Raw genomic sequence first — 57,671 nt, forward strand, 5'->3', positions numbered from 1 at the left:
GGGGAGACCCCAGTGGTGCGTCAGCAGTAGCCCGCGGACGGCGACGCGGTCCGAGCGGTCGTTAGTGGCTGTGAGTCAGGTGCTGTGGTTGGTTTCGGTAGTGGTGTAGGTGTTGGTGTCGGTGTCGGTGTTGGTGTCGGTGTCGGTGTCGGTGTCGGTGTCGGTGTCGGTGTCGGTGTCGGTGTCGGTGTCGGTGTCGGTGTCGGTGTCGGTGTCGGTGTTGGTGTCGGTGTCGGTGTCGGTGTCGGTGTCGGTGTCGGTGTCGGTGTTGGTGTTGGTGTCGGTGTTGGTGTTGGTGTTGGTGTTGGTGTTGGTGGGCAATCTGGAGTACGGGTTGGTTTTGGTGTCTTTGTTGGTTTTGGTGTCTTTGTCGGTTCTGGTGTTGGTGTTGGTGTCGGTGTCGGTGTTGGTTTCGGCGTCTTTGTTGGTTTCGGTGTCTTTGTCGGTTCTGGTGTTGGTGTTGGTGTTGGTGTCGGTGTCGGTGTTGGTTTCGGCGTCTTTGTTGGTTTCGGTGTCTTTGTCGGTTCTGGTGTTGGTGTCGGCGTTGGTGTTGGTGTCGGTGTCGGTGTTGGTGTTGGTGTTGGCTTCGGCGTCTTTGTTGGCTTTGGTGTCTTTGTCGGTTCTGGTGTTGGAGTCGGCGTTGGTGTCGGTGTTGGCTTCGGCGTCTTTGTTGGTTTCGGTGTCTTTGTCGGTTCTGGTGTTGGTGTCGGTGTCGGTGTCGGTGTCGGCTGCGGTGTTTTTGTTGGTTTTGGCGTAGGCGTTGGGGTCGGCGGACAATCCGGCGTTGGGGTCGGCTTTGGTGTCTTAGTAGGATACGGGTGATATCCTCCTAACGTGTTATACTCAGTCCCCCCCTGACTTTCCTCTTGTTCATCAGACGTAGCATTTACTGCATTGGCCGTTCCTAATACCAAGCCGGCAGCCAATGTTGCCGCAAGGGCGGTCCTTGCTCTCATTCTCATTCAGCCCACTCCCAATACAATTGATATACAGTTTCAAGAACCTATTTTCCTCTCTTATATTATTGGACTATAGCTTGCCTTATGCCTATCCGCGCTCTTAGCGGACCAACCAATCCAAAATTATATAAGCACTGCTGTTTTAATCAGCTATGGCTGCTCTCCCCCGGATAAATATCGAACCTGCTTGTAAACCCACAATCGGCTTCCCAAAAAATTCAGGACGAGCGTTATGCAGGTGACCCCCAGCTTGGCGATCAATACAGGTATCCCTATTGTTGAAACCAAAATTTTCAGCAATACTACAGAAACAACAAGAACGATTAAATTTAGCACAACAAACCGGACTAATCGCCTTGAGTCGAACAAGTGGCTTGTTCCTTTCGCGTGTTGATCACGAAAAGTATACCTTGTATTCAGTAAATAACTGTTTATCATTCCTGCCGAATAGGAGAGCGCTTGGGCCAAAGCATTCCCGATCCCCAATGCGGCGAATACTGCAAACAGGGCAACATCCACGGCTGTATTTGCTAACCCGACCAGATTAAACTTTAAAAATTGTAAAAAAGATGAACGGAGGCGCTTAACCGGCATATTCCTCAACCTGTTCCCTCAGTCTTTCTTCCGAATAAGGTGACTGCCTCCCCGAAACGGGATTGTCATCGTATTCAAAGCCTACTTTCTCGCGAACGATATACAAGGGACGATCCTTCGTCTCATCGTAAATCCGCCCAATGTACTCTCCCATCACGCCAAGGAGCATCAATACAATACCATTAAAGAACAGATTAATCGCTACAATGGAAGCCCAGCCTGGGACCATGCCAAGCTCCAGCCATTTTTGCAGCAGAACCACGAACAGGTACACGAAACTGGAAAAAGAGAGCACGAAACCAACGTAGGAAGCTATTTTCAACGGCTTATGGGAAAAGGATGTAATTCCGTCGGCTGCAAAACGCAGCATTTTCCGCAAAGGATATTTAGTAACGCCGGCAAATCGTTCTTCCCGAACGTATTCCACCCGGGTCTGGCGAAATCCGGCCCATCCGACGAGACCGCGGACAAAGCGGTTCTTTTCTTTCAATCCTTTTAGCACGTCGCACACTTTACGATCAATCAACCTGAAGTCGCCGGTATCCAAAGGAATATCAACCTGCGTCATTTTGCCGAGCAAACGGTAAAACATCTTGGCGGTCACTTTTTTAAATACGGTCTCGCCTTTGCGCTTCATTCTCTTTCCATAAACGACCTCGTAGCCTTCCCTCCATTTATCGAGCATCTCCAAAATAACTTCCGGCGGGTCCTGAAGGTCCGCATCTATGATCACGATCGATTGTCCGGCAGCATAGTCCATCCCTGCGCTGATAGCAATCTGATGGCCGAAGTTTCTGGAGAATTGGATTAACCGAACTTTGGGATCGCGCCGGCAAATGGCTTCCACAATTTCCGCAGTCCGGTCCACGCTTCCGTCATTCACAAAAATAAGCTCATAGTCCTCCTCCGAGCAGTCCATAACCCGCTTTAAGCGGTTATAAGTATGCTCAATGACTTCCTCCTCATTAAACATCGGAACGATCACGCTGCAGCCAATCGGCATAACTATTCCCCCTTCTCATCTAACAATTGAACGCAACAGGCAGCTTCGAGCTTTAAAGCCTAAAACAACCATGAAGGAAACCAACGCAGAACATGCTCAATATAATTCGAACTAACCTTGATGCCGGACAACACCGGGTAGAACATGGCGAACAACAGGATCGCCGCGGTCATGAACCCTATTCTGATATAGCTGAGATGGGTCCGCTTTTCTTCAATTAACTTCACGACGTATACGATGGCCAGGATCAGAAACGGTACCATGGCAAAATAATGGTATAAAAAGGTTTCCCGAGAAACGAGCATCCAGGGAACATACTGCGCCAGAAAGGCGATCCAAACGACATAGACGCCCCGGTCCTTTCGCTTAAGCGACAGCCATAGAGCGGCAATCAGCATGAACACGCCGACCCACCAGATCAACGGATTTCCCATCGCTACAATGCTAGACACAATTCCAGGTGAATCCCCTTCCCCACTGAAATACCAGACCGGCCGTTTCATAAAGGGCCATTCCCACCAGGAGGAGGCAAAAGGATGACTGCCCACTAGACCGCTATGATAACTGAACATATGCTGTTGAGCCTGAATCAGGCTGTGCCATGTGAACCCTTCCGATGAAGCCGAGAGCGGCGGAATAAAAGACAAAGCATAAATGAATGCCGGAATCATAACAAAAAATACGAGACAAGCTCCCAGCGTGATCAGAATGTTTTTTGAAAATGAGGTTACGATTCTCCGGTAAATCCGGAGGTGTTGGCCAAAATCATCCGAATCCGGATTCGCGGCTAAGGCTCGCTTGGCGGCCGCATATTCCCGGTAACGCATATACAACGATATTCCCAGCATCACCGCCAGGCCTGCCCCGCCATACAGTACGATCCATTTAGCGGCGACCCCGATTCCGAAGAACAGCCCCGCCCAGAATAGCGGAACCAACGTCTTGCCGATTCCGATTTTGTTGAAGTTCATACTGGTATAACGACTCATAAAGTAAAACATTAAAAGGATAAAGAATACGCCGAATACATCGATCGTGGCGATTCTGGTTTGGGTGAAATGCATGAACTCAGCCGCAAATAACACGGCGGACATCACCGCAAATTTCCGTTGGCCGAAGATACGAAGCGCAAAGGCATAAATCAACGGCAGCATAGCTGCTCCGAACAAGGTGCCGATGATGCGCCAGCCGAACGGATTTAATCCGAATACTTGAATGCCGACAGCGATGAGCAGCTTACCCAACGGAGGATGTGTGTTTTCGTAGGGAGGAAGTCCATGTAAGTATTCATAAGCGGTACGTGCATGGTAAATTTCATCAAAGTACGTGCCGTCATAAAAATCCGGCTTTATCTTCGCGGTTGACGGTTCATCAAACAGTCGGCCGATTTCCCCGTCCTCTAAAGTCGCGCCCGAAGGCTCATGGATCTGGCGGATAGGAATAGGAACCTGGCCTCCCGTCTCAAAAAATGCCATTTCATTTAGGGAGAAGCCTGCCTTTTCCACTGTAAACTTCGCATATCTGGTCTCAAAACCAAGCGGAAGGCTCTTCCACGCGAACACATCACTGACATCCCCGGTGACCTCCAGAGGTCGCTCCCATGTTATCCCATCCAATCCGAATTCCAGTTTGAAGTCTCCAGACCCGATGCCGCCAAAAAGATTCAGTCGCTCTACCCGCTTTACATCACCTAGGTCCACGTAAAAACTTTCGCCCGCTTGTGGCGTCCATCCGCTCTGCGGCGCCCTAAGCGACCCTAACTGAAATAAGGAGACAGCCAAGTACACAAGTGTGATTAAGCCAATCCATTTCCATTCCTTGATGCGACGGAGAAAAGTAAGGCCTTTACTACCGGTACCCCCATGGTCCGGGGGCAACGCCAGCTCCGCCAACAGGCTCTGATCCTCAAGCTGTCGATCCTCATCCGTTCGAGGCATAAGCGGTTTGATTCTCTTTTTAATGTAAATATCAAAACCGAGGTACAACATATATCCAAGCAGCGCCACATTCGCAATGGAGCAAATCAGCACGATTCCATCATTTCCGGGGCTGGACCCGGCATTTAAATATTTCAGAACATAGGCCGCGTTCACATATTGGGTCAAGCTAAATCCCGTAAAAAGCGCAAGCAATCGGCGATCCTTGATCTGAATAAAGCTGAACAGGCTTAATATTAAGGCCGGAAACATATAGCGCTCATGCATTTTCGTCCCCAACACGAACAGGATCACAATCAATGCCATGGCGATAAAATAGGAGCTGGAAAGATCACGTTTTGGCCCTTGTTTTCTAAAGGAGATATAACACACATAAGCAACCGCTGAGAGAATCGCCAGGAGTCCCCACACGCGGAACGTTAGAAATAACCAGCTGTTATCAAGCGGTGACCAGTTTTGTCCAAACAACGCATAAATATTGAAGGCATTCACGGACGCATAAGGATACGAAGAAAGAGTTGTGCGATAAAGAGCGATCAATCCGGAGAGCCCGCCTTGATTCCAGAAAAAAGGCAACGCCAATAAACCGAACACACAAATTCCGCACAAAATACTCCTTGAGATCCGCTTGGCATCCCGATAATACAAACAAGCAATCAACCATACCGGCGCAAAGATGACTGCTTGCGGTTTGATCAGCATCGCGATAGCCAGCCATACCGCAGACCATTCAAAGCGGCGCTCCGTCAATGCCAAGATGGAGATGAGAAGAAACAGGACGAAGAATGAATCGACTTGACCCCAAGCCGAGGAATTGACGAGGACGGCCGGGTTCCACAGATATAGAATAGACAGAGCGAGGGCGATTTTGCTTCCCAGTGTTTTGCCGGCAGCCCGGTAGATCAAATAACCTGTAACCAGATCCGCCAGAATGGACGGCATTTTAAAGAGCAATTCCGCCCCTGCCGATCCAAAATCCATTCCTAACACGCTGCGGATAGAACCTAGCACATACAGGACGTAAATATAACCCGGCGGATAATCCGCAAACATCCCTTCATTATAAAAATTGCCGATCCCGCTTTCCGCCGCATGGTTGGCCCATGCCATGAAGGTGTTCATATCGGTTTCAAATCCATCCACGGTCAAACCGATTCCGATCCGAAGCAGCAGCGACGCGCCTATCATAAATGCGAACCAAGCATGTTCCTGGCTCACCGCTTCCCCGAGCCGAGCTTGTTGGCGACGCAGTACTTTTTGATACAAAAAGACGAATAACAGACTGAACATTACGGAAAACAGCATGATAGGCAGTATCGATACGTGGACCGCCGCATTTCCCGTTTGATCTTGCGGCTCTGCCGCCGCTTCACCAGCATCCCCTTGCGGCGGATCGGTGGTCGGCGACTCCAGCAAGACCGGATTCACTCCTTCCGGCAGTGTTCCGGCTTCCCGAACGTCCAAATCATCGAAGTACGCTTTTCCCGTATTCAGTCGGCCGTATCCGCCAATGCCAGCGGCAACCGTGAGCTCTTGCTGCTCCGGTCCGGTTTTACCGTAAAATTGCAGCTTTTTCCACTGCCCCTCCGAATCCTTCAGATCCGGGAAAGCTCCGCCCACGCCCAGTGGAAAAATAGTCGCTCCGATCTCTCCACTGCCCATTTGCACGATTTGAACCCAGCCCGATATGACATAATCCGTCTCCGGCTTCACCGAAATTCGTTGTACCCATTTCGCGTGATTGGGCTGGATATTATCCACTACGGCGGCCGTATTTCCCGAATGGGCCGTATCCCGTACGATCCCCAATTGACTTGCACCCTCGGTCTGCACCCATGCATCCCGGCTCCAGTGATCCGGGGAATCCGAAACCGAATCCAAGTTCTCAAACCCTGCGTTTTGCAGCAAATTCCCTTCCTCTGCATGTAAAACTCCAGCCGGAAGAAAAGTCAGCATCCACATCATTATCGCGGCCATAACCGCCTTCGTAATCTTTAACACGACCCTTGCTCACCCCGGATTTCAATGCATTTATATATTTTAAAAATATATGCACCGGGACAAAGGTTATGCCGGAATCGCGCTCAAGGTTATATCCGCAGGCCGCCGCAATACAAAAAAAACCCGCCATCCGGTTGATCCGGTTTGGCGGGCTTCCTACATTATATTAATGTTGGTTTATTAGCCTTGGCTTCCAAGGAAGACGTAGCGGAGAACGATAAGGATGGCCAGCACCCACATCATCCAATGTACTTTATATTTTCCTTTTGTACGAAGGTTCGCAATCAATGCGAGCACGACATAGAACACAATCCCGAAAGAAATACCGTTAGCGATATTGTAAGTGAAAGGCATCATCGTAATCGTCAAGAAAGCCGGGATCGCCACAACCATGTCATGGAAGTCGATCTCACGAATCGATTGAAGCATCAGTACGCCTACAATAATCAGAGCAGCCGCGGTAGCGGAGCCAGGAATAAGCGCTGCGATTGGAGCCAGGAACAGAGCAAGCAGGAAGCAGACCCCTGTAGTTACTGCCGTCAAGCCGGTACGTCCGCCTTCGGCAACCCCTGCCGTACTTTCTACATAAGCGGTAGTGGTCGAGGTACCGAGCATAGCGCCGCCTGTTACGGCTACAGCGTCAACCAGCATCGCTTTACCAACGCGTTTTTTGCCTTCTACAGGATCCTTCATGAGCCCGGCGCGAGTCGCCGTACCTACCAGCGTACCGAAGGTGTCGAACAATTCAACGAAAGTAAAGGTAACGATGGCCGAAATAATGCCCGTATGGACAATGCCATTCCAGTCGAACTTCATAAAGTTAAGCTCGGAGAAATCAGGAATCCATTTAGCTTGGCTAGTCGATACCGAGTTGAAATCAACGGCACCCATCAGCATGGCAATAATCGTAGTTCCGAGAATCCCGAACAGAATAGCGCCGCGAACTTGAAGCACCATCAGAACGCCGATCAGGAGCAAGCCGATAATGGCGAGTTGCACGTCGGTGTTTTCCAGGCTGCCCAAGTGAATTACAGTTTCAAAAGAAAGAACGTCGGTAAATGTATGTGCCGGGATGTCATTGCCGGCTTCTACGCCGACCGTCATCAGGCCGCTGTTTTTCAAACCGACGATGGTAACGAATAGCCCGATCCCGACCGTAATCGCATGCTTCAGTGAATCCGGAATCGCGTCCAGAAGCATTTGGCGGACCTTGGTTATCGTCAACAGGATAAAGATCAAACCGGAAATGAATACGGCGGTCAAGCCCATTTCCCAAGTGAAAGGATGGTCCGTAGAAGCGGACGAAAGCACTACAGAGGCAAAATAAGCGTTCAGACCCATACCTGGTGCAAGTGCTACTGGGAAGTTAATAAAGAGACCCATGGCGATCGTGAAAATACCAGCGGCCAGAGCCGTCGCCAAGAAAACAGAATACCAGCCCATGTCGATCTGACCGAAAGCCGTCAGTGTGTTTGGGTTGACTGTAAGGATGTAAGCCATGGCCATAAACGTGGTGAGACCGGCCATAATCTCCGTACGAACCGTTGTACCATTCTGTTTTAACTTAAAAAAACGATCCATGATTCTAATACTCCTCCTTATTAGTTCGCGTTCAAAAAGTCGACTTTTCAGCGCCGAGAAGGTTGGATGAAGTCGCGAGTGAGTAGCGGAGCGTAGGCAAAACCTACGTGAGCAACGGAGCGATCGACTGAATTCAAGATTCGATGCCGAATTTACTTCCAGAGCTACTTCGCGATCAAAAGATGACTTTTTGAACAACATTACTTATGAGTCGGAAACGACAAAAATCCCGAGGTTAGATCATCCCCGGGTACCGTACAGCCAGAAGAAGCGCGAAGTAAAAACTCACGGACAGGTTCACTGATTCTGGAACTCTAAATCCGTCACCCTGATTATCGAAGGGTTTCGCTTCTTCTTTTCGTAGCCAGATCATTTACGGTGACCTCGTAGAGACTTCCGGGCCGATTCCCGGAATTATACGAAAAGCATTAAGTTGTAATTTGTCGAATCTTTCCGAAAGTCTTGGACTCAAGACCTATTACATGACTTATTCTAGGCTCGAACAGGCAGATTGTCAACTAAAAAAGCGAATATTATTTTATGTATTTGCTGGTATTGTTCGCATTTAGCGCATTTTTGAAATATATTGTTTAAATTCATGTTTAGTGTATTTGTTTTTCGCTGACAGGATTCGACAATTCAGATAGAAAACGGCTCGTTTTGGTGGAAGGCGCTGTATAAACTTAATTATTAAAACTTACGTTTATGATAGGGCTAATATAAGACTTCCCGTTCTTCTCTTGAATATCAAAGGAAATCATCGTACCAATCCATTCTGGATCTGAATCTATACACTGCCAAGCGACATTTTTATTAGGGATCAATTCCTCTATTCTCATCTTAGTTATATCATTGCTGCCAAATCGAAATTCATTAATAAAGCCAATCTGATTATCAACAACAAGTTCATTGGTCCATGTTTCCGACAGTCCTTCAGCGGTGGTTAAAGCTTCATACACCTTCGATGCTGGAACATGTACGGTTTACAAGTGCTCGATATTTGCCATGTCTTACTCCTTTCTAACTGCAATAATTTATATTTGATGCTTATGATAACATAGGATGCATATAATGGTATATTTTGGTTTTTAAACAGTACGTTTAACTTAGCCTAATACAAAAGGACTGGGAACCCTAAGGTTCCCAGTCTCTATAAAATCTAATCCCAATTGATCGTATTCAGCGGTATTTTATTGCCCTTTAAAAATATTCAGAATTTCCTCACCATATTTCTCCACCTTCACTTTTCCAAAGCCCTTTACCTCTAATAGCTCTTCTTCTTTTCTCGGATACTTAGCTATCATATCCTCCATCTCAGCATTATTAAAGATGTAATATGCCTTGATGTTTTCTGCCCGTGAGGTCTGAAGCCTGTATGACGTCAGTTCTTCACGAAGCTGTTCATCGTCCTTTTTTTGGTACTCTCCATTTGATAACTGGTACTTGGCCTCTAAATCCATAGCTATAGGAGTATTCAATCTTACGAGTAAATTGGCAATGTCGAACATATCTTTCTCCGAAAGGTCGTACTGATTAGCTTTAACATTCTGGTATTTCTCTAAAGTAGCCTTGATTTGGTCATACTTTATAAGCGATTTCTCAATTTCTGCTGGACATTTGTACTTTTTAATTATCGTTTTGGGATTTGCCATTACTACGAGTGACAAGATAGGCATGTTATTGATCTTCAACTCTTTTGAAAGTACATGCTTTAGAATATCGACATGCCTTTTATTTTGCGTGATTGGGCTGTAAATTCCTTCTTTATACTCTTTACCAAAACGATTCTTCATTGTCCGTATAAAGTTACCGTCTTGATCAATAGAGATATTACCACTTAATTTTTTAGTTTCCAGAATACATATAAATTTACTGGAAATCACAACGAAATCCAACTGAGCTACGTAGTCCTCATATGAAACTCTTACATCATGTAAACAAAGAATCGGAAGGAATGAATTTTTCAGTTCAAAATAGACGTTGTTCTCGCCATCTAACCCATATTTAAGGAACTTTATGTCCCTTTCAATACTATCCTTTTTTTCACCATCAACAATTTTATTTAGCAGTTCGGTGAGAGCTGATAACTGATTATTATCTTTAGAGAAGTCCTTTACAAAGGTTGGACTTAGGACGGTACGCTTTTGACCAAATAATTTGTTAAAAATGGACATACAAATTCTCCTTGAATTTTGTTAGTCGATAAATCGTTATAGGAGTTACGACTTATTCAGTTGGTAAGATTATACCATACGACCCATAATATTGGATTGATATTTTCTTTTTATATGTATGTAATCTGTGGTGCTCATCCCTATCTCATTAGAAAAAAAGCATCCTAAGCGAAAAAAACACAAGTCTACTATGTACTACTATTAACTCATTAATTTTGGTCATACAACTCATTAATTTTTGGCCATAAAAACACTCCCTTCTATTTGCTAAATAACGCAGATAAAAGAGAGTAATTATTTCACTCTATTGTTGCAGGTGTACACAGGAATTCAATACCATCAACACGGAAACCTTTGTTTATCAAAGCTTCCAAGCGATTGGCAGATTATATTCCCGTCTATTCCCACTCGATCGTAGCTGGCGGTTTGGAAGTCATCGCGCGGATGCCGACGGTGTCTTCATTACGCTCTCGATCTCACCTTTACGAAGGGGCCGTGATCGATAAATATGCAGGTAATCTGATCGCCGATCGCTTTATGGATCAGCATCGCTACGACAGAAAAGTCCATGCCGCCGCTAAGCGTGCAGAGAACCTTTTGGTCGCCCACTTGCTCGCGGATTTCGCGAACCTGATCTTCAATAAACGTCTCCATGCTCCAGTTGCCTTCGCAACCGCAGATCTCGTAGATGAAGTTCTTGATCATTTCATTACCATGAACGGAGTGACGCACTTCCGGGTGGAATTGAACGCCGTACATTTTGCTCGCTGTATTGGCAAATCCGGCGATCGGCGCGTGCGTATATGAAGCGCAACAAAATCATTAAATTCGTCTGCTGCTATCACGGCCATTCCGACTCGTGCTGGTCGCCGCCGGCTCCTGCCCTTTCACGCTCGGGATTTAGGACAGCGCCCGACGAGCATCGCCCAAGGAGTCATTACCGTGCCGTTTAATGATGCTGATACGCTCGGCGATGCGCATAAAGGGACGTCCCATAAGTCTGTATGTTGACTTATGGGACGTCCCTTTTGTATTGCTGGCTATTGCGCAAAGTAAGCAAGAAGCTTGGCGACTTCAGCGCGAGTGATGCTATTCTTAGGTTTAATGGACCCATCCTCATAGCCGCTTACCACGCCTGCTTTCACTAGCGCGTTCACCGCTTCTTTTGCCCAAGAAGATACGGCTGCATCATCTATGAAGGCTTGTTGATTACCTGAAGCATTCAATTTATCTTTTGCCATTTTATAGATGATCACAAAGACTTCTTCTCTAGTAATTTTTTGATTCGGCTTGAAGGTTCCGTCTTGATATCCCCCAACGATACCCGCCTCTTTAACTGCACCGACACAGCCCGCATACCACGCATCGGATTTAACATCCTTAAATGCGCTTCCTCCTGCCGTGGACTCCAGCTGCAGCAGTCTGCAAACCAAGGTAACAAATTCTGCTCTATTAATCTCTTGATTTGGCTTGAAGCTTCCGTCAGGATATCCGCTGATAATATTCTTACTTGCCAATTTCTCAATTTCTTTGCTGGCCCAATGATTAGTTAGATCAGTGAACTTAGGAAGAGCCGGGGGTTGTGGTGAAGTCTCAGGGGCTTTTGGTTCTTCCGTTGGTTTTTGTTCTTCATTAGGTACTGCAGGCTTAACCGCCCCTGAATTGCCGGAGCCGCCGCCAGTGCTTCCTCCGCCGGAGCTGCCGCCGCTACCCGGATTGCTGCCGCCGGAGCCGCCGCCGTTCCCCGGATTACTGCCTCCGGACGGATTCTGAACGGTTACTGCGCTTTCTGCGGTGAAGCCGCCATCCTCTGTTGTCACTCTTATCGTTGCCGTTCCAGCCTTAATTCCTTTAACATTACCTTCTTGGTCCACCGTTGCTATTCCTTCATCACTGCTGGACCATGTTACCTTCTTATTTGTTGCATTTGCCGGAGTGACGGCAGCCTTTAATTGCGTTGATTTGTTAACCTCCAGGGTGAGCGCCTCTTTATCCAATGTTACACCTGTTACTTTAATGATTTCCGGCTGCGGCACCTCCCCGCCTTCTACCGTTACAACAGTCTCTGCCGCGAATCCTCCGGCATACGCCTTAACGATGGCGGAACCCGGCTCTTCAGCCTTGATCCACACGCTGGTTGTACCTTCAATGACATCGTACACCGACTCGGTAACAGTCACGGCACTCCCTTCAACGATAAATGTTACATTTTTATCTGACGCTGTGTCCGGATTGACAGTAGCTGTCAACGTATCCGAATCGCCTGCTTCCAGTGCAATTTCGCTCTTATCCAATGAGACTCCCTCAATAGGAACGAAAGAGTTGTCTCCGTTGTACGCCTGTAATTCAATATATTGCAGTTCTGCAGCTCCCGTAGCCGCAGGATCATACGCAATTCTTATTGTGTTCTCACCTGCATTTAATGTGAGATCCGGGGTGAACGGGGACAGCTTCCATCCAGTTGGAGCGGATGGATACTTGTACTGAATCGTATTGCTTGTATCTCCATTAATCGTATATTGATGAGGCACCTCGCCCCAATGGACTACATTATAGACAGACATCTTGTATTTTCCCGCAGTTGGAACATTCACGGTAAACGTAACCGCGCCATCCTTATTGCCATCCGTTCCCTTATCGAAAAATCCGATAACATCACCGTAGACTACTTTGGCCGGTCCCTCAAATTGAGGATCGCTGTTTTTGATGATAAACTTTAAAGGTGCAGATACATTCGAAACGCTTACATAAATTTGAGCGGTTACGTTATGTCCCATTGCTCCCTTAAAGCTGACAATAACCGAAGTGGTGCCGCTGCGTTTCGCTGTAATTTTACCATTCGACACCTCCGCTACATCCGGATTCGAATTGCTATAATCCGCTAGAGCAGTTACGTCCTCGGTATGTCCATCTTCATATTCAGCGGTAACCTTGAAGGATTCAGTGCTGCCAAGATCGAGCACAGGCTTATTGTTGTCCACAATGAGCTTCTTCACCGTAAGCTCTGCCTTCAAGTTTTTGACTTCAACGTAGATTCCATATGTTTTTCCTTCATAGCTAATATTAATATTTGTAGATCCGTAGTTTACTCCAGTAACAACTCCGCCGCTTATATTCACAATCCCTTCCTGTTCCGGGACTGCCGAAGCCTTGGCTGTTACATCTTCACTGGTTCCATCAGCATATATCGCTTTGACTGTAATGTTCGCTGTGTTGCTGCCGGAAGCGATGTCAATTTTTTGTTTATCGATCGATGCGTTAATCGCTACAAGGTCATTTCGATCACTCTTTTCATGGAACTGCCAGTAATCGAGGTTAAATAGACGACCTGTTTCCTCACCTCTAAATACCATATACAAATTATGAGCGCCTGCAGCTCCGGAAATGGATGTAGTCAGTGTTTTCCATTGATCCCATCCGCCCGTAGAAGGTACAGGGAGCGTTCCGATCAGTTCACCGTCGGCTTGATCCAGCCGCAATTCAATGATCCCTCCCTTGGAACCGCTTGCAACATTGACAGTAAATGTGCCGGCGCCTTTGTCGCCAAAGTCTACATCCGCTGCCGCGATCCAATCCCCATCGTTTATATCGGTAACCTGTAGATTGATGCTCTCGACCATGGCTCCCGGCTGTGTGGTCGGCTCAGTGGATATTCCACCATTCCAAGCTATCGTTTCGGCCTCAACCCTGCTGTAAGGATTTAAAGCTTCTAATTGGCCAACACCTTTATTCTCCATTTGAAGCGGGGTGATTCGTCCGGTGTCTGGATCAATTTCAAGCTCTGTAATGCTCGGAGAACGGTAATCCCGATGCCCGTTTTGTCCGTTGATTAATCTTTGTGCGATGTTTACTTGGCGAGTATGGTAGGTAATATACCATTTGTCTTTAAACTGAAATATCGCATGGTGGTTGTTGCCCGCATCCCCGTTTCCGAACACATGCGGCCCGGGAAGAATAGGTCCGATATATTCGAAAGGTCCCATCGGGCTGTCGCTAACCATGTAAGCGATCGTCCCTGTCGGCGGATAGCCCGGTCCATCATTGCCGCTGAAGTTCGAACAATAGGAGTAGTAATATTTACCGTTAATCTTATGGATACCGGAATCTTCAAAAATTCTCGGCGCATCAATTTCCTGCGGCGTTCCAACAATACTGATCATATCATCGTCCAACTGCACGACACGGGACGATTTCGGATTATTGGCGTCCAATCCGGTGATTCCGCCGCCAAAATACAGATAAGCCTTACCATCATCATCCACCAGGACGGCCGGGTCAAAAAGCCAAGGCACGCCGGTTGTCGTGACATTCGGAACACTTCTGTCGATGAGAGGCTTGCCGAGAGGATCATGGAAAGGACCGATCGGGGAATCCCCTACCAGCACACCGATCCCGGATGCATTGTCCGCGAAATACAAGAAGAACTTGTCCTTGCCGTCGATATTTTTCCAGGCAATGGCCGGCGCCCAAGCATTGTTAGCCCATGCCGTTCCTCCAACCTGCTTCCCAACAGGTACCCTGCCGTGATCGGTCCAGTTCACCATATCGGATGATGAAATAATCGTGATGCTGCGGGCGTTGGCGTAACTGTTATTCGTATCCGGAGTCAGCTCCCACTGAGCCTGATCATCCGTTAAATAGAGATAGAGTCTGCCGTTGTATTCCATTGCATATGGATCCGCACCATATTTGTGCGTAATCAACGGATTGCTTTGGCCTGGAAGTTTTCCGGCTGCCGGGGTTAGCTTATCGGCCGCTTTTACTTCCTGATTACCGGCAACCAGACCGGATGTCGCTGCAAGAGTGAAAATCAGCAGCATAGTCAGCCACTTTTTAGATCTTTTCATACCTTCACGCCTCCCTTTTCCATTTAGTTGTCCAACTGCTACTAATTTTCGAAAATTGTTAATAGCAGCAAGATTTAGAGATATCTTATTGTTATAACAATTCAATGTAAATAGGTTTTATTGTGTTTAAAGTTGACTTTTTTAGGTTGAAAATTTATTTAACAGACTCTCGAAGCTGCCGCTGCTTTCAGCCTGACCAGATGAGATCCGAATGGCATACAAAATTCAATGTACTTCTTTTCTCTCCCCAAAATTTCTTGGTTCAGCCTAAATCCTCAATCAGTTCTTTGATTCTGGTCATAAAAAAAACTCCCTTCTATCTGCTAGACAACGCAGATAAAAGAGAGTAATTTTTGTACTCTATTGTTGCAGGTGTACGCGGAATTTCAATTCCACCAACGCTGTGAATTCTTGTATATCAAGGCTTCCCAGCGATCGACGGCATTAAATTCCCCGTCCTATTCCCACTCGATCGTAGCCGGCGGTTTGGAAGTCACATCGTACACGACGCGGTTGACGTTATCCACTTCGTTGACGATACGTACGGAGATCTTCTCCAGCACGTCCCAAGGGATACGCGCCCAGTCGGCGGTCATGCCGTCGATGGAAGTCACCGCGCGGATGCCGACGGTGTAGGAGTAAGTACGGGCATCGCCCATAACGCCTACGCTCTTCATGTTCGGCAGCGCCGTGAAGTATTGCCAGATCTCGCGGTCCAGACCCGCTTTGGCAATTTCTTCGCGGAGAATGTAGTCGGAATCACGAACGATCTGCAATTTGTCCTCAGTAACCTCGCCAAGCACACGGATCGCCAGACCCGGTCCAGGGAACGGCTGTCTCCAGACGATCTCGCTAGGGAGACCAAGTTCCTCACCGACTTTGCGAACCTCGTCCTTGAACAACGTATTAAGCGGCTCGATCAGCGAGAACTTCATATCCTCCGGCAAACCGCCTACATTGTGGTGGGACTTGATCGTTTGAGCCGTAGCTGTTCCGCTCTCTACGATATCCGTATAGAGTGTGCCTTGAGCCAAGAACTTGAAGTCGTCGAACTTCGCCGACTCTTCATCGAAGACATAAATAAATTCGTTGCCGATAATTTTCCGTTTTTGCTCCGGATCATCGACGCCTGCCAGTTTGGACAGGAACCGTTCGCGGGCATCGATCTTGACGACCTTCATATCAAACTTGCCGACAAACGTCTCCATTACGCTCTCGGCCTCGCCTTTACGAAGGAGCCCGTGATCGATAAACATGCAAGTAAGCTGATCGCCGATCGCCTTATGGATCAGCATTGCTACAACAGAGGAGTCCACGCCGCCGCTAAGCGCGCAGAGAACCTTTTGGTCGCCCACTTGCTCGCGGATTTCGCGAACCTGATCTTCAATAAACGTCTCCATGCTCCAGTTGCCTTCGCAACCGCAGATTTCGTAAATGAAGTTCTTGATCATTTCATTGCCATGAACGGAGTGACGCACTTCCGGGTGGAATTGAACGCCGTACATTTTGCTCTCAGTATTGGCAAATCCGGCGATCGGCGCGTGCTCGGTAGAAGCGTCCACAACGAAGCCTTCAGGCAATTCGACCACATGGTCACCGTGGCTCATCCAAACGGTCTGTTTTGCGTCCAAGCCCTTCGTAAGCGCGGAATGTTCAGCGAAATCAACGTCCGCTTTCCCATACTCGCGTTTAGCGGCGCGTTCCACTTTGCCTCCAAGCTGCTGGGCCATCAATTGCATGCCGTAGCAAATCCCGAAGATCGGAATGCCAATATCGTAAATGGCTTTATCGATATGCGGCGCATCTTCAGCGTATACACTGGATGGTCCGCCAGAGAATACGATCCCTTTCGGCGAAAGTTCACGAATCCGTTCTACCGGCGTATTAAACGGCAGCAATTCGCTATACACGCCCAAATCGCGAATCCGTCTGGCAATCAGTTGATTGTATTGTCCTCCGAAATCAAGAACGACAATCATTTCATTTGGCTTATTCATTTCCGAGCCTCCCTTAATTCATGAACCTAATTATACGAAACGACAAAAGAGCTCGTCAAGGAAGACCCGGCGGTAATTCAGCGTCCCCGGTAAGCCAAATTCCGGCAAAGCTTCAGAAAGTCTCTGCTCTTGGTCCGATCCATTCCGGCTGCCCCGTAATATAGGTTCTCCCAAATCATCACAAAGCTTTCCAAATTCACGATCTGTTCGCCAACTTTGGCATGGATCGAACCTACGTATTCTCTTGCGGTCATCCCCGAGGTTTTCGGTCCGTAAGCAAGGTAGATTTCCTTCCAAACGCGGTCGGCCGCCCGCAGCAATTCAGTTCTTTCCGGAAACCTCCGGCGTCGTTTCAGCATAAAGAGCCACATGAGATAAGAACCTTCACGAAGCCAGGTCCTCCGGTAAATTATAGCCGTATACAGCACAAAGCCGATCCCCAGCGCTACGCTTGACCAAAGTAACAAAGACTCCTGCAGCATGCTCCAGCCGGTAGTAATAAACTTCGTCAAACCATCCAACAATATCCCCGTCGTCAAAAGCAGCTTCTGCCACCATCCATCATTCCCCAGGCTATCTTCTACTCCAGCCGGTTCTTCCTGACCTGCGGCAAATACTGACTCGTACCCCGGTGTCGGATCAAATGGAATCCACCCTTCCCCCGGAAAATAAACTTCCACCCAGGCATGAGCATCGGCATAACTGACATTAATACGGTTGTCGTCTTCAGAGACGGGGGTTCCGGGAGCAAAGCCTTTGACCCACCGGGCTGGAATGCCCCCGCTTCGGAGAAGCACGGTCATCGCGGTGGAGAAGTGATCGCAGTAGCCTTGTTTTTGCCCGAACAGAAAATAATCGACGAAATCATTCCCATCCGGCGGTGCCTCCGTATCCAGGCTATAAATATAATGCTTCTCCAAATAATTCATTACAGCCACTACCGCATCATACCTGCTGGCATGGCCTTCCGTCAGAGCAGTCCCCAGCCGCTCTACCCGTTCCGGTAATTGATCCGGAAGCTGAAGCTCCCTGGCAGTAATCTCCATGGGGTCATCGCCTTGGGCCAGGCGAAGCCGACTCGCAGAGACTGCCGGCACTTGAGCCGTCAGCTCATATCCATAGAGCTCCTGCTCCGGATAAGCCGGTTCAAAATAGTTAGCTCCCGTTCCATCATCATACCGGGAACTGACAGCCGCGGACTCTGCTTTTAGATTCTCGGCGAAAACCTGATCGATACTCACGGTACTGCCGCCGCTAAAGAACGGGACCTTACCGGTGACCGGCTGCTTAAACATAACCGATTGTTTAATGACGGCGGTACCGCTATCGGGAGATGCCTCCAAAGATTCGGCGGTTTCTTCGGTGGCTTCTTCGGCGGCAGTTCCGGCAATACCCGCGATACCTTCACCTTCGATAGTTACTCCATCAGCTGCATTCGCATCCTCCGTTGTATTCGACCAGGCCACCAGGTGTGAGGCTGCAGGAGATGAAGCCCAGCCCCGACCGGTATAAACGCTCTTGCTCTCCCCGCGCCAATACGTATTTTGCGGCGATACCGCAGTGAAATACGTCTCATGGCGGAGACGCAGCGGGGCCCCAAGCCGGGAATCGTCCTTGCTGTACCCGGACACAGCATAGCTGGTTTGCGGCCGGTCCGATAATTCAGAGCCGCTCCACCCTTCAAGAGCCTGTACAATTTGATTCCATGGAATGTTCCGTACCGGCTGAATCGGAAGGAGCGAGCTCAATAACAAAGCGCCCAGCACGCAAAACGCCGCCACGGCGCTGCCGAAGGGAATTCCGCCAGGCTTGCCGCCAATATGCAATTGATTGCGGAACAATAAGGCCTGTAGAATAAGCCCCCACCCTGCGGAGCGGATAAGTCCCGAGTACACGGGCACGTTTCCCGCAAATTCGATAGCAATCAAATACAGTAACGTTGCCAGAAAAAAGAGCATAATACTATGCTTGCCGAGCGCCAGCATCTGTACGGAGACGACAAGCAGCGTCCAGCCGATCAGCAGCAGGAGCGCTCTGGATTCCTCGCTGATTCCGTACAATCTGCCGGACTGAACAATCTCCGTAACATCGGCGACGATCAGTCCGGCATAGTCCACAAACCAGGACATCCCGGTCTCTTGCCCGTACAAATACAGCAGAGCGCCTGCCACAAGAACTACAGGGATCGGCGCATACAAATAAGTCGGCAGCCGTAAGCAGCCGGCAGCTAGCAGAATGCCGGTGACGCCCAGGAACAATGCGATGAGCCGGTACGGCTCACCGCCCAAAAAAGAGTGCAACGGATACAACCATTCCCCAAACATGCCAAACAAAAGCACAGACAGGAATAAACGCTGTCCGGTTTCTCTTAAGGACCGTCTACGGCTTGACGCGAGGGGGCGTACCGAAGAACCGTCATATATCCCGGCGGCAGGACCGCCAACGCCGGTTTGCGCTCTAAGCGATGCCATGCTTGGCCCCTCCTTTCGGCGCCACTGATACTCCGCCGATATAACGCGTCAGGTCTATAAGGACCAAGCCTTTTTCCAGCAAAGCTTGGGCCAGGCGGACTGATTCGGCATTCCCCTTCGTTCCGCATGCGTACCAGATTTCCAAGGCAGCCCCTCGCTCTGCCAGCTGTAACGCCGCTTCGCCCAGTTCCGGAGTCAAATGGCCCGTAATAAAAGTCAGGCTTTGCCTATGCAAAGAAGCATGCGTCCTCCGCAGAAGCTCGGAGCCCGATAAGCCGGGGTCCAGCGTGGTACCTGCCAGAAGGTCGAGGCCCTCTTTGAGACCGCGGCTGCCCGAGAAAGTCGGAGCCGCCTTGATGGCAAGCTCGCTCATGCCCCCATGGCGGAAGCAGACTTCGCCGGTACGCCCGAGCTCCCGGCTTAACCAAGACGCGGCCGCTGAAACGGCAATTTCAAACCCACCGGTAGGGTTTCCTCTCAGCACCGCCCCGCTCCCATTCCCGCTACCTTTTCCTGCCCGATTTCCGCCAAGGCTCCCCGAATAAGAGCTCATCGCATTATCCAGCAGCAAACAGCGGGATTTGGATTCAGCCGGCTCGGGAATGCGCGTAAGCAAGAGGCCTTTCTTGGCTGAACTCTTCCAATGAATCCGGCGGAGCGGGTCCCCCGGCTCATAAGCCCGAAGCCGGCCCGCAGCGAAATCGGCCTCCGACTCGGCATTTCGCACTGACCCTTGCTCGTCCCCATCAGGGTCGGCAGCGCTGGTCCCTACAAGTTCAACGGGCAGCGGCGCAGGGTGAATGACGAGAACATCATTCGCTTCTGCGCGCAAGGAACGCTTGAACCATCCGAAGGAATCTCCCCAAGTGATCCGCACGGACTGCCCCGCATATACCCCTCGGCTCGTTTCTCTCATTAAATAAGTGCCTGTAAACTTCCGTTTCCAACCGCCGAAGGCAAGCTTCCCGCCTTGCGGCTCTTGATCATTGCCTGGCTCCGTCTCCCGCGAAGCCGACCATTCATCCTCCGCCTGCATCCACAAAGGCATAAAACCGCCGGAGAGCGTAATGGTCAACGTAACTTCAACTTCCTCTCCCGCTCGGGGATTCAGGGGATGCCAGGTCCGTTCTACTTTGGCTTGCTTAGGTCCAAACCATTGAACCGCCGCTCCTTGAATAATTACGATGACTAACAGCAGCAGCAGAAAAAGAAGCGATTGGCCGCCCTTCCATCCATAGAGGGCTCCCAGCGAGCCGACGGATATTATTGAAATCAACCACGTCCAAAATCCGTTCTTCATCGGGATCCCCCCGCCGCGGGGACATGGCTGAACAAAGGCACCTCCGCCCGGTTAAGCAGGTCTGCCACGGCCTGTTCCGCGTGAACGCCCGACAGGACTGCCTCCGACTTCAAGACAATCCGATGGGCAAGCACGGACTCGGCAACGGCTTTCACATCATCCGGGATTACATAAGTTCTGCCTTTATAATAAGCCATCGCTTGGGCCGCTCCCATCCAGGCCAGCGTACCGCGCGGACTGATTCCAAGCGACAGCTGGCGGTGGCGCCGGGAGGCATCCGCGACGGAAACCAAGTATTTTTTGATCCGGTCGTCCACCAGAACGCTTCTTACCTGTAGCTGCATATACCTCATTTCCTCGGGTACAAGAACCGGTTTGATCTCCACGGCAGCTTCCTGCCCACGGCTCAGCATCTCGATTTCCTGTTCCGGCATCGGATACCCCAGGGTCAGCCGCATCAAAAAGCGGTCAAGCTGAGCCTCGGGGAGCCTGTATGTCCCCTCGTATTCAAGGGGATTCTGCGTGGCCAGCAGCAGGAAAGGCTGAGGCAGCGCTCTCGTAATTCCGTCAACGGTCACTCTGCGTTCCTCCATCGCTTCCAGCAAAGCTGACTGGGTCCGAGGAGCCGCGCGGTTGATCTCGTCCGCCAATACGAAATTGGCATGCACCGGACCCGGACGAAATTCAAATTGCCCGGTCTGCGGCTGATATACTGTAACCCCCGTTACATCCGTAGGTAAAAGGTCTGAAGTAAATTGAATCCGCCCGAACGAACCGCCCATACAAGCGGCGAGCGTCCGAACCAGCAGCGTTTTGCCGACACCTGGCACATCTTCGAGCAAAATGTGGCCGCCGGACAGCATCGATACGACGGCAAGTTCAATTTCCGTCCGCTTTCCGACAATAACACGTTCCACACGTCCCACCAGTCTCTCCAGAATCTCGCGAGCCTGTTCGTGAATCATCTTTAATCCCTCCCATAAGAAAACAACAAATCTATCAACCAGTTTCCCCAAAAACTAGTCGTCATAGACATGGAAGAGAGAAAACCAAGAACAACCTGCTCCTACATTGCTTTGACTCTTCGTTCCTCCCGACCGGCCTCAAACGAAACGATAGGATGCCCGGTCGCCTCTAGAAGCGGCCTCAGAGAGATCCATAGCGAATTGTTCTTCCGGGAGAACTGCACCGGAGTGAGCGGAGACGATACCTCTACCCCTTTAGATACAAGAGTTTCCTTCAGCGGTTCTATGATAACCGTGGCATCGCCCCATACGATGACCGCGGATTGACTTTGTCCATCCCAGCTAACCTTGGCGCCCAGCCGTTCCATCGTCGAACGAAGCGGAACCATGTACTGGCCGTCTGTAAGCTCATATTCTCCGGCAGCCAGCTTCGTCGCTACCCCTCCGGCCTCCACATACAGCGGCTCTCCCGGACCAAACAAGGCGGCGTTAGGCTCGATATGACTCTCAATCCAGGCCTTGGACGGGGCAGGCTTCGTTTTGATCTTGGAGGCGTCGGCCAGGCTGAATTGAACCGGCTTTTGATCCGGAGAAAGCGCGCGAAAGGTATATCCGTGTTTTTTGTAAAATTTAATGATTTCAGGTAATGCCTTAACAGACTCCTCATGTCCGGTTCCGTCATGCAACAGCACGATCATTTCGTCCTTCAACTTTTCGGAAGTCGCATTCTTGACGATTTCTGCGGCGGGAACACCCCTCCGTTTGGAATCTCCGCTATCCACATCCCAATCGAACACCTTATAACCGCCCTGCTCCAGCAGCTTGAAATAGGTCTCGTCAAAATGTCCGTACGTGCCGCCCGGAGCCCGGACCATAGCCGGACGTACCCCGGTGATTTCACGTACAACTTCCTCGGTCCGCTTGATCTGATCCCAGAAGCGTGGAAAGCTGCTATATAAATCGTCATATTCATGATTATACGTATGATTTCCGATGGCATGCCCCGCTTCCTTCATACGTTGAATCAACTCAGGGGATTGCTTCGCGTGCTCGCCCAAAACGAAGAACGTGGCGGTGACTTCCTCTTCTTTCAATATAGAGAGCACTTGGCCCGTCAATTTGCTTGGTCCGTCGTCAAAAGTAAGGTATACGATCTTTTCAGCCTGAGTAGATGTCGCCCGGGCGGTTGCGGAAGCGGAAACTGCAGACAAGAGCGGTACAGTAACTACCGCTTCCTGCTTAGACTGCACAGCAAGCTCTTGGAGCGGAACAACGGATGCTCCTCCGCCCTCATTTGGATCAGCCCGAACCGCATCCTCCGTACCCGAAGCTGACGCGGGCGCAAGCAAGGGCTGCGCCGATGCCGCAGGCAAAACGGCTTCGCGCTCTCCGTATAGGAAGGCCGCGGCTATAATTATTAAAATTGCGATAGCTGCCATGCAAAACCTTTTCAAACCGAACATCCACATTTTTCTCATTTATTTCTACCTCCGCCGTTTATATCAATCATTTCTTTGGCTTTCTGGTAGATTGTATGAAGGTAGAGAAGAAAATAGACTTCCTATTCTTTAATCAAAAATTAAGAGATATAGCCACGGCGATTTCCACAAAAAATAAGGATCGCCCATCGCAAGTCTCTCAGACTGGCGATAAGCAACCCTCTTCTTTAATCCATCGATCGGACGGCCTCCAAGACCTGGTCCGCATGTCCTTTCACCCGAACTCCGCGCCACTCCTTAACGAGTGTGCCGTTCTCATCGATTAAAAAGGTCGAACGCACGATCCCTTCGTATTCCCGGCCGTACAATTTTTTGAGCTGCCAGACGCCGAACATGCGGCAGACCTCATGGTCCTCATCCGACAACAGCGGAAACGGCAAGTTCTGCTTCTCCTTGAACCTGTCGTGGGATTTGACCGGATCGCCGCTGATACCGAGCACGACTGCCCCCTCCTTCTCCAACTGGCCGCTCCGGTCGCGAAAATCACAGGCTTCCTGCGTGCAGGCAGGGGTCATATTTTTCGGATAAAAATAAATCACGACCTTACGGCCCCGGAAATCGCTAAGTGCCATCTCACCCCCGCCGCTGGCCGGAAGACGAAAGTCAGGAACGGGTTGTCCCATTTGAATCTGTACCTCAGTCATATAATTTCTCTCCTTCTCTCCTTAACCCATCAACAACTTTTGTCAATATATGATAAATTGATTGTAATTATAAAAGAAATTATAATGTAATGATATGAAGACATCCATTTTCGAAGCGAATTCATTCGTTTTTCTCTGAAAGGACGAACAAAATGACAAAACGCACTAAAAGAGCGATCATCTGGTCCGCAGTCGGAGTACTGGTCGTCGTAGCCGCTCTCGTGGCTTACTATTTCATCGCCATTTACAATCAGGTTGACGACTTCCAGAAAACCGGCGAGGATTCACCTTTCTATAATGTTAAACCTACCGAAACCAAGGTACCGGAACCTCCGAAATGGGAAGGAACCGAGCGCGTCAACATCCTGTTGATGGGCGTCGATGCCCGCGGCTTGAAAAAGGGCGAGATTCCCCGTTCCGATACGATGCTTGTAGCCTCGCTTGATCCGGTCGCCAAAAAGGTGAATTTATTCTCCATTATGCGCGATACTTACACGAAAATTCCGGATCATGGATCGGACCGAATTAACAGCGCGATAACGCATGGCCCGAATACGGCGATGAAGGCGGTATCCGATCTGCTGGGCATTCCAATCCAATATTATGTATATACCGACTTCCAGGGATTCATCGAACTGGTGGATGCTGTTGGGGGTGTTGATTTTTACGTCGAAAAAGATATGCACTATACCAGCAAAGCGGATAATCATGAATACGATATCGATCTGAAGAAGGGCCAGCAGCACCTGGACGGGAGTACAGCCCTGCAGTATGTACGTTTCCGGCATGACGCCTTGTCCGACTTTACGCGGACAGAGCGACAGCGGAATTTCCTGAAGGCCGTCGCCGATAAAATGAAGTCGACCACCTCCATCATGAAGCTTCCGTCGATTCTGGATAAAGTCAATCCTTACATCGACACCAACCTGTCCGTTGAAGATATGTGGAAGTTGGCCACGGTAGGCTACTCCAGCGAAATGGGCTCCAGCGAACAGATTCCGCCTATGGATCTGCTCGTGGAGAAAAAGGTCGGAGGCTCGGATGTGTTAGGCGTACGAAGCGAGGATCAGCTCAAAGACTTCGTACAGGAAGTATTCAATGGAACCGGAACTACTGACAGCGAAGCGGACACCTCCACCGACGGAAACGGAAACGCCACTCCTTCGGATTCGGGAAACAGCGATAGCGGGCAGACTACTTCCACCGGGCCTTAAGTTCCTTGGAAGCTGAACCTATTCTGAAAGAGGTTATTAAAAAAGTCATCCTTCCACGACGAAGCAGATCATGAAGCGGATTCGACGTCGAATCTTGAATTCAGCCGGGCCTTCCGTTGCTCACGTACCTCATGTACGATCCGCTACTCAGTCCCTAGCTTCATCCAACCTTCTTGGTCCTGAAAACCTGACTTTTTGAATTCGCACTGAAAGGAAGTTTTACTTTATGAACCGAAAGCAATCAGAGCTTCTGTACGAAGAAGCATTGAAACACATTGTCGGCGGCGTCAACAGCCCCTCCCGCTCATTCAAGGCGGTCGGGGGCGGGGCGCCCGTCTTTATGAAAAAGGCACAAGGCGCACACTTCTGGGACGTTGACGGGAACCGTTACGTTGATTATCTCGCCGCCTACGGGCCGATCATTACGGGGCATGCCCATCCTCATGTCACCAAAGCGATCCAGGAAGCGGCCGCCAACGGTACGCTGTACGGCACGCCGACCGAGCTGGAGATCAAGCTGGCTTCCATGCTGAAAGAAGCGATCCCGTCGATGGACAAGGTCCGCTTCGTCAACTCCGGTACGGAAGCGGTCATGACGACGATCCGGGTGGCCCGCGCCTATACGAAGCGCAACAAAATCATTAAATTTGCCGGATGCTATCATGGCCACTCCGACTTGGTGCTGGTAGCCGCAGGTTCCGGGCCGTCCACGCTCGGCATTCCGGATAGCGCAGGCATTCCGACAAGCATTGCCCAAGAGGTAATTACGGTACCGTTCAACGATGCGGATGCGCTGGGAGATGCTCTTGAGCAATGGGGCGACGATGTAGCCGCCGTCATGGTCGAGCCCATCGTCGGCAACTTCGGTATGGTCATGCCTGAGCCGGGCTTCCTTGAGGAAGTTTGCCGCCTGACACGGTATTACGGCGCTCTCGTCATTTACGACGAGGTCATTACAGCCTTCCGTTTCCATTACGGATCGACACAGACTTATGCCGGACTTGCCAATCATGAGCTGATTAGGCCGGATCTGACCGCGCTCGGCAAAATTATCGGCGGCGGGCTGCCGATCGGGGCTTATGGCGGCAGCAAGGAAGTCATGGAGCAGGTCGCTCCGCTCGGTCCGGCCTATCAAGCCGGGACCATGGCGGGCAATCCCGCATCCATCTCCGCCGGCATTGCCTGCCTGGAGGTGCTTCAAGGAGCGGGCGTCTACGAGGAAATGGAGCGCCTGACTATCAAGCTGACGGACGGCCTGGCCGATTCCGCCCGGCGCCATGGCGTGCCGCTCACGATTAACCGGATCCGCGGCTCTTTCTCCACTCATTTCTGCGACCATCCGGTCACGAATTACGACGAGGCGCAGGATACCGACGGCGAAGCCTTTGCCGCGTTCTTCCGTGCCATGCTGAACCGGGGCGTCAATCTGGCCCCATCCAAGTATGAAGCCTGGTTCCTGACGACGGCGCACACGGAAGCGGACATCGACTTCACGCTGGAAGCGGCGGAGGCGTCCTTTAAAGAGATCAGTTCAAAATAAGCGCACTTAAAAAGGCTGCCCGACGTAGCAAAACTACGCGGGCAGCCTTTTATTATGGAATTACTTATTGAGCTTGGATTTTATCAAAGAAGTTCTCTTGTACATACTGCGCCGCTACATCCAGCTGTTTCTTGGAATCCGTACCTTTCTTGGAGAAGGACTCCTGTACTACATTGGACATCGTCGCATAGAAGTCCTGTGTTCCGAATTGAGCTTCAGGTTTGCCCTCGAGCAAGCCGAAGAGGTTTGGATCGTATTTGAATACATTGTCGTACTTATCATAAATCGCCTGGATCTTCGTTGCATACTCCGAATCTTCGCTAAAGTATTCGAGCGGAGTCGGGATATAATATTTGCCTTCCGCCTTACGCGCTTGAATTGTGTCTTCGACAGATTTCAGCGCATCATCGGTAAAGTAGTCGAAAGTGATGTAACGGAAAGCCATTTCCTGTTCATCTTTCGTTGCGTTCGGATTGATTACAAGGTAGTTACCGCCCAAAATCCCGTAATGCTTGCCGCCTTTTTCCGCAGCAGGCATCGGATAAACGATAACATCTTCAGGCTTCATGCCGCCTTCATTCAATGCGGCTTGAACTACGTCGAACGCTCCGGCGATCACCATAGCCGTCCTGCCTTGTTGGAACGAGCTAATAGCGTCGCCCCAGCCCAGCGCCCAGTCTTGCGGAATCGCATTGGCTTCCCATCTCAGCTTCTTATAGAAATCAAGCGCCTTGACGCCCGCTTCGGAATTGAACACGGCCGTTACTTTGCCGTCCGTATTGGTTTCGATATCCCCGCCGGCTTCAAACAGGAAATTCGTCCAGTTCCAGCCCGCTTCATTTCCTTTACCCATTGGAGCAATTCCGGAGATACCTTTTTTCGGATCTGCCGCCCCTTTAGCTACGTTATACATATCGTCCCAAGTCCAGTCGAGGGCCGGGATTTCGAGGTTCTTCGCTTCCAGGAGCTTCTTGTTCACAACGGTGGACGTAACATAACCATTTTGAGTAATACCGTATACTTTGCCGTCTACGATGAACTGATTTTGGAGAACCGGATTAATGTCATCCTTGTACTCCCAGCCGTTCCACAGTTCCGTAATATCCGCTACCCAACCGCGCTCCACGAGCAATTGCGCTTCGGTCGCCCAGGTGTTATAGAAAGTCGGCGCTTCATTGGACGCCATTTTCACACCGATCTCATTGACGCTGTATTGCCAGTCATCCTTTACGATCGTCACGTTTGGATACTTAGCTTGGAACCGTGCGATCTTATCGTCTTCTTGAGCGCGAAGCGTAGTCTCGTCCGGCAACGGATAGTGGATTTTAAGCGTTACTTTTCTTTGCGTAATATCGTCAGCCGGTTCTTCCGTCTGAGCCGCGTTGCCTCCGTTCGAGTTACTCGGAGCTGCCCCTCCGTTATTGGTCTGACTTTCCGTGTTCTTGTTGCCTCCGCCTCCGCCGCACGCTGCAAGCAGCGAACCGAACAGCATGAGGCACATCAATAATGCTGAGAACTTGCGCATTCAAACTCCCCTTTTCATAAATGTTATCGAGGCTTTAATCCTCATTTAGTTACATTTCTATCTTAGAAGAGAAAACAGTAACCGACGATGTGCATTCATATGACGATCATGCGCAGCACTACGCTAAATGTAAACGCTATCCCTTGACTGCCGTCAGGCTGACACTGCGCACAATAAACTTCTGGAAGGCCAGGAATACGAAGATCGGCGGCACCATGACCATAAACAGAATTGAAAACTTGATGCTGCTGTCCAAATTTCGGGCGTTGATCACGTATTTATAAATGGCGGTTGCCAGCGTGTACTTATCTTCCGTTTGCATGACGAGCGAAGGCCAGAACCAATCGTTCCAAGCCGTGGAGAAAATAAAGATGGATAACGTCGCGAAAATCGGAATCGACAGCGGGATGGCAATTCTTAAATAGCTGGTAAGCTCCGACGCTCCGTCGATCCGGGCCGCTTCAAAAATCTCCGGGTGAATCCCGTCGAAGAAATTTTTCATCAATAAGAAAAAGTACGCATTCGCTCCGGCCGGCAGCCAGAAAGCCCAATACGAATTAAGCAGTCCCAGCTCCTTCAGGTTTACGAAGTTCGGAATCATATAGCTGGTCGCCGGAATAAACAACGTCAGCAAAATGAAGAAATATACGGCCCGGCTGTAAGGAACGCGAATTCGCGAAATACTGAACGAAGCCAGTCCGAGTACCATAATGGTCATCACGAGATTACCGAGAAAAATGAACATTGTATTTTTCAGATATACCAGCAAAGGAATGTAGTCCCAGCCTTTGGAGAAATTCTCCCAATGCCATTTGGTCGGAAAGAACTTCGGCGGAAAGGTGTTGATTTCAGGATTGCTCTTCAGACCGTTAAACATGGTCATTGCAATCGGGTACAGCATCGTAAAGGCCATGACGGCAATACATAAAACCATGAAGGCATAGAGTATCTTGTTGACGGGCTTCTGCAAGTCCGAAGGCGACAGTATACCTCTCTCCATCTTAATATTCCTCCCTGTTGAGCTTGAATTGAATGATGCCGAGAATGCCCAAGACCACAAACATAAGCACACCAAGCGCTGTACCGGCTCCGTAATCGAGCTGGGTAAATGCGTTCTTCACCGTAAATAACGCATAGGTCAGCGTAGCTTTGTTCGGACCGCCATCCAGCAAGGCCAACTGGGATTGATATGCTTGAGATGTACCGATAATTTGCAAAATGAGCATCAGCATGATCAAGCTGCGCATAGAAGGAAGCGTAATATATTTGATCCGGCTCCAAACCCCCGCCCCGTCGATTTCAGCCGCTTCATACCAATCTCTCGGGATACTGAGGACGCCGGCCAGATAGATCAGCATCGCAGATCCGAATTGCTGCCACGTTTCCATGAAAACAATGGATATCATCGAGAAGCGTCCGTCGGAAATAAAAGACACCGGATCAGCTCCGAACCACCCCAACAGGGCATTGATCGGTCCTACCGGATCATACATCCATCTCCACATGCCATACAGAACGACCCCCGGAACGACGAAAGGCAAATAGGCCGCGATCCGGGCGAAGCCTTGAAAGAACTTCAGCTCCGAAATGGCGATGGCCGCCGCGATCGGCACCCAGAACCCCATGACGAGCGTAAGGAACATAAAATATAACGTGTTCTTTACAGAGAGCCACAGGTCCGGATTATTAAAAATCTTGACGTAGTTATCGAATCCGACAAACGTATTGCCTTTTACGAAATCGATGTTGTAAAAGCTGTAGACCATTCCTTTGATGATCGGAACCCATAAAAAAATAATAAAAATGACGATAGCCGGAACGAGAAAAAGATAGCCCCACATATACTTCTTCCAATTTGACGTCCGTTTGAGCTTTTGGGTCTCTTTCTCTGGCCCCTTTACCCTGTTGCCTGGTGAAATCACCGATTGTTCCATGAGTCTCCCTCATTCCTCTTTAGTGTCCAGCTTTCATTTTAGAAAATAGAGAGGAGTTAGAACATGTGTAATACTATGTGAAGTATAGCTGTTACTACTTCTTCAATTCGCTGGGGCTGACGCCAAAATATTTTTTGAATATTTTGCTGAAATGTTCCGGCGATTCATAACCGACTTGCTCGGCGATCTCATAACGGCGCAGATCCGTATTGAGAATCAGGGATTTGCTCTCTTCCATTCTCAACTTGATCACATACTCCCATAGATTGTAGCCGGTGTTTTTTTTGAAAAGGTAGCTGAGATAGTTGGGGCTCACATGGTTTTTCTTGGCCACGTCATGAATGGTCAGGCCTTTCTGGTTGTAATTCGCTTCGATATATTGTTTGGCGCTCTGAACGATCCGGTTGTTCTGCGAGGTCAATTCTTCAGCGGATGGATCCTGAGCATGGTTGGTCCAGTTGAAATCGCCGTAATAAAAGACGTGATAGTCTCCCTGTTCCCCGCCCCAAAGGACCGCTTTATCACTCTGGCTGCTCAGTACGCTTAAAAACTTCACGCCTTTCAAAATCTGGCTGATCCCGACCGTGGCATCGATTCCAAGATACTTCTTCACATGGTAATGTAAGCTCCGTCCGATCATTTCAAGCTGGTTGATTTTATTCATGTCCAGCTCGGCGTACTCCGCTTCATCCCATTGCAGCAGGATCCTGATGTCCCAATCGGAGAAATAACAGGCAAGCGCGTTCCACTCCTTGTAGAGCAGTTCTTTGGCGACATTCAAAGCCGCGTAACGAAACAGCTTGGCGTCTCTATCGTTATACTTGGACTCTTGTTCTGTCCCGCTCGTTTTACGATGATCCAGGCTCAATTTGATGAACGAAAAATAAGGACCGCGAACACCCAATTCCGATTCCAGTTCCCGCTCCGCGGCATCTTCTCCCCCAGGAGAAGCAGTTGCCAGCAATGCTTTTAACCGTTCATTTTGTTCCGGGTGAAGCTCCTCCATGTGGAAATGCTCGGTATCCTGCAACAAAAAATCATCGATTTGCGGCACCGGCTTATCCATCTTAAGCAGCGCGTTGCGGACCGAATCGAGAAATTGCTCGCTGCCCAGCGGTTTGATCAAATAGTCTCTGGCTCCGAGCCGGAGCGCCATTTGCGCGTATTGAAAAGTCTCGTGCGCGGAAATAATGATCGTTTGCACCCAGGGCTTGATCATTTTCGCTTGGTGCATCAGCTCGATGCCGTTCATCTCGCCCATCTGAATATCCGTGACGAGCAAATCGATCTCTTCCATACGGACATAGTCCAGCGCCTCATGTCCGCTATAGGCGGTGTAAATCGCTCTAATGCTTAGTCCGGACGAGGTTAATAGTCCCGCTAGCCCTTTGCAAATCAACGGTTCGTCGTCAACGACCAAAATGTTGTACATGTTAGATTCCCCCTGGCTGATTATTCTTGCGACAGAATCGTTCTCGGGAGATGTAGTGTCACCATCGTCCCGCCTCCTTGGCGCTCCGCATAGGTCAGACCGTATCCCGGTCCAAAATGCAGGAGAATACGCTGATGGATATTGCGAATGCCATATCCGAAAGCCGGATTCGGGCTTTCCTCCTCCAGCAGTTGATTGATTTTGTCATAATCGACTTGCTTATATCCGTTGTCTTCGATATGCAGATAAATATTTTCCTCGTCTCCGTAGGCTCTGATCGCGATTTCCCCGTCCTCGCCCATATGCTTCACCCCGTGGATAATCCCGTTCTCAATCAAGGGCTGAAGCGAAATCTTGGGAATGACAACCGGAAGCAAGTCCTCGGGAATGCTGATCGATACTTTGAATTGATAGTCGTACCGGTGCTGCTGAAGCTTGATATAAGCCGATGCATGCTCCAGTTCTTCCTCCAGCGTAATCAGTTCCCTTCCCCGGCTAAGGCTGATTTTCATCAGCTTGGACAACTCCTTGATCATCTCCGCCGAGGCGTTGTTCCCCTCCATGGAGCTTTTCCAGTAAATACTCTCCAACGTGTTGTACAGCAGATGGGGATTGATTTGCTGATAAAGGATTTGCAGCTGCGACTCCTTCTGCTTCAGATCCATGGTGTATTTGTAATGAATCAGATCGTTCAGACGGCGAGCCATGTCATACGTCGTGGACATCAGTACGCCAATCTCATCATTTTTGTTGTTTAGACGCGGCGTTTCCGGCACTACGTTTCCGGGTTCATACCGCCTGACGAAATAAACCAGCTTCTGAATCGGCATCATGAGCGAGCGCCAAAAATAGAGCATGAAGATCAGGCTGCCGGCAAAGAAAACGATCGAAATCAGCTGGATGACCTGCTTGATCTCATTCTGCTGCTGCAGCAAAGCTTGCACCGGAACCTTGTAAACCAGCTTTTGCTTCATAATGCGATTATAATTTATGACATAAATAAACTTGTCGGTGATAATATCCTTCACGCCGATAGCGGAATCGCCCATGTCCGCTTCGGGCGGCAACTCCAGCACTGCGCTGTGCTCCTTTGTTCTGGCGGTCAAAATCCGGTTGTCATAATCCGTAAAATACAGCTCCCCTTCCGGTAAGGACACGGTTTGCAGAGATTCGCCGATCCGTCCGTCCAGATTAGTCACGACCAGCACCCCGATCGTCCCGTTCTTGTAGATATTGTTGATCGCCCGGACGTAAGCGAGTGTCTTCTGGCTTCCCTGTCCTTTGGTAGGCAATGACAAATGTTCGAGCAGTCTGAGGTAGCCCTCTCCTTTCTTCTCCACCGCTTCATCGAACCATTCCGGTTTTTCCTCGTCCCCGAAGAAGTACACCCCCGATTTTCGAGGTCCCGGATAAAACGGCGCGAAGAAATAGGTATTCTCCGGGTCATAGACATAAAGTGAATAATACAGCGGCTCGCGCTCATCCGTTTCCTGCGAATAATTGTTTAACAGGCCCTCCAGCTTTTCGTACTTTTTCACCCTTTCCAGCACCGTTTCTTCGCTGGAAACTGAATTCAATTGCTGTACCTGCGAATTCTGGAACACGGTGGACGTGACCTTGTTTACCGCTTCGATGTCACGGTTGATAAGCCGGAAATTTTGTTTGCTGAGCTCGATATAGGCATTCGTGACATGCCGTTTCAATATTTGCCCGGCCCGGTAATTGCCATAGGAATTCAACACGAACAGCGGGATGATGATCACGAGAAATAGCAGTAATAACTGCTGCTTCACGTTCATTTTATTGAGCGGATTGGTGAGTTTAGGTTTCAACGATTTTGCCCCCTGACCCTTTAAGTGTAGCAAGATTAAAATCACGCAAGCATGTGCGTTTCTACGTACATCATGAGCGTTTCTCCGATCCAACTTCGCTCCGTGTGCCGTTTCCTCCCTAGTGTAATGGATTTTGGGCGGCTTGCCAGTAAAAAATAAATCGCGGTGACATGAAAAAAGACCCTGGGCTATACCAGGGCCATAATTCCATATTCTATTGTATTCCTATTCGGGTTCTAATGAATTTCAGCCAGTTCGTACAGGCCGTTAATCACGCGATCGGCTTCCGCCAAAATATCCGCACTTCCGATGCCGACCACCTTGCTGCCGGCCGCTTTCCCCGCCTGCACTCCGGCCGCCGCGTCCTCGAACACGACGCATGCAGACGGCTCCAATCCCAGCGCGGCGCTGGCCGCCAAGAACACCTCGGGGTCCGGCTTTGCCTTGGACACTTTCGTTCCGTCGATGACCGCATCGAACAGATCCGCAATCCCGAGCCGGTTTAGAATAAACTCCGCATTTTTGCTCGCCGAGCCGAGAGCAACCTTAACTCCCCTGCTTCTAAGTTGCAGTAAATACTCCCTCGCTCCCGGCAAAATCTCCGAAGGCTCCAGCCGGGAAATATAGTCCACATACTCCTTGTTCTTGGCGTCAGCCATCTCGAGCCGCTCCGCTTCGTTCGCTTCAACACCGCCGACTTCCAGCAAGATTTGCAGCGATTCCATCCGGCTGACCCCTTTAAGCCGTTCGTTGTCTTCCTCGGTAAATTCAAACCCGAGCGACTTCGCCAGCGAGCGCCAAGCCAGGTAGTGGTATTTCGCCGTATCCACGATCACTCCGTCCAAATCGAAGATCGCGCCTTTCATCGTTTCCAGCATGATGTTCTCTCCTTGCTTGATTCTATTTTTTACAGATCGACTTGAGCCGTCTCGCCAGGTGCGACCTGAACTTCATGAGTCCCGAGCTTGAAAGCTACCGCCTCGTTATTATCCGCTCCGGCTTCAACGACAACGCCGGTCGGCATGACCCGAACCTTGAAGGATTGACCTCTCAGGATCAGCGGGAGCTCCACCGCCTGCCATTTGTGCGGCATCGATGGTTTAATGCTCACCGTGCTTCCATCGAAAGAGATCCCGGCGAAGCCAAGCACGGCCGCCATCCATGCCCCGCCATTGGCCGCGGGATGCGTGCCGCCGATATACAAATCCCCGACGTATTGCTTGGAATCCCCGGTAAGATCAATGGTCGCCGTTCGCAGGAAGTAGGGATATGCCCATTCCGATGAACCGATATCCGCGGCCACCAGAGCATAGATACAGGAGCTAAGGCTTGATCCGTGCTCGGTGCGAGGTTCGTAATACTCCCAGTTCGCCTTCTTCGTTTCCCGGTCGTAATGGTTCTGGAACAGATGCAGCATAAGCACCACGTCGGCCTGCTTCAGGATTTGCGTGGTCGTAGCCAGGCCGTTGCCCCCGCCCCAATATTCGTTCTTGTTCAACACTCTCGATTTCAGCTCCGGCAACGGTACGTCTTCAAGGGTATAGTATCTATCGAACTGCTCGATCAGCTTAGTCTTGGCGTCCGGCTGCGGCACATACAGGCGATCATGCAGATCGCGGACCTGTTCCGGCTGAATCGCGCTTCTCTTAACAAGCGTTTCATATTGCTCCGGGTCGTTCGCGCGAAGAAAATCCATGGCTTCCAGGGCAATGTATAGGGCTCTTTTGACCAAGGCATTCGTAAACGCGTTGTTGTTCACCCGCTCATGGTATTCGTCCGGTCCGGTAACATCGAGAATTTCGTAGCGCTGCTTGCCGGGATTGAAATAGGCATAGGAGTAAAAGAATTTTGCGCACTCCCATACCGTTTCCGCTCCGCCGTTCAACAGGATGCTGTCGTCACCGGTAAAGCTGTAATACTGCCAGATCCCGTAAGCCACGTCCGCGCTGATGTGCACCTGCTTGTCGCGGAAATAGGTGCGCATCGGCCGCCCGGTAAACACATCGTTCACGTTGAACAGCGTGCAAGCGTCATCGCCGGTCTCCTGGCTCTCCCAAGCATAAAACGCGCCTTCATAACCGTATTCCGCCGCTTTTCTTCTCGCCCCGTCCAGCGTATGAATCCGGTACATCATCAGATTACGGGCCGTTTCCGGCTGCGTGTACAGAAAGAACGGAAGCATGAACATTTCCGTATCCCAGAACACGGCTCCTTTGTACACCTGACCCGACAGTCCGCGGGCCGGGATCGACAGCTTCTCCGAATGCTCCGGCGCGATGATCAGCAGCTGATACAGGCTGTAACGCAGAGCCAACTGAGCCTCTTCGTCGCCTTCAATCACCACATCGGCGCGGCTCCATTTCTCTTCCCATTTCGCCGCGTGCTCCTTCAGCAGCGATTCGTACCCGAGCCCGGCTGCTTCGCGGCTCAGCCGAAGCGCAGCTCCGTCGGCATCTCCCGTACCGTCCAGGCCGGTAAACACCGCTGCGTATTTATAGATCGTATACGTTTCGCCCGCGAGGCACGGGATCCGGATTTCCCGGATCAGCGAGACCGAGTCTGTCTTCACGGCTTGCTCACCTACATCGAAGCTTGCCGTTTCCGCGACAACTACAGGCACTTTCAGCTCCCGCGTCATTCCGGCAAGCAGCAAGCTGCCTTCAGCTTCACGACCGGCTAACCCTTCGAGATGCGGGCCGTTGATGTCCCACACCTCACCGTCGATCCCGGTCCGGATCACCAGCTCACCGTCAGCGCTGGATTGCACCGTCAATTTGGCGGCGAGCAAATTCAACCGCTCCGCGCTGCAGAACCGCTCCGCCGTCAGCGTCACCCGGCGCTCCTCCGCGTCGCCGCCGGGAACGCGAAACACCGTCCGGCGGCGATGCACCGCCCGCCGGATATCGAGCTGCTGCTCGTGCTCCAGCAGCTCCACCCCAGCCCCGGCCCCGGCTCCGCCAGTCAGGACGCCGAGAGGCGTCCCTTCCCATTCGAGCCGGGTAAACAGCCCGTTCGGCGCGTTCACAGGTTCGCGCCATTTCCCTTCCACCCGGTCATACAATCCGGCCAGCGTCGTGGCCGTCAGCTCCTCCCGGGTGAATTCCTCCATCGTCCCGCGGTATCCCATGTACCCGTTGCCGATCATGAATTTATTGCCGTTCGCGGCTATGCGTTCTTTATCAAAGCCCTGTTCACGTATGATCCAATCCATGGCCATGGTCATCCTACTTTCACCTGGTCCAAAGAAACCTTGATGCCTTCGGAGCCTACCCGATAGGTTTGGCCATAGAGGGAAATATCCACGGGTTCGCCCGACTCGGCCCGGAAGGTCGCATATTCCTTGTTCACTTCAACGGCCAGTTTCGTACCCTGGAACGTAATCGGGAAGCTGTAATGCTCCCAACGCTCAGGAATGCTCGGATTAAACACCAGCTTCTCTCCATCCGAACGCATGCCGCCAAAGCCGTATACAATGTTCATCCAGGCTGCGGCAATCGACGTCGTATGCAGCCCTTCCCGGGTATTGCGGTTATAATTGTCCAGGTCGAGCCGCGTAGCAAACTCGAAGAACTTGTAGGCTTCCTCCGGCCGGCCGATCTCTGCGGCGATAATCGAATGGATCGACGGCGACAGCGACGATTCATGGATGCATCTCGGCTCGTAGTAATCGTAGTTGGCACGCTTCTCTTCAAGCGTGAACTGACCGCTGTACAGGAACATGAACATCAATACATCCGGCTGTTTGATCATGTCGTACCGGTACAATCGATCGTAGGACCAATGCGAATACAGCGGGAATTCCGTCACCGGAATAGCGAGGATATCCAGATGGGGCATATCGAAAAAGCCGTCATGCTCTTCAAACACGCCGCTCTCCCGGTCCTGCGGAATTTTCATCGTTTCGGCCTTGTGCTTCCAGTCGGCCATCTCCTGCTCCGTCAATCCGAGCCGCTCCGCAAGCGCCTCAAAAGCGGCCGTCTCCTCGTCTCGCATTTGCCGGATCACATCGAGCGTATATTCGAACATTTTTTTCGCCATCAGGTTGATGTAGCAGTTGTTGTTAACCATGAGTTGGAATTCATCCGGTCCCATGACGCCGAAATACCCGTATTCTCCGGTCTTCTGCCCGAACTGCCCACGGGTCGCGTAGAAGCGGCTGATCTGAATCAGCATTTCCAGGCCTTTGTCGTATAAAAACCCGGTATCGCCCGTTATGTTGACGTAGTGGCGGATGCCGTAAGCGACGGCGGTCCCTACATGCAATTGCAGGTTCGAGTGCTGCCACAGATCGCAGCTCTCCGTCCCGTCGATCGTGGCGATCGGATAGAACGCCCCTTCGCAGTCCAACTCCTTAGCCCGCTGCAGTGCGTAAGGGAGTGATTTATAACGGAACTCCAGCAGACTTTTGGCCGCCTTCGGATTGTTAAAAATATAAAACGGCAGGCAATACGACTCCGTATCCCAAAACGCCAGGCCCCGGTAAGCTTCGCCGGTCAGCCCTTTGGCCCCGATATTGAAGCCCGGGTTATCGCCGTGGTAAGTCTGATACATCTGAAAAATGCAAAACCGGATCCCCTGCTGATTTTCCGGATCTCCTTCGATCACAATGTCCGAGGATTTCCAGACTCTTGTCCAATACGCCAGCTGCTGCTCGGCAGCCTTGTCATAACCTATGCCGGCATATTGCCCGGCAAGTTCAATCCCTTTTTGCCAAACGGATTCGTGATCCAGAGAGAGGTCTTTTTCCGCATAATTCACAGCCAGCTTATCGAGCGTCGTGCTTTTCCTTTGCTCCAGCTTGAGCGTGACGTTCCGGCCGATAAAACAATCGCTTTCTACGGGCGAGCTGTCCAGCAAGTCGGAAGCTTCCAGCCGGAAGGCGGAGAACAGCCGGTTCTTCGTATTCACGGTTTGGGCCAAAATACCGGACATTCCGCCGGTTTCCTGCCGTTTCAACGTCCCCCAGTAGCCCCGGCCCTGATCCTCATGCTGGACGGAAAAATCCAGACCTGTACGGACCTGTACCGTGCCGGAGAAATTCAGCGGTTCGAATACGATCCGCTGACAGCCCAGGTTGGAGACGGTCATACTGACAAAGCGCTCGAACCGGAGCTTTATGTCTTTTCCGTTCGAAAGATGCCAAACGAGCTCCCGGGTGTAAATTCCGCTTTTGAAATCCAACTCTCTGCGATAATCGGAGAACCGGCTTGCGGCCAGATCCAAAGTCTCTCCATCCATCGTAATCCGGGTATACAGCCAATCCACCGCATTCACCATGAAGCGCAGCGATTTGATAATCCCTTTATAGTGGGCTGCAACCTTGCTCTCTTCAAACAGCCCGTTGAAATAACTTCCCAGCAGGCTATCTCCGCCGTACCCTTCTTCCGGATAGCCCCTGACCCCCATATATTCATTTCCCAGCGAAAAAATCGACTCGGAAACCCGGTTGCGCACCGGGTCAAACCCTTCCTCCACGACTTTCCAGGGATCGACCTGCAAGTATTTGTCTGCGATTTTCGGCATGATCCGTTCCTCTCCTTTACGCTTTTGCTCTGTACTTCTCCAGATTAGCCAAAAGCGAAAGGCCGCCCAATGTCCAACTCTCATGAGCTTATGTGCAATCTTACGAAGTTTGGGTTACGAAAGGTCGGCCGCGCAGCGGAAGCCCATATGTCCCGTGGAGCTGTCTGCCGTATTAAAGGTCCGTGCGGAAATCCGGTACCGGCTGCAATAAGAGCTGTGGCACAGGTAGGACCCTCCCTTGATCAATTTCACGGAATGGTCCGTTAAGGAGGGGGCTTGGTCCTGCACATTCCGGTTTGCGACGAACGTATCCGCGCTCCACTCCCATACATTTCCCGCCATATTATAAAGCCCGAATTCATTCGGCTCATAGCTGTCAACCGGGGCGGTGCCCCGGAACCCGTCTTCGGCGGAGTTGATCTCCGGGAACTCGCCCTGCCAAATATTGCAGTGATGCTTCTCGCCTTGATGCAATTCATTTCCCCAAGGATACCTAATGTCCGGTATTCCGCCTGAGGCGGCATATTCCCATTCGGCTTCCGTAGGCAGACGCTTGCCCGCCCACTTGGCATAGGCATTCGCATCATTCCATGACACGTGTACGACCGGATGGTTAAGCCGGTGTGCGATCGTGGAATTGCCTCCTTCGGGATGTCTCCAACTGGCTCCTCGAACACCGAACCACCACGGTGTGCTCTCCGGCACGCCTATGATCTCCTCTCTTGCAACGGAATCTGCGAATAAGTGGAACACAAACGACCAGCCGTATTGCTCGGCATCGGTGATATATCCCGTTTCCGCGATGAAAGATGCAAACTGTTCATTGGTAACCGCAAACCGGTCTATGTAAAAAGAGTCGAGTCGCACCTGGCGGCGTACCGTCTCTCCGTCCTCTTCCGAGCTCTCGGCAAACGAGGAGCCGAGTAAATATTCCCCGGCCGGAATCACCGCCATTCGGGCCGGATCGAAGACCGTGCTATGTTCTGCGCCGACACGGGTTTCCGTCTTAGGAGCCACCAGATTTCTTGATACTGCGCAGCATGATTTCAAATGAGAGGATGACTTGGACATCATAATCGCACTCCTGGCGTAATGGATTTTTATAAATAGCAAAACTGCCGAATCACCCAAGTATTCGGCAGCAGTCTAGCCTTACAATAGATTACATTATTGAATTGAAGTGCTGGGCTCGTTCTCCCCGTTTACAGGCACCTCCTTGCCAACCGTAACGCGGCGCACGACTCGGTGTTCCTCGTAATCGGCGATCGCGTAATGCTGTGTGGCCAGGTTATCCCAGATCACCACATCGCCTTCGCTCCATTGCCAGCGAACGGTATTTTCCAGGCGCTCTACATAGGAATCGAAAATGCTCAGCAATCTTTGCGAATCGCCGCTGCTGAAGCCGGCCAATTTCTTAACGAATCCGCCTAACAGCAAATGCTTCTTCCCTGTTTCAGCATGAATGTGCACCACCGGATGCTTTGTCTTAAACACCGTGGATGAGAATACGGCCCTTGCCTTCTGTAACGCCTCCTCACCTTCTTTGGTCAGGGATCCGTAATCATACTCATTCGTATGAATGGCCCACAGTCCATCCGCCAATTCCTTCAGCTCCTGAGGCAGGTCCTCATAGGCCGTATTCGTGTTAGCCCATACCGTATCTCCACCAACGGATGGAATCGTTACGCCTCTTAAGACCGAATATTTGGGCACCTCTGTGACGAAGGTTACATCCGTATGCCAATGATTCGCCTTGGCCCCATGTTGGGAATCCAATTCAAAAATATAATTGGTCTTGTCTTTGACAGGAACCGTAGGATGGGCATAAGGCTCGCCCAGCAATTTCGCGAATGCTTCCTGCTCGGCATCATCCAAATGATTCTGGCCCTTGAAGAAAATAACCTTATACTCTATTAGTGCCTGCCTGAGCTCTTCGAACACTTCCGGATCCAAGTCCCCTCCAAGCTTCACTCCCGAGATCTCCGCACCAATCCGCCCCGCTCTTGGAACCACTTGCAATTTCTGTTGTTGTGTCGGCATCTTATCTCCTCCTCGTTATCATTCTATTAATTTTTATAAAATAGCTCGCTCGATTCGCCATGCAGATTCTTCGGCACATTCTTGCCGACGGTTACGCGTCTTACGATCCGCTGCTCGGTATAATCATCCACGGCATAATGCTGTGTGGCCAGGTTATCCCAGATCACGACATCGCCTTCCGACCATTGCCAGCGTACTGTGTTTTCCAAACGAGTAACATAAGATTGAAGGGTGCTGATCAAAGATTCGGACTCACTGCTCGAGTAACCGACTAACTTTTGCGCAAAATTGCCGAGCAGCAAGTGTCTTTTTCCCGTTTCCGCATGCACATGAACTACTGGGTGCTTCGTTTTATATACGGTGGCCGCAAACGCATTGCCAAACTTCTTGGCAAGCTCCTCGTTGCTGGCCCCTTTGTAAACCGTTAGCTTCGCATAGTCAAATTCATTGGAATGAATCCCCCAGGCTTCATCCGCTAATATTCTCAAGCCTTCCGGCAGATCCTCATAAGCTGTATTCGTATTGGCCCATACCGTGTCCCCGCCCACACTAGGAATTTTCACTCCTCTGAGTACGGAGTATTTGGGAACCTCCGGAACGAAGGTTACGTCCGTATGCCATTGATTTGCCCGGGCGCCCGAGTGAGAGTCAAGTTCCAGGATCGAGCTCGTGTTGTCCCTGACCGGTACGGTTGGATGGGCATACAATTCGCCGAGCAACCCGGCGAACGCTTCTTGCTCCGCATCATCCAAATGGGTTTGGCCCTTGAAAAAAACAACCTTGTACTTCAGCAAGGCCTGCTTGATCTCATTGAACACTTCCGGTGCCAAGTCTTTACCTAACAGGACGCCCTGGATTTCCGCCCCGATGCGGCCTGCGACAGGCACCACCTTGAGTTGCTGCTGAGTCGTCATTTCTCATGCCCTCCAATATACTTAGATTTATCGATAATCACTTACAACGCATTAGTTTGACAAAAAGAAAAGAGATTTGACGGGAAGCAAACCTTGCTGCTTCTCATCAAATCTCTGCTTGTGCAGTCGATTCGGTTTCTTTAGGAAACTAATGAATTCCATTGTATTGATTATGCGCTTATGCCTTGAACGTATCTTAGCAGGGCAAAAAAACAAGTGTCAAGCATTATTTTTATTAAACCAATAAACTTAGTTGGTATTATGTATTGATTATAGAATTGATAAATGATAAATTAATACCAATTCCATGCAATGTACGCATTGAATCGACTAGGCATACTAGAGATTCGGCGAAATGACTGCGGTCATTTGGCTGAATCTCTTTTTTGCATTTTACAAGAGAAAGGATGGGAATTGGATATGGCAACCGCTTTGGAGATTAACCAAGTCAGCAAAACATTTAAGAATGATCGTGGAGGCGTTCATGTACTGGATCACTTGGACCTGACCGTTCAGGAAGGTGAATTCGTAAGTGTCATCGGGCCAAGCGGATGCGGAAAAAGCACGCTGCTCAAGCTCATCGCCGGACTGGATTCCGACTTTCACGGCCAAATCGCGGTGGGCGACCATGAAGTCCACGGCCCTTCGATCGACCGGGGATTTATTTTTCAGGAGCATCGATTGTTCCCTTGGTTGACGGTGGAGAAGAATATTGCAGGCAATCTGTCATTAAGGGATCCCGAGGTTCGTTCCAAAGTGAATCATCTCATCGCGCTTGTGAATCTGGGAGGGTTTGAGAAAGCCTATCCCCGCCAATTATCCGGGGGGATGTCCCAGCGGGTGGCCATCGCCCGTGCGCTGCTGCGCAATCCGAAGGTTCTGCTGCTGGATGAACCTTTTGGCGCCTTGGACGCTTTTACCCGGGCTCATTTGCAGGAAGCTTTGCACGATATTTGGGAGAAGAACAAAACGACGATGGTGCTCGTTACTCACGACATTGATGAATCCGTTTATCTGTCCTCCAAGGTGGTGGTGATGGATGCCAAACCGGGGCGGATCAAAGCCGTTGTTCCGATAGACCTTCCGTACCCGCGTACAAGATCAAGCAAGGCCTTCCAGGAGTTCAGAACCGTCATTCTGGAACATCTGGACCATAAACCTAACGAGCCCGATGATTTCAGCATTTAACTCACTTTATTCCCGGAAACAGACATGAGAAAGGAGTAGCATCCTAATGACAACGATAACTCTAGCGGAAAACAAAGAAAATACCTTAAAACGAAAGAAAAGGTCATGGGACCGGGGGCTCGCCCTGTTTAGAGCCTTGTTTTTACCGGTTGTGGCATTGCTGGTATGGGAGGTGTTGACGAGACTGGGAGCTTTGCCGTCCCTGCTGTTCTCTTCTCCTTCGCTTATTCTAACCCGGGCCGTCAACCTGATCTCCACGGGAAAACTGTGGGAACATATGGAGATCAGCCTGTTCCGCGCGCTGCTGGGCTTCTTGCTCGGAGGCGGCCTGGGCCTGGCGTTTGGCATCATCGTCGGAATGAACCGGAAATCCGAGCAATACATCAATCCCTCATTTCAAATGATCCGTACCATCCCTTTGCTGGCGATCACGCCGCTATTCATTTTATGGTTCGGCTTCGGCGAACTGTCCAAGATTCTGCTCATTTCGCTCGGCTCGTTCTTCCCCTTATATTTGCAGGCTTTTCTCGGAATCCGAAACATCGACAACAAGCTGTTTGAAGTCGCGAGAATTATGGAGTATACCCGCCTTCAGCAGATTACGAAGCTGATGATTCCCTCCGCCCTCCCCAATATATTGCTGGGAGTAAGGTTATCCCTCAGTGTTGCGTGGATGTGCCTTGTAGCCGCTGAGCTGCTGGGCGCGGATAAAGGCATAGGCTACATGATCCAGGATGCCAGGTCATTTATGCAGACCGACACCGTCTTCGTCGGAATCATCATCTTTGCGCTTGCCGGCAAACTGTCCGACTCCTTCGTTCGTGTGCTGGAAGAGAAGCTGCTGAGATGGCAGGATAGCTTTAAGGCTTAAACCAATGCTTAGTTTAAAACCGATTACGCTGCACCAAAAGGCGCCCCCCATTGGATTAAATCCAATGAGGGGCGCTTTGCATGTGCGATTAATAGTGTCTCATTGGATGAAATCCAATGAGACGAACAGAATGGACACGGATTTACTCTTAACTCCGCCGTTCTGTTGGATTTTATCCAATGAAACTAACGGTACATGGATTGAACCGCCCTATTGATTGGATAATTTCCAATGAAAAGTCACTTCTCTATCATAATCCGCAAAAGTTATGCAAAAAAGCACGCGCCGCCGTTGTACATGCGAGCGCGTGCTTTCTTCTACTTCCTGATTCCTTCAATGTACGTATTATCTACATAAGGCTTGATGTCCAGCTTCTCGGTTAAGTATCCGAGATCCGTTAGGATGTCGGCCGAGTCTTGCAGCTGCTTCAATATTTCCTCCGAAGGCGGGTTATTCTCATACTTGGCGTTGGAGGCGAAGGTTTCGATTAACGCCCGGTCACGGCCGGAGTTTTTTGCCGCCAGCGTAATGAATTCCTCGTGGTTCTCCTTCTCCAGCTGGAGCGCGCGGTCAATGACCTTCAGGAAGATTTCCACGGCTTCCGGATGTTCCTTCGCGAATGCCCCGCGGGCGATGTAAAAGGTCGGGGATACGACATCCAGAGATTCTCCCGAAGCTATCAGCTTCGCACCGTTCTTGTTCAATTCGATTTGCGCGAACGGATCCGCGGTCACCCAAGCATCCAACTGTCCGGTCTGGAATGCCGGCTGTGCATCCGTGATGACCAGATTAACGGCTTTTACATCATCCAGTTGAAGATCCGCCGTTTTAAGAGCTTTCAGGAGAAATACATGATGGGAAGTCCCCAATTGAACTCCTATTTTCTTGCCCTTCAAGTCGGCTATCTCTTTAATGTCGCTATTCGCCGGTACGATCAAGTAGTTTACTCCGTACAATCCGTTAGACAGCAGCGAAACCAATTTAACGTCCAGCTTGTTGTTGATACCCGATAAAATAGCTCCTTCGCCCAAAACGGCCAAGTCAATCCGTTTCGATGCCAGCCCTTCGTTGATCGGGGGACCTGCAGGGTGGTTCGACCACTCCACATCGGCGCCTATTTTTGCCAACTCTTCTTCAAGCCACCCTTTTTCCTTGATTACATGCAGGTTGGACAGCCCCATATTTGCGACGCTGACCGTGAATTTGGCTTTGGCATCTTTGGCATCGGCCTTCCCTTCCGTGCCGGCGACGGTCGATGAATTGCAAGCCGGCAAAATGATGAGCAGGACGATAAACAACAGCAATATCGATAATTTATATTTAGGTTGATTCATGGGCAAAACCCTCTCTTTTCATAAGTATGGTCCATTGATCCGCTAATCTATAAACTTATTAATCTACAGCCAATTCTTTGGCGACCAAAGACTCCTGATCGCGAATGTACTGAGGAATCGTTACACGAACCTCCTTAAGCTCTCCCGAAAAAATAAACGGAGTTTCATAGTTGTCGCTTACCGGGGTTTGCGCACTTTTGCCGACCGAGAACACGCCCGGGCCCGTAATATAAGCGACTTTCAGAATATCGCCTTCCCCGGCGAACAGTTGGTCCACGTACAGCTTTCCGGTTTGGGTCTCGGCGGAGTAATCAAATCTTACGGTAACCGGCCCTACCGGCAATTCTTCGGCAGACACGATCACATAATGCTGTTCTCCGATAAAATTGTAATGGTAGACCAGTCGATTGTTTTGCACATAGAACGCAAATCCTCCGAATCTCCCGCCGCTCGCGAGAATGGCTCCCTCCTGGTCCGCCGAAGTCCGGACAAGGTCCGCCTCAATAGAATGCGTCAGCCTAGGATTGAAGAGAACGTAATGATGGTACCCTTCCGTGCCCGGGTAGTATTTGTGGGTTACAGCTTCCGGGCGCTGCCCTCCGCCGCTGAATTTCCCCAGTATGCCGCGGCCGTCGATAGGCAGCACTCCGTACAGTTCCGCTTCCTTCCACCATAATTGAATTAACTCCTTCAGCTTTTCCGGCTCGGACTGGGCAAGATCGTTATTTTCCGAAAAATCCTTATCCACATGGTAGAGCTCCCACTTGTCATCGTTGAAGGAGGTCCCCGGGATATGGTAGGTCACGGCTTTCCAGCCTTCATGATAAATGGCGCGATTGCCCAGCATCTCATAATATTGCGTCGTTCTCCGGCTCGGCTCCAACGGTTGCTCGAAGCTGTACGCCAGACTTACGCCTTCTATGGACTTCTGCTGGATGCCCTTCAATTCGGCAGGCGCCTGGATCTCCGCCAATTCCAAAATGGTAGGGACCACATCGATCGCATGATGATACTGACTGCGAATCCCGCCGGCATCCTTGATCTTATCCGGATACGAGATGATGAACGGGTCTTTAACTCCTCCCGCATGAACGAAAGTCTTATACCATTTCAAAGGCGTGTTTCCGACCTGCGCCCACCCGATCGGATAATGGTTGTATGCCTCGGGGGTTCCCAGCTTATCGATATGGGCCACTTCCTGCTCCGCCTGCTCGGCTTCCCCGTTGAAATTTTTATACTCATTCCATGTACCTATTTGCTGTCCTTCCGGGCTGGCCCCATTATCGGAAACCAGGACAATAATCGTATTGTCGAATTGCCCGATTTCCCGGAGCGCATCCAGGAACCGGCCGATATGATAATCCGTATGATCGAGAAAACCGGCGAACACCTCCTGCATTCTTGCAAATAACTGCCGTTCCGTCGGCGTTAAAGAATGCCATGGCTTGACTCCGGGATTGCGCGGAGGAAGCTGCGCGTTTTGCGGAATGATGCCGAGCTTCTTTTGCCGGCTGAACCATTGCTCGCGGGCAACGTCCCAACCTTGATCGTACTTGCCGGCGTATTTATCGATGAACTCCTTGGGCGCATGATGCGGGGCATGTGTCGCACCGTAAGCGAGATACAGAAAAAATGGTTTATCCGGCGCCGCGCTCTTCTGTTCACGGACATATTGAATCGCCTTGTCGGTCAAATCCTCCGTTAAGTGATAGCCTTCCTCCGGTTGTTTCGGTTGGTCAATGTATTCATTCCCCGAAACCAGATCAGGGTTCCACTGGTTCGTCTCCCCTCCCAAAAACCCGTAATACCGTTCAAAACCGCGAGATAACGGCCAATGGTCAAACGGCCCCGCCAATGATCTTTCTTCGGACGGAAGGAGATGCCATTTGCCTACAGCCAGCGTGCTGTATCCTTCTTCTTGTAAAATTTCGCTGAGCAGCGCCGTTTCTTTACTGACCCGTCCCCGCGAATTCGGAAACCCGTTGTCGATATCGGCAAGGAATCCCATGCCTGCGGAGTGATGGTTTCTTCCCGTCAGTAAGCAAGTACGGGTCGGGGAGCAGATGGCAGTCGTATGGAAGTTGGTATAGCGCAGTCCCCCGTTCGCCAACTTATCGATATTCGGCGTCGAAATATCCGAACCGTAGCAGCCCAGATGCGAGTAGCCCGTATCGTCCAATACGATATAGACTACATTCGGCGCTCCCTCCGGCGGGCGTTTCGGCTCGGGCCACCATGGCTTGCTGTCATCGTAATACGGCTTAATTTCCCCTTGAAACTCATTGGACATGTTCTCAGCTCCTAATATGAATTGTTATTCAGCGCGCACAAAAAAAGAGATTCAATAAGGAGGCGAGGCCTGCTTATTGAATCTCTGGTTAACCAGTCGATTTCACGGACGGCTATTCTTTTGTCGCAATGAACTTCTATTTGAATGAATATTACCAGCTTGAAAGACGGCGTGTCAATTTATTTTCAATTATTCCTATAAAAATAATATGTTTTATATTTGTTTATAGCGTAAACCTATCACTGTGATTCGAACTATATATTTCACCAATTATTGTTTCTGCGTAATAATGGAATCAAGCAAAGTGAAGATGAATTAAAAATACGATACAGGCAAGGGAGGCTACCGTGATGGCGGAAAGCAAGCAAGTTTGGCAGCCCGGATTGTATGATGACAAGCTGGGCTTTGTATCGGAATACGGCAAGGACGTTGTGGAACTGCTTCAGGCCCGGACCGGAGAACGAATTCTCGATTTGGGCTGCGGCACGGGGGACCTGACTTACGAAATCTCGAAAACCGGGGCGGAAGTGTTCGGCATGGACCTTTCGGCACCGATGATTGAACAAGCTCGTCAAAAATACCCGTCGCTCGACTTTCGTGTCGATAACGCCGAAAGCTTTGAACTGGATTTCCCGGCAGACGCTGTGTTTTCCAACGCCGCGCTTCATTGGATAAAGGATGCGCAAGGCGCAGCCGCCTCCGTTTGGAACGCGCTGAAACCCGGAGGACGCTTCGTCGCCGAATTTGGCGGTAAGGGTAACGTAGATGTAATAATTCGTAGTCTGTCCGCCGTATTGGAGAAAGACTACGGCGTGGCTGCCGGACCGTTAAATCCATGGTACTTCCCGAGTTTGGCCGAATACAGCGCATTGCTTGAGGAGCTTGGTTTCAGGGTCATTTATGCTGCGCATTTCGACCGGCCTACCAAGTTGGGGGAAGGCGAAGACGGTTTGTCCCACTGGTTGAAGGGCTTTGCCGAGGACTCCTTCCTGTCTGCCTTTAACGAATCCGAAAAACAGGCCATACTTCAAAAAACAGCCGGTTTGGCACGAAGCGAACTGTTCCGGGACGGCTGCTGGTACGCCGATTACGTCCGCCTTCGGATCGTGGCGGTGAAGCCATAAGGCATTAACGATTTTTTGGATTCAAAAAAACAAGGCCGTTCTGCATCCCGCAGAACGGCCTTGTTGCCTATTTAGTAAATTATAAATTAATGAATGCCGTTTTTAACTTCGGACTGAATTGAACATCGAGTCCCAAACCGGTTGCAAGCAGGGCTAATGGAACATACGTCTTTTGTTCCTTTCCGACTTTGTGCAGGAATGCAGGTGCCGCCGTATCTACCTTGATTCCGTCCGCAGTGATTTGCTTCGCACCGACCGGGATGACTACGGTCCGCCCCGCATACGTAATCGTTGCCGTACCGGCTTTAGAGTCCCAACGCGACTGGCCGCCGATGGCATCCGTAATATCCTTCAGGGCGACAAAGGTCTGTCCGTTCTTAACCACGGGGGCATAAGGAGTGGACAATTCCTTTCCTTTTACCACGATCGAAATAGGAGTTTGGCCGCCGGATTTTGCCGCTGTTTCCCGATAACTTCCCCAAATATTCTGAGCCATAACCTTGGCGATGGCTTCATAGCCCGACTGATTCGGATGCACATCTTCGTTAAAGATATGCGTCAGCGATAATTCTTTACCGACAAAAGTCTCGGCCACATGCGCCGCCTTAACCTTTTTGCCATCTGCGTTAAACTGGCTTACCATCTCATCCACGGTAGAAGTGAAGCTTCCCGATACCTTGGTCAGCTCTTCGTAAAGCGCCGCTCCGGCTACTTTAGGAACCGGCTGATACTGGTCGGCCAGTATAATTTGCGCGTCCGGGTTGATCTCCGTCAGAATCGAGACGACTTGCTGTACATTCGACTTGTATGTATTCAGCAATTCTGAAGCCTTGGCCTTAAGCTCATCATTCGTCAGGCCTTTCGCTTCCGTCAAAAGCGCGGAGACATCGTTCCCGCCGATCGTAATTGTGATTACGTCCGCCTGTTCAAGCTTGGTCTTGGCGTTAGGCACGCCGGAAGCGAATTCCGGAAGGCGCGGATCGCGAAGCCCTTCTTGGATATCCCCTGCAGCGATTGCCTTACCTTCTTTGATGGCCGTGACGTAGTTGAATAATCCGCTTGATTTCAATCCTAAAATCCCGTAATTGACGACCTCGGCCCGGCCATGGAACAAAGCCTGCTCCTTCAGCCGGTCGACATATCCGTAAGGTACGGCATTCTCGGCCATGCCCGGCTCATATCCGGCCGTAATGGAGTCGCCCAGCGCCACGATCAATTGGCTCGCCGGAATAGCCTGAACGCTTTGTGCCGCCGGATTCCCCGGCGTACTTGCATCACTCGGAGCAGGTGCCGCCAGCGCCGACGCTCCACTCCCCAGCACCAGGGCGGCTGCCAGCATCCCCGATACCAGAACCCGGCTCCTGTTTCTCAACTTATAATTATTCATACACACACTCCTTCTATAAAAATAATAAAGCGCCCCGATTTACTCGGGGCACCCCCGTGCGCAATCTTATTCCTGATCCGGGTCCGTTTTCTGTCCCCGTCCCTTATCGCTATGCTCCGTTTTCTTCAAATAATCATCATAGCGGCCGTCGATTTCCTTGGCCATACTGCGATATTTGCGCGTCTCTTCCACTATCGGGTCAAGCGTGGTCTGCACCCGGATTTCATATCGGGGAGATAACCGTCTCCGCTCCTCTTCCCGGCGTTCTTCCTCGCTGCCGTACTCTTGCTCCGTCAACAATTCACTGAGTTCTCTTTCGAGTTCCTTATTATCGCTCATCTAATGGACACTCCCTCCGGTTAAAATGGATGATGAGAAGCCCTTACCTGAATCTTATCGATTCTAGCAACCTGTAGCTCCAGCCGCCTTAATGGCAGCCAGCAGCTGATCCTGGATTTTGCCGTTGCTTGCGATCAGATTCCGGACTCCGATGTCATAAGGATGGCCTGTGGTATCCGTCACTATTCCGCCGGATTCCGCAACCATCAGAGCCCCCGCCGCCGAATCCCAGGCGCTGAGATTCACCTCATAGTAACCGCTGAGCCGGCCGGCGGCCACATACGCGAGATGCAGTGCGGCCGATCCCCCGGCACGGAGGCTGCGGGTTTGTTCCGACAATGCCGTAATCCCCTTCAGATTGATCGGCGCCGCGACCTTGCGGTCGGGATTAAAACCGACGGCGATGACGCTATCCGCCAATGCCGACTCTTGTGATACCCGGGTCGGATTGCCGTGCATATATGCTCCTTTACCCTTTTCCGCCACGAACATTTCATCCCGGGTCGGATCGTAGATAACCCCGATGATCACATCCCCTTTATAGGCAAGGGCAATGGATACGCAGAAGAAAGGGAAACCTTGTACAAAGTTGGTCGTCCCGTCAATCGGATCGATAATCCATAAGTATTCGGCGCTCTTGGCTTCAGTAACAGCAGCCGCCGATGCCTCGGCTCCCGGAGCCACTCCTTCTTCTCCCAATATTTCATGGTCGGGAAAATGGGTATGAATCAGTTTGCGGATCATCGCCTCCGCGCCCTTGTCCACATCGGTGACCAGGTCCTGAGGGGAAAACTTCGTGTTCAAGTCTTTAACCATGCCTAATCGGCTCTTAATCCATTCCCCCGCCTTGGCCGCGCAATTGATCGCTACGGCCATCGGACTTTTACTGCCTACAACATAAGGAATACTAGGTTTGGATTCCAATGGTTTCACACTACTTTCTTAATATTTTCTGATTTTTACGTATTCATTGTTCATCGCTCTATCAATCTTGCAAAATTTCCCTTTTTCAAACTATACGCCACCCGGTGCGCAAAGTTGCGCCTTTTCCGCCGTTCTCCAAGGAAACGGGCAGCCTGTCCGGACTACGTTATTTCATATATAAAAAGTCCGTACCCGGCTTGCCTTGATTCGGCGGCACCGGAAACGAACTTTTCAGATTCTTGCAGACTGGTTATGCGCCGACGATATTATAACCGCCGTCGACATAAATGACTTCGCCGGTAATGCCGCGTGACAAGTGGCTAAGCAGGAACATCGCGGTGTCGCCCACTTCCGCCGTCTCCGTCGTTTTACGCAGAGGCGCTTTTTCCTCAACCTGCTTCAGGATGGAATTGAAATCGCTGATGCCTTTAGCCGCCAGCGTCCGGATCGGACCCGCGGAAATCGCATTGACCCGGATATTTCTCGGACCAAGGTCGTTAGCCAGATAGCGGACGGAAGACTCCAGTGCCGCCTTTGCTACGCCCATGACGTTGTAATTGCGCATCACGCGCTCCGCGCCCATATAAGTCATGGTCATAATGCTTCCGCCTTCAGTCATCAGCTGAGACAGGCGTTGCGATACGGCCACGAGCGAATATACGCTGATATCGTTGGCCAGTGCAAAGCCTTCGCGGGAAGTGTCCAGGAACTCGCCGGCCAAATCCTCGGCCTTGGCAAAAGCGATGCTGTGCACCAGGCCATGCAGTACGCCGAATTCGACGCGCAGCGTCTCCGCCAGCTTGTCGATTTCTTCGTCGACCGTCACATTGCACGGGAGAATGAGCGAATTCGGAAGGGTCTCCGCCAGCTTGCGCACTCGTCCCTCCACACGCTCGCTTTCGTATGTAAACGCCAGGCGGGCACCTTGTGCCGCCAAACTTTGGGCAATCGCCCAGGCAATGCTGCGGTCATTGGCCACGCCCATGACAATAATATTCTTTCCAGCCAACAATTCTCCCATGATTAAAGGCCTCCTTAAAATATCCGGTATCGTTTTGTTCAACTTACCTTATTTCCCCATTAATTTCAAGAACCAAAGGCCCAGTAGATCATGGTTGAATGCGAACGCTGGCCCCATCCAGAATTTCTACGCCCTCGCCTGCATATCGGGCAAGGTCTTCCATTAAAGCGAACAGAGCTCCATCCTTCAGCTTGGCTTCAAGCATCACGTCAACCCGCTCCGTCCCTTTGGCGGCGATCTTCCGAAGGAAGTCAAGCAATGGGGCCGCGATCACATGATCGGCATGGCCGCGGGGATCGCTTACGCTCTTGGGACTGGAAGCGTGAATCTTCGGCGGCAGGGAATCCCCCGCCGGGGAACCCGCCTGAGCATACGGGCTTGTCCAAGTTTGCAGAATGCGCGGCCATAAATCAGCGGCGTCCTCGCCCGTGTTGTTCACCCAGTGATGATGAATATCCAGAACCATCGGAAGGCCGAGCGCTTCACAAATCTCCAGCGTCTCCAGGGCATTGAACGTTTTGTCATCGTTCTCCACGGTCAGCCTCTGTTTGAAGTCGTCCGGCAAAGCCGAGACATTTTCTTTAAAGCGCGCTCCGGCGGAAGGCTTGTCCCCATAGGCTCCGCCCACATGGATATTGTTCTTGGCCCGGCCGTCCAGTCCCATCGCTTCCAGCATGTTCACGTGATACTGCAGATCCCGGACCGAGCTCCGCAGCACTTCCGGTCTAGGCGTACTGAGTACGGTGAAATGATCCGGATGAAACGAAACGCGAAGTCCGTGTGTCTTCACGAAATCGCCTACTTCGGCAAACGGCTCCCGAAGCGCTTCGAAAGGATCCCAGTCCGCAAGGGCTTCATGAGTGGCCAATGGAATGAGCTTTGAGGAAAAGCGGTATACATGAATGCCGCTCGCTGCATTATGCCGCAGCAACCGCAGCGAATTGTGCAGGTTCTCTGCGGCGATCGATTCGAGCCGGCGCACAGCCGCCTCGCGGTCCGACAGGCCGCTAAACGTCTTGAACGTCATGGTCCGGGATGGCGAAGCATTTGCCACCACCGTGGACATCGCGACATAGCCGAACCGGACGATCACTTGGATCCGGCTTCCCCGAAGAACATCTCATGGGCGAGCGCCGTCTGAACGGCGGATTCTTCGTCCGTCAGCGGGCGGATCAGATCCAGCTCAACCGCTGTGACTTCTTCGCCGTTAAAGTTGATCTCGGCCACGCAGGCCGTGATCTTAACGATCGCCACAGCCTTGTTGTCGGGCGTATAAGCAATTACCTTCTGGCCGGTCGGGAAAATGCGAAGGCCTTGCTTCCGCATTTTCCCGCGTCCGTATTCCATCAGGTCGAACAGTTCTTGCTCATTTTTAAATTTGCATACCGAATTGAATTCCGTTTGAAAACCCATCGTCTCTACTTCCTTTCCTTCTTGGAGTTTTGGAGATCTGGAGTTTGACGTATCGGACGAATCGGATCGGGCTTGCGTTATTGGACCCCGTTCTCGAAATCCAGCTTCTGCCGTGTTTCGTAGCGTTCCAAGGCGAGCCCGATCAGCCGGTCGAGCAATGCTTCATATGATACGCCCGTTTCACGCCAAAGCAGCGGATACATGCTGAACGGGGTAAATCCGGGCATCGTGTTCACTTCGTTGATCCAGATACTTTCGTCGGATTTCTTAACGAAGAAGTCGGCACGGCACAGCCCGCTGCCCGCTATCGCCTTGAACGCCTTCACGGCCAGATCGCGGACGCGATCCGCCAGCTCCGTATCCAGCGGAGCCGGAATCAGCATTTGCGATTTTCCGTCCAGATATTTCGCCTGGTAATCGTAATATTCGCCGGAGGATACGATCTCTCCCGGAACGGACGCAAGCGGCTCATCATTGCCCAATACGCCGACCTCTACCTCCCGTGCATCGACGAATTCCTCGACGATCACCTTCACGTCATAGCGTAACGCGTGCGCGATCGACTGAATCAGCTCTTCTCTCGTTCTCGCTTTGGAGATACCGACGCTGGACCCCAAGTTTGCCGGTTTAATGAAGCAAGGATAGCCCAGCTTCTCTTCCATTCCCTGAATTAGAATATGGCTGTTCCGCTCCCATTCCGAAGCTGTGAAGTAACAGTATTTGCACTGCTCCAGCCCCGCCTCCGCGAACAGCTTCTTCATGATGACTTTGTCCATGCCCGCGGCTGAAGCCAATACGCCGGCTCCTACGTAAGGCAGGTTCGCCATCTCGAACAGGCCCTGGATCGTTCCGTCTTCCCCGTTCGTGCCATGCAGCAGCGGAAAAGCAACATCGATCGCCGCTTCCCCGGTCGCAAGGCCTTTGAATAGCAAGTTAATGGCATCCGTCGTACCGCCGGTTCCCGCATCCAGCTGCAATTGCTCCTGCGACGTAAACGGGGAAGTCAACTTATCGCCGACTCTCCATTCCCCCTGCTTCGTAATATAAAAAGGAAGTAATTCATATTTCGCGTAGTCAAACGCTTTAGAAACCGCAAAGGCCGTCTGCAGCGAAACTTCATGCTCACCCGATTTTCCGCCGTAAATCAGCCCCACAGTCAATTTTTCCTGTCCCATGCGCAACCTCTTTTCAATAATTGTAACGGGGCCAAAAAACCAAAGTTCCCCTTAGTATGGTCAGAACCGGTCCGAAATATGGAAAAACCGGTACACGGTATTCTCGGTCCATGCATACGAATCCCGGTAATCCCAATACCTGTGCTTGCTTGGCACGGTGTGGGCGTTTACCAGAGGCATACCGCCCGCGTCGAACGCGGTTACGATCGTGCTGTGCTGATAGGCTCCGTTTCCGTCCCAATCATAGATGATGACATCCCCAAGCTGCAGTTGCTCCGGCCGGTCGACGAGCTCGGCGCGCAATCCGGATTCACTGCCCCCCAAAAAGCGCTCCAGGGCATTGGCAACCGACCAGCTGTAACTCCAGGCCTCTTTGTCGCCGACATATCCCTTGTACCACCAGCCCGATTCTCTTTTTCCAGTATAGTTTATTGGGGCTCCGCCTGCAAAGAGGCTCTGGGAGATATAGTTGGTGCAATCCACCTCAAAGGCGGCGAATTCCGGATTGAATCCGTCCCACCAACGGTCCGCATATAAAACGGCGTCTTCCCTCCGGTAAGGCACGCTTCGGAGTCCGCCCCCGCCAAGTACTTCCCGGTTCAAAAACGGTCTGGCCGCACGCGCCCTTCCGCCGGAGCCATCCGTTCCAAAGCCTGCCGGCAACGCCGCCCGGGGACTTCGTTCAGGGACTGGCTGAATGACGCGGGTGATGCTCCATCCTTCGCCGTCCCGCTGAAGCGTCAGACGCTGCTTGTTAATACGCTCCTCCCGGTGGCGGGCGCCCCCCTTTTCGTAGTCCATTTTTTGCGCGAGGAGCATTTCCACTTCCATCTCGCCCTCACGGTTCTCAATTTCCCGCAACAGACGAGCCCGGGTTTCACTGCGAAGCGGGACAGCCCCGCGTTCCTTGTACCATTCTTCCAGCTTCCGCTTATGCAAGCTGCGATGCATCAAATATTCAAGGTCGGTGATCATGGTGTTTTCCGTCCGAGCCCGATAATCCACCTCATCCTGGTTGTATTCGTTCACATAAAGAGATAACGCCTTTTTCCATTCTTCCGCCATCGTTAGACCTCCTTATTCCACATCCGTACCCATTATGAGATTTATATGAACCCGCCTGACCGAGTATGTACTATACGTTCTTCCCGGACAAGCCTTGTAAGCCTATTCACCCGCGGCAATACGCATCAATTCCCGGTCAAATGGGTACAAAAAGTTCTTTACTCGCCGAAGGGAGAACGGTATACTTAATATAGTGAGTTTTTGAAATTGTGTTTCATCTAGTGAAACAAGGAGGTTCATTCATGTCAAAGAACGATTTATTCTCCAGCAGCCGTACGCTCGAAGTCGGTGGCAAGAGCTATCGCTACTATGACCTGCTGGCTTTGGAACAGCAAGGGCTGGGGAAAGTAAGCAAACTGCCGTTTTCCATCAAAGTTTTGCTCGAAGCCGCCGTCCGCCAGTTTGACGGAAGAGCCATTACCGAAGAACATGTGAAACAAATCGCCGGCTGGAGCGAGGGCCGGGACGAGAACAAGGAAATTCCGTTTATTCCTGCACGGATCGTGCTTCAGGACTTTACGGGTGTTCCGGTCGTAGTCGATCTGGCCGCGATGCGCGACACCGTTAAGAAAGCGGGCGGAGATCCGAAACAGATCAATCCGCTGGTTCCCGTCGATCTCGTTATCGACCACTCCGTTATGGTAGATGCTTTCGGAACTCCGGACGCTCTCGAATATAACATGAACGTGGAATTCGAACGCAACGAAGAACGCTACCGCTTCCTGCGGTGGGCGCAAACCGCGTTCAACAACTTCCGCGCCGTACCTCCGGCTACCGGGATCGTGCACCAGGTCAACCTGGAATACCTCGCTTCCGTAGCTGCCACTAAGCAGGTTGACGGCGAAACGGTCGTATTCCCGGATTCCCTCGTCGGTACGGATTCCCATACGACGATGATCAACGGTCTGGGTGTCGTAGGCTGGGGCGTGGGCGGGATTGAAGCCGAAGCCGGCATGCTGGGACAGCCGCTGTATTTCGTTGCGCCTGAAGTCATCGGCTTCAAGCTGACAGGCAGCCTGAGTGAAGGCGCTACGGCGACCGACCTGGCGCTTACAGTAACACAAATGCTGCGTAAAAAAGGCGTGGTCGGCAAGTTCGTCGAATTCTACGGACCGGGCCTTGCCAACATCAGCCTTGCGGATCGTGCTACAGTAGCCAATATGGCTCCTGAATACGGTGCAACCGTCGGCTACTTCCCTGTCGACCAAGAGACGCTGGCCTATATGCGCAGCACGGGTCGTTCCGAGGAGCAAATCGCGCTCGTCGAGGCTTATTACAAAGCACAGGGCATGTTCCGCACAAGCCAAACGGAAGATCCTGAATTTACCGATCTCATCGAGCTGGATCTCGCTTCCGTCGTACCGAGCCTTGCAGGGCCGAAACGTCCTCAGGACCGGATCGAACTGACCGATATGAAGGATAGCTTCAACGGCATCATCCGTACTCCGGTCGATAAAGGCGGTTACGGACTGAGCGACGAGAAAATCGAGCAAAAGGTGCCGGTGAAGCATACGAACGGCGATACTAGCGTACTGACCACAGGCGCGGTCGTGATCGCCGCAATTACGAGCTGTACGAACACCTCGAACCCGAGCGTTATGCTGGGAGCGGGCC

General features: G+C 51.0%; 42 protein-coding genes, 2 pseudogenes and 1 riboswitch (1 of these 45 running past the window's edge). Of the genes and pseudogenes, 7 read left to right on the forward strand and 37 right to left on the reverse strand.

Annotated elements, in window-relative coordinates:
• Positions 1-75: 75 nt before the first annotated feature.
• The 9 genes and pseudogenes from KB559_RS18085 to KB559_RS18125 all read right to left on the reverse strand — a co-directional run.
• The gene (locus tag KB559_RS18085; protein WP_211023598.1) at positions 76-777 is read right to left on the reverse strand and encodes a hypothetical protein; all 702 of its coding nucleotides are present in this window, start codon (positions 775-777) and stop codon (positions 76-78) included.
• A 332-nt stretch (positions 778-1,109) separates the two neighbouring features.
• Positions 1,110-1,553: a GtrA family protein gene (locus KB559_RS25600; protein WP_211023600.1), complete on the reverse strand. Its 444-nt coding sequence runs from the start codon at positions 1,551-1,553 to the stop codon at positions 1,110-1,112.
• The gene (locus tag KB559_RS18095; RefSeq protein ID WP_211023602.1) at positions 1,543-2,556 is read right to left on the reverse strand and encodes a glycosyltransferase family 2 protein; all 1,014 of its coding nucleotides are present in this window, start codon (positions 2,554-2,556) and stop codon (positions 1,543-1,545) included. Before KB559_RS18095 ends, KB559_RS25600 begins: the two co-directional genes overlap by 11 nt.
• Positions 2,557-2,615: 59 nt before the next feature.
• Positions 2,616-6,449 carry a glycosyltransferase family 39 protein gene (locus KB559_RS18100; protein ID WP_247681936.1) on the reverse strand — a complete coding sequence of 1,278 codons (3,834 nt, stop codon included), beginning with the start codon at positions 6,447-6,449 and terminating at the stop codon, positions 2,616-2,618.
• The gene (locus KB559_RS18105; RefSeq protein ID WP_211023935.1) at positions 6,379-6,624 is read right to left on the reverse strand and encodes a hypothetical protein; all 246 of its coding nucleotides are present in this window, start codon (positions 6,622-6,624) and stop codon (positions 6,379-6,381) included. The genes KB559_RS18100 and KB559_RS18105 overlap by 71 nt, the downstream gene beginning before the upstream one ends.
• Positions 6,625-6,674: 50 nt before the next feature.
• Positions 6,675-8,075 carry an NCS2 family permease gene (locus KB559_RS18110; protein ID WP_211023604.1) on the reverse strand — a complete coding sequence of 467 codons (1,401 nt, stop codon included), beginning with the start codon at positions 8,073-8,075 and terminating at the stop codon, positions 6,675-6,677.
• 341 nt (positions 8,076-8,416) lie between these two features.
• Positions 8,417-8,517, reverse strand: a riboswitch (purine riboswitch).
• Between the two features lie 241 nt (positions 8,518-8,758).
• Positions 8,759-9,034 carry an SRPBCC family protein gene (locus KB559_RS18115; RefSeq protein WP_211023606.1) on the reverse strand — a complete coding sequence of 92 codons (276 nt, stop codon included), beginning with the start codon at positions 9,032-9,034 and terminating at the stop codon, positions 8,759-8,761.
• Positions 9,035-9,265: 231 nt separating this feature from the next.
• Positions 9,266-10,249 carry an NERD domain-containing protein gene (locus KB559_RS18120; RefSeq protein ID WP_211023608.1) on the reverse strand — a complete coding sequence of 328 codons (984 nt, stop codon included), beginning with the start codon at positions 10,247-10,249 and terminating at the stop codon, positions 9,266-9,268.
• A gap of 454 nt (positions 10,250-10,703) precedes the next feature.
• Positions 10,704-11,005 (reverse strand): annotated as a pseudogene (locus tag KB559_RS18125) (glutamine amidotransferase-related protein); the annotation flags it as partial.
• A gap of 29 nt (positions 11,006-11,034) precedes the next feature.
• Between KB559_RS18125 and KB559_RS25225 the strand changes: the two are divergent.
• Positions 11,035-11,218, forward strand: a pseudogene (locus KB559_RS25225) (aspartate aminotransferase family protein); the annotation flags it as partial.
• 71 nt (positions 11,219-11,289) lie between these two features.
• On the opposite strand, the gene KB559_RS18130 reads toward KB559_RS25225, so the two are convergent.
• The 7 genes from KB559_RS18130 to bcp form a co-directional block, all read right to left on the reverse strand.
• On the reverse strand, positions 11,290-15,096 hold the full coding sequence (locus KB559_RS18130; protein WP_211023610.1) for an S-layer homology domain-containing protein: 3,807 nt from the start codon (positions 15,094-15,096) through the stop codon (positions 11,290-11,292).
• A gap of 458 nt (positions 15,097-15,554) precedes the next feature.
• Positions 15,555-17,093, reverse strand: coding sequence for a glutamine-hydrolyzing GMP synthase (guaA, locus tag KB559_RS18135; protein WP_211023612.1), 1,539 nt, complete (start codon positions 17,091-17,093; stop codon positions 15,555-15,557).
• A 77-nt stretch (positions 17,094-17,170) separates the two neighbouring features.
• Positions 17,171-19,564, reverse strand: coding sequence for a transglutaminase-like domain-containing protein (locus KB559_RS18140; protein WP_211023614.1), 2,394 nt, complete (start codon positions 19,562-19,564; stop codon positions 17,171-17,173).
• Complete coding sequence (locus tag KB559_RS18145; RefSeq protein WP_211023617.1) at positions 19,551-20,864, reverse strand: DUF58 domain-containing protein; 1,314 nt, start codon at positions 20,862-20,864, stop codon at positions 19,551-19,553. The genes KB559_RS18140 and KB559_RS18145 overlap by 14 nt, the downstream gene beginning before the upstream one ends.
• Positions 20,861-21,829, reverse strand: coding sequence for an AAA family ATPase (locus KB559_RS18150; RefSeq protein ID WP_211023619.1), 969 nt, complete (start codon positions 21,827-21,829; stop codon positions 20,861-20,863). The genes KB559_RS18145 and KB559_RS18150 overlap by 4 nt, the downstream gene beginning before the upstream one ends.
• A 101-nt stretch (positions 21,830-21,930) precedes the next feature.
• Positions 21,931-23,268 carry a polysaccharide deacetylase gene (locus tag KB559_RS18155; RefSeq protein ID WP_211023621.1) on the reverse strand — a complete coding sequence of 446 codons (1,338 nt, stop codon included), beginning with the start codon at positions 23,266-23,268 and terminating at the stop codon, positions 21,931-21,933.
• A 227-nt stretch (positions 23,269-23,495) separates the two neighbouring features.
• The gene (gene bcp, locus KB559_RS18160) at positions 23,496-23,972 is read right to left on the reverse strand and encodes a thioredoxin-dependent thiol peroxidase (protein ID WP_211023623.1); all 477 of its coding nucleotides are present in this window, start codon (positions 23,970-23,972) and stop codon (positions 23,496-23,498) included.
• A 152-nt stretch (positions 23,973-24,124) separates the two neighbouring features.
• Here bcp and KB559_RS18165 point away from each other — a divergent pair, with 152 nt between their 5' ends.
• Positions 24,125-25,186 (forward strand): LCP family protein, encoded by a 1,062-nt coding sequence (locus tag KB559_RS18165; RefSeq protein WP_211023625.1) that lies wholly within the window; start codon positions 24,125-24,127, stop codon positions 25,184-25,186.
• A 226-nt stretch (positions 25,187-25,412) separates the two neighbouring features.
• On the forward strand, positions 25,413-26,726 hold the full coding sequence (locus tag KB559_RS18170; RefSeq protein WP_211023627.1) for a glutamate-1-semialdehyde 2,1-aminomutase: 1,314 nt from the start codon (positions 25,413-25,415) through the stop codon (positions 26,724-26,726).
• A gap of 64 nt (positions 26,727-26,790) precedes the next feature.
• Here KB559_RS18170 and KB559_RS18175 read toward each other — a convergent pair whose 3' ends face one another.
• The 11 genes from KB559_RS18175 to KB559_RS18225 all read right to left on the reverse strand — a co-directional run bounded on the left by KB559_RS18175 (position 26,791) and on the right by KB559_RS18225 (position 41,926).
• Positions 26,791-28,251 (reverse strand): ABC transporter substrate-binding protein, encoded by a 1,461-nt coding sequence (locus tag KB559_RS18175; RefSeq protein ID WP_211023629.1) that lies wholly within the window; start codon positions 28,249-28,251, stop codon positions 26,791-26,793.
• Positions 28,252-28,387: 136 nt separating this feature from the next.
• Complete coding sequence (locus KB559_RS18180; protein ID WP_211023631.1) at positions 28,388-29,251, reverse strand: carbohydrate ABC transporter permease; 864 nt, start codon at positions 29,249-29,251, stop codon at positions 28,388-28,390.
• A gap of 1 nt (position 29,252) precedes the next feature.
• The gene (locus tag KB559_RS18185; protein ID WP_211023633.1) at positions 29,253-30,185 is read right to left on the reverse strand and encodes a carbohydrate ABC transporter permease; all 933 of its coding nucleotides are present in this window, start codon (positions 30,183-30,185) and stop codon (positions 29,253-29,255) included.
• Between the two features lie 94 nt (positions 30,186-30,279).
• A complete protein-coding gene (locus KB559_RS18190; protein WP_211023635.1) occupies positions 30,280-31,617 on the reverse strand; it encodes a response regulator transcription factor in 1,338 nt (445 codons plus the stop codon).
• Between the two features lie 20 nt (positions 31,618-31,637).
• Complete coding sequence (locus tag KB559_RS18195; RefSeq protein ID WP_211023637.1) at positions 31,638-33,449, reverse strand: sensor histidine kinase; 1,812 nt, start codon at positions 33,447-33,449, stop codon at positions 31,638-31,640.
• 236 nt (positions 33,450-33,685) lie between these two features.
• Positions 33,686-34,327, reverse strand: a complete 642-nt coding sequence (gene pgmB / locus KB559_RS18200; RefSeq protein WP_211023639.1) for a beta-phosphoglucomutase — start codon at positions 34,325-34,327, stop codon at positions 33,686-33,688.
• Positions 34,328-34,356: 29 nt separating this feature from the next.
• Positions 34,357-36,660 carry a glycoside hydrolase family 65 protein gene (locus KB559_RS18205; protein WP_211023641.1) on the reverse strand — a complete coding sequence of 768 codons (2,304 nt, stop codon included), beginning with the start codon at positions 36,658-36,660 and terminating at the stop codon, positions 34,357-34,359.
• Positions 36,661-36,668: 8 nt separating this feature from the next.
• Positions 36,669-38,972 carry a glycoside hydrolase family 65 protein gene (locus KB559_RS18210; protein ID WP_211023643.1) on the reverse strand — a complete coding sequence of 768 codons (2,304 nt, stop codon included), beginning with the start codon at positions 38,970-38,972 and terminating at the stop codon, positions 36,669-36,671.
• A gap of 114 nt (positions 38,973-39,086) precedes the next feature.
• Positions 39,087-40,043, reverse strand: coding sequence for a formylglycine-generating enzyme family protein (locus tag KB559_RS18215; RefSeq protein WP_211023646.1), 957 nt, complete (start codon positions 40,041-40,043; stop codon positions 39,087-39,089).
• 96 nt (positions 40,044-40,139) lie between these two features.
• Positions 40,140-41,012, reverse strand: a complete 873-nt coding sequence (locus KB559_RS18220; protein ID WP_211023648.1) for a TauD/TfdA dioxygenase family protein — start codon at positions 41,010-41,012, stop codon at positions 40,140-40,142.
• 26 nt (positions 41,013-41,038) lie between these two features.
• The gene (locus KB559_RS18225; RefSeq protein WP_211023650.1) at positions 41,039-41,926 is read right to left on the reverse strand and encodes a TauD/TfdA dioxygenase family protein; all 888 of its coding nucleotides are present in this window, start codon (positions 41,924-41,926) and stop codon (positions 41,039-41,041) included.
• 420 nt (positions 41,927-42,346) lie between these two features.
• Here KB559_RS18225 and KB559_RS18230 point away from each other — a divergent pair, with 420 nt between their 5' ends.
• On the forward strand, positions 42,347-43,114 hold the full coding sequence (locus KB559_RS18230; protein WP_211023652.1) for an ABC transporter ATP-binding protein: 768 nt from the start codon (positions 42,347-42,349) through the stop codon (positions 43,112-43,114).
• A gap of 46 nt (positions 43,115-43,160) precedes the next feature.
• Positions 43,161-43,985, forward strand: coding sequence for an ABC transporter permease (locus tag KB559_RS18235; RefSeq protein WP_211023654.1), 825 nt, complete (start codon positions 43,161-43,163; stop codon positions 43,983-43,985).
• A gap of 317 nt (positions 43,986-44,302) precedes the next feature.
• On the opposite strand, the gene KB559_RS18240 is transcribed toward KB559_RS18235, so the two are convergent.
• Both KB559_RS18240 and KB559_RS18245 read right to left on the reverse strand, forming a co-directional pair.
• Positions 44,303-45,319, reverse strand: a complete 1,017-nt coding sequence (locus KB559_RS18240) for an aliphatic sulfonate ABC transporter substrate-binding protein (RefSeq protein ID WP_211023655.1) — start codon at positions 45,317-45,319, stop codon at positions 44,303-44,305.
• Between the two features lie 58 nt (positions 45,320-45,377).
• Positions 45,378-47,609 carry an arylsulfatase gene (locus tag KB559_RS18245; RefSeq protein WP_211023657.1) on the reverse strand — a complete coding sequence of 744 codons (2,232 nt, stop codon included), beginning with the start codon at positions 47,607-47,609 and terminating at the stop codon, positions 45,378-45,380.
• 350 nt (positions 47,610-47,959) lie between these two features.
• Between KB559_RS18245 and KB559_RS18250 the strand changes: the two genes are divergently transcribed.
• A complete protein-coding gene (locus KB559_RS18250) occupies positions 47,960-48,733 on the forward strand; it encodes a class I SAM-dependent methyltransferase (protein ID WP_211023659.1) in 774 nt (257 codons plus the stop codon).
• A gap of 79 nt (positions 48,734-48,812) precedes the next feature.
• On the opposite strand, the gene KB559_RS18255 is transcribed toward KB559_RS18250, so the two are convergent.
• From KB559_RS18255 to KB559_RS18290, 8 genes are all read right to left on the reverse strand, one after another.
• Positions 48,813-50,120, reverse strand: coding sequence for a stalk domain-containing protein (locus tag KB559_RS18255; RefSeq protein ID WP_211023661.1), 1,308 nt, complete (start codon positions 50,118-50,120; stop codon positions 48,813-48,815).
• 66 nt (positions 50,121-50,186) lie between these two features.
• The gene (locus tag KB559_RS18260) at positions 50,187-50,459 is read right to left on the reverse strand and encodes a hypothetical protein (RefSeq protein ID WP_211023663.1); all 273 of its coding nucleotides are present in this window, start codon (positions 50,457-50,459) and stop codon (positions 50,187-50,189) included.
• Between the two features lie 63 nt (positions 50,460-50,522).
• Positions 50,523-51,383: an inositol monophosphatase family protein gene (locus KB559_RS18265; protein WP_373316827.1), complete on the reverse strand. Its 861-nt coding sequence runs from the start codon at positions 51,381-51,383 to the stop codon at positions 50,523-50,525.
• A gap of 250 nt (positions 51,384-51,633) precedes the next feature.
• On the reverse strand, positions 51,634-52,404 hold the full coding sequence (gene fabI, locus KB559_RS18270; protein ID WP_211023666.1) for an enoyl-ACP reductase FabI: 771 nt from the start codon (positions 52,402-52,404) through the stop codon (positions 51,634-51,636).
• A gap of 88 nt (positions 52,405-52,492) precedes the next feature.
• The gene (gene uvsE, locus KB559_RS18275) at positions 52,493-53,497 is read right to left on the reverse strand and encodes a UV DNA damage repair endonuclease UvsE (RefSeq protein WP_211023668.1); all 1,005 of its coding nucleotides are present in this window, start codon (positions 53,495-53,497) and stop codon (positions 52,493-52,495) included.
• Positions 53,494-53,817, reverse strand: coding sequence for a hypothetical protein (locus KB559_RS18280; protein ID WP_211023670.1), 324 nt, complete (start codon positions 53,815-53,817; stop codon positions 53,494-53,496). Before KB559_RS18280 ends, uvsE begins: the two co-directional genes overlap by 4 nt.
• 77 nt (positions 53,818-53,894) lie before the next feature.
• The gene (locus KB559_RS18285; RefSeq protein WP_211023672.1) at positions 53,895-54,992 is read right to left on the reverse strand and encodes a D-alanine--D-alanine ligase; all 1,098 of its coding nucleotides are present in this window, start codon (positions 54,990-54,992) and stop codon (positions 53,895-53,897) included.
• A 60-nt stretch (positions 54,993-55,052) separates the two neighbouring features.
• Positions 55,053-56,057: an amidase domain-containing protein gene (locus KB559_RS18290; protein ID WP_211023674.1), complete on the reverse strand. Its 1,005-nt coding sequence runs from the start codon at positions 56,055-56,057 to the stop codon at positions 55,053-55,055.
• 242 nt (positions 56,058-56,299) lie between these two features.
• On the opposite strand from KB559_RS18290, the gene acnA reads away from it, so the two are divergent.
• Positions 56,300-57,671 carry the 5' portion of an aconitate hydratase AcnA gene (gene acnA, locus KB559_RS18295; RefSeq protein ID WP_211023676.1) on the forward strand. It continues 1,346 nt past the right edge of the window, so the window shows 1,372 of its 2,718 coding nt (coding positions 1-1,372); it begins with the start codon at positions 56,300-56,302; the stop codon falls past the right edge of the window.

It is taken from the genome of Paenibacillus sp. Marseille-P2973 (assembly GCF_018101095.1).
Lineage (GTDB): Bacteria > Bacillota > Bacilli > Paenibacillales > Paenibacillaceae > Fontibacillus > Fontibacillus vini.

Bases quoted from the DNA above. Each gene is read 5' to 3' on its own strand.
- KB559_RS25600 (WP_211023600.1), bottom strand. From the start codon at position 1,553: ATGCCGGTTAAGCGCCTCCGTTCATCTTTTTTACAATTTTTAAAGTTT.
- KB559_RS18095 (WP_211023602.1), bottom strand. From the start codon at position 2,556: ATGCCGATTGGCTGCAGCGTGATCGTTCCGATGTTTAATGAGGAGGAA.
- KB559_RS18100 (WP_247681936.1), bottom strand. From the start codon at position 6,449: ATGCTGACTTTTCTTCCGGCTGGAGTTTTACATGCAGAGGAAGGGAAT.
- KB559_RS18105 (WP_211023935.1), bottom strand. From the start codon at position 6,624: ATGGCGGGTTTTTTTTGTATTGCGGCGGCCTGCGGATATAACCTTGAG.
- KB559_RS18110 (WP_211023604.1), bottom strand. From the start codon at position 8,075: ATGGATCGTTTTTTTAAGTTAAAACAGAATGGTACAACGGTTCGTACG.
- KB559_RS18120 (WP_211023608.1), bottom strand. From the start codon at position 10,249: ATGTCCATTTTTAACAAATTATTTGGTCAAAAGCGTACCGTCCTAAGT.
- KB559_RS18130 (WP_211023610.1), bottom strand. From the start codon at position 15,096: ATGAAAAGATCTAAAAAGTGGCTGACTATGCTGCTGATTTTCACTCTT.
- guaA (WP_211023612.1), bottom strand. From the start codon at position 17,093: ATGAATAAGCCAAATGAAATGATTGTCGTTCTTGATTTCGGAGGACAA.
- KB559_RS18140 (WP_211023614.1), bottom strand. From the start codon at position 19,564: ATGGCATCGCTTAGAGCGCAAACCGGCGTTGGCGGTCCTGCCGCCGGG.
- KB559_RS18145 (WP_211023617.1), bottom strand. From the start codon at position 20,864: ATGAAGAACGGATTTTGGACGTGGTTGATTTCAATAATATCCGTCGGC.
- KB559_RS18150 (WP_211023619.1), bottom strand. From the start codon at position 21,829: ATGATTCACGAACAGGCTCGCGAGATTCTGGAGAGACTGGTGGGACGT.
- KB559_RS18155 (WP_211023621.1), bottom strand. From the start codon at position 23,268: ATGGCAGCTATCGCAATTTTAATAATTATAGCCGCGGCCTTCCTATAC.
- bcp (WP_211023623.1), bottom strand. From the start codon at position 23,972: ATGACTGAGGTACAGATTCAAATGGGACAACCCGTTCCTGACTTTCGT.
- KB559_RS18165 (WP_211023625.1), top strand. From the start codon at position 24,125: ATGACAAAACGCACTAAAAGAGCGATCATCTGGTCCGCAGTCGGAGTA.
- KB559_RS18170 (WP_211023627.1), top strand. From the start codon at position 25,413: ATGAACCGAAAGCAATCAGAGCTTCTGTACGAAGAAGCATTGAAACAC.
- KB559_RS18175 (WP_211023629.1), bottom strand. From the start codon at position 28,251: ATGCGCAAGTTCTCAGCATTATTGATGTGCCTCATGCTGTTCGGTTCG.
- KB559_RS18180 (WP_211023631.1), bottom strand. From the start codon at position 29,251: ATGGAGAGAGGTATACTGTCGCCTTCGGACTTGCAGAAGCCCGTCAAC.
- KB559_RS18185 (WP_211023633.1), bottom strand. From the start codon at position 30,185: ATGGAACAATCGGTGATTTCACCAGGCAACAGGGTAAAGGGGCCAGAG.
- KB559_RS18190 (WP_211023635.1), bottom strand. From the start codon at position 31,617: ATGTACAACATTTTGGTCGTTGACGACGAACCGTTGATTTGCAAAGGG.
- pgmB (WP_211023639.1), bottom strand. From the start codon at position 34,327: ATGCTGGAAACGATGAAAGGCGCGATCTTCGATTTGGACGGAGTGATC.
- KB559_RS18205 (WP_211023641.1), bottom strand. From the start codon at position 36,660: ATGGATTGGATCATACGTGAACAGGGCTTTGATAAAGAACGCATAGCC.
- KB559_RS18210 (WP_211023643.1), bottom strand. From the start codon at position 38,972: ATGCCGAAAATCGCAGACAAATACTTGCAGGTCGATCCCTGGAAAGTC.
- KB559_RS18215 (WP_211023646.1), bottom strand. From the start codon at position 40,043: ATGTCCAAGTCATCCTCTCATTTGAAATCATGCTGCGCAGTATCAAGA.
- KB559_RS18220 (WP_211023648.1), bottom strand. From the start codon at position 41,012: ATGCCGACACAACAACAGAAATTGCAAGTGGTTCCAAGAGCGGGGCGG.
- KB559_RS18225 (WP_211023650.1), bottom strand. From the start codon at position 41,926: ATGACGACTCAGCAGCAACTCAAGGTGGTGCCTGTCGCAGGCCGCATC.
- KB559_RS18230 (WP_211023652.1), top strand. From the start codon at position 42,347: ATGGCAACCGCTTTGGAGATTAACCAAGTCAGCAAAACATTTAAGAAT.
- KB559_RS18235 (WP_211023654.1), top strand. From the start codon at position 43,161: ATGACAACGATAACTCTAGCGGAAAACAAAGAAAATACCTTAAAACGA.
- KB559_RS18240 (WP_211023655.1), bottom strand. From the start codon at position 45,319: ATGAATCAACCTAAATATAAATTATCGATATTGCTGTTGTTTATCGTC.
- KB559_RS18245 (WP_211023657.1), bottom strand. From the start codon at position 47,609: ATGTCCAATGAGTTTCAAGGGGAAATTAAGCCGTATTACGATGACAGC.
- KB559_RS18250 (WP_211023659.1), top strand. From the start codon at position 47,960: ATGGCGGAAAGCAAGCAAGTTTGGCAGCCCGGATTGTATGATGACAAG.
- KB559_RS18255 (WP_211023661.1), bottom strand. From the start codon at position 50,120: ATGAATAATTATAAGTTGAGAAACAGGAGCCGGGTTCTGGTATCGGGG.
- KB559_RS18260 (WP_211023663.1), bottom strand. From the start codon at position 50,459: ATGAGCGATAATAAGGAACTCGAAAGAGAACTCAGTGAATTGTTGACG.
- fabI (WP_211023666.1), bottom strand. From the start codon at position 52,404: ATGGGAGAATTGTTGGCTGGAAAGAATATTATTGTCATGGGCGTGGCC.
- KB559_RS18280 (WP_211023670.1), bottom strand. From the start codon at position 53,817: ATGGGTTTTCAAACGGAATTCAATTCGGTATGCAAATTTAAAAATGAG.
- KB559_RS18285 (WP_211023672.1), bottom strand. From the start codon at position 54,992: ATGGGACAGGAAAAATTGACTGTGGGGCTGATTTACGGCGGAAAATCG.
- KB559_RS18290 (WP_211023674.1), bottom strand. From the start codon at position 56,057: ATGGCGGAAGAATGGAAAAAGGCGTTATCTCTTTATGTGAACGAATAC.